Consider the following 44,341-nt stretch of genomic DNA (forward strand, 5'->3'; position numbering starts at 1 on the left):
GGGGGGGGGGGCGCGGGGGGGCGGGCGGGTGGGCCACCGGGGCGGTCTCCGCCTGCTCGCGGGCGTGCTCCCGGGCGTAGGTCTCGTAGAGCTCCAGGAGAACGGCCCGGTGCCGCTCGGAGAGCGCCGGATCGGCGCGGATCGCCGCGACGGTGCCGGCGGTGCCCGACCGGCGGTCGAGGAAGCCGGCCTGCTCGTAGAGGGTCTCCGCGGAGATCTTCAGGCCGCGGGCGATCTGGGCGAGGATCTCCGCCGACGGCTTGCGCAGCCCGCGCTCGACCTGGGACAGGTAGGGGTTGCTCACCCCCGCGGCGCGGGCCAGTTCGCGCAGTGACACCTGGGCGGCGCTGCGCTGCGTGCGGATGAACTCGCCCACGTGGGAGCCCACGTTCGCCGGCACGTGGCCGGCCTCCGCCGCGGCCGAGGTGACCGTCTCGCGGACAGCGCTCACCTGCTCGCGGACGAACTCCGTGGGACGAGGCACCGTTCCACCGTAACCAGCGGTGCTAGCTCTTGCAAGCGCACCGCTAGCACCCGGGTCGACCCACCGCACCGACCGTGGAGCCGCGGCGTGGCCCGGCCCGACGGTCGACCAGGCGGCTCCGGCCTCCGCGCCGGCACCCGCCCCGGGTCAGGCGAGCGACGCCGCCGCCCGCACCTCGCCGACCACTCCCTCGCCACCGCTCACCGGCGTGAGCTGCCAGCGGGACAGCACCTCGGCCGGCACGCCCAGGCGCAGCAGCCCGGCGGTCAGCGCGGGCAGCCGCCCGCGGTCGCCGCCGTCGTCCAGCTTGAGCGCCACGGCACCGGCGCCGGGCAGGGCGGCGACGTGCACACCGTCGGCGCCTCCCTTCACCAGCAGCTCGGGCACGTCCTGCATGAGCTCGGTGTCGTCCCGTCCGGTGCCGGCCACCAGCCAGGGGTGGGCACGCATCGCGTCGGCGACCAGCCGGCCGGGCGTGCCCGGGTCGGCCTGCACCAGCGAGAGCACCCCGCGGGCCAGCCCGGTCAGCGACAGGGCGTGCTGGGGCGCGCCGCAGCCGTCGACGACCACAGCGCTGACCGGCTCCCCGGCCGCCTCTCCCAGCCGCGCCTCGATCGCCTGCTGCAGCGGGTGCTCCCGAGCGAGGTAGCCCTCGGTCGGCCAGCCCGCGGCCACGCAGGCCGACAGCATCGCGGCGTGCTTGCCCGAGCAGTTCATCGCCAGCCGGTCGGGCGCCCGCCCCGCCACCAGCCACTGCGCCCGGGTGCCCTCGTGCTGCGGCAGCGCGGGCGGGCAACCCAGGTCGCCGGGCCCCAGCCCGGCTCCGGCCAGCAGCTGGGCGGCGAGCTCGCGGTGCCCGTCCTCACCGCTGTGCGAGGCCGCGCCGAGGGCCAGCTCCCGGTCGTCCCGGGGGCGCCAGCCGGCGTCCAGCAGCGCCGTGGCCTGCACCGGCTTGTTCGCCGAACGCGGCAGCACCGGACGGCGGACGTCGCCCACCTCGAGCAACGGGGCGCCCGCGGCGTCCAGCACGACGAGCGAGCCGCGGTGCACCGACTCCAGGAACCCCGAGCGCCACACCTCGACCAGCACCGGCGAGCCCGGCCAGCCCGTCGTCATGGGCGGTGCCGCGACTCGTCGGCGAGCAGCTGGGCGACGTCGGCCAGGCCGTCCCGGTAGCGCCGGCCCAGCTCCCCGGCCAGGGCGTCCATCACCTGCTGCACCCCGCGCCGGCGCTCCGACAGGCTGCGCTCGCCCTCGCCCAGCGCCCGCGCGGCGCGCTCGAGCTGGTCGTCGGGCAGCGCCGGGACGTCGGAGAGGTCGACCCCGGGAGCCAGGCCGTTCACCCAGTGCTCGTGCTGCCCGGGGTCGGTGGGCTGCACGGTCTGGTGGCGACCCAGGCCGTGCGCGGGGCCCCGGCCCTTCTCGGCGAGGATCTCCGGCAGCAGGTCGACCAGTGAGCGGCCGTCGTGCTCGGCGCGGCGCTGCAGCTCCCGGCGGACGATGTCCAGCCGGCCCTGCAGCAGGCGGCGCGTGTAGGAGAGGTTGACCTCGGCCTGCTCGGCCTGCTGGCGCAGTGCGCGGACCTCGCTCATCGGCAGCTGCTCCACCCCGTCCAGGAAGGACGGGTCGAGCAGCGCGTCGACGGCGGCGCCGCCGGCAGCGGTCGGGCTGGTCACGGGGCGACCTCCACGGGGGTGTGCTGGACGGGGTCAGTGGCGCCCAGCAGCTGCCGGGCCTGCGCCGGGGACAGCGGCGGACGCTGGGCGATCCGGGCGAGCCCGGCCGCACGCGCCACCAGCTGGGCGTTGTCGCGCACCGGCTCGCCCGGTGCGTAGGTGAGGGTGTCCTCCATGCCGACGCGCAGGTGCCCGCCGGCCGACAGCGCGGCCAGCATCACCGGCAGCGAGGTGCGCCCCACGCCGGTGGCGGCGAACGTCGCACCGGGCGGGAGGGCGGGCAGACAGGCGGCCAGCGCCGCCGTCGTCCCGGGCATGCCGCCGGGCACGCCCATGACCAGGTCGACGTGCACGTGCCCACCGTGCGGCGGGCCGTGCCGGTCGAGCAGGCGCGCCAGGGTGGCCAGGTGGCCGAGGTCGAACACCTCGTACTCGGGGACGATGCCGCGCTCCTGCATCCGGGTGTGCAGCTCGACGATCAGGTCCCAGGGGTTGGAGAACACGTCCCGGCCGAAGTTCACCGTGCCCAGCGACAGCGATGCGGCGTCCGGCCCGGCGTCCAGGACGGCCAGGCGCGCCTCGGCCGGGTCGGTGACCGCCCCGCCGGTGGACAGCTGCACCACCAGGTCGGTGGCCTCCCGCACCGCGGCGACCACCTCCCGCACCCGCGGCAGGTCGAGCGTGGGGCGGGTGTCGACGTCCCGGACGTGCAGGTGCAGGACGGCGGCGCCGAGCGCCTGGCAGTCGCGGGCCGTGGCGACGACCTCCTCGACGGTGACCGGCAGCGCCGGCACGTCGGCCTTGGCCGACTCCGCCCCGGTGGGGGCGAGGGTGATCAGAGTCCCCTCGACGCCGCCGGCAGTGCTCACGCCCGCATCGTCGCAGACCGCACGGCCCGGACCCGGTTCCGGGCCGCAGCCACGTCGGCGTCGACCTCCTGCGGCCCGTCGTCGGGGTCGATCCCGGCGACGGCGTCGCCGACGTGCAGCGCCGCGTCCGGGGCGACGGACTGCTTCACCAGGGCCAGCGCGATCACGCCGAGCTCGTGGTGGCGCACCACGGTGCCGACCCGGCCGACGTCGCGGCTGCCGGAGGTGACCGGCGTGCCGGGGGCGGGGAGCGCCTCGCTCATGCCGTCCAGGTGCAGCAGCACCAGCCGCCGCGGCGGGCGGCCCAGGTTGTGCACCCGGGCGACCGTCTCCTGGCCGCGGTAGCAGCCCTTGTCCAGGTGGACGGCGGTGCGCAGCCACGGCAGCTCGTTGGGGATGGTGCGGTGGTCGGTGTCGACGCCGGCGCGCGGGCGGCGGGCCTCCACGCGCAGCGCCTCGAACGCGTCAAGCCCCGCCGGCACGGCGCCGGCGGCGAACAGCTCGTCGGCGCGGGCGGCCAGCTCGGCGCGCGGCACGAGCAGGTCGACGACCGCGGCGCTCCCGTCGCCGATCACCGGCGACCGGCGGGCCCAGCCGCCGCCGGGCAGCGGGACGACGGCGTGCTCGGCGGCCGGGACGGGCCAGCCGGCCGCGGTCAGCACCTCGTCGGCCCGCGGCCCGGCCAGGCTCAGCAGCGCCCAGGCGTCGGTGACCAGCGCCGGCTCCACGCGGAGCATGAACCGCATCTTCTGCAGCCACTCGGCCAGCGCGGCACCCGCGCCGGGCTCGGCGTCGGCCCAGGTGGTGCCGGCCAGCTCGGCGAGGACGACGTGGTGCTCCACGTGCCCGTTGGGCCCCAGGAACAGCGCCTCGGTGCCGGTGCCGTCGGCGAGCTCCCGCAGGTGCTGGGAGCTGAGGTCGTGCAGCCAGGTCAGCCGGTCCGCGCCGGTCACGGTCAGCACGTCCCGGTCGCTGCGGTCGACCAGCCCGGCACCCTCGGCCAGGCGGCGCTGCTCGGGCAGCGGCTCGCCGTAGTGCGCGGCGACCGTGCCGGTGCCGCCGTCCGGGAGGGCGAGCGCGACGGCGCCCGGCCGGGACAGCAACGGGGAGGGGGTGGTCATGAGTGCTCCGTCCGGATCGTGTCGGCGCAGGCCCGGCAGGTGCCCGACAGCGCCACGTGGCCCACGTCCAGCGTGAAACCCAGTTCGACCCCCAGACGTTCCGCGGCGCCGTCGAGCACCGTCGGGTCGACCGAGCTGATCTCACCGCAGGCCTGGCAGACCACGTGCACGTGCCGGTGCTGCTGGCCCGCGTGGTAGATCGGGGCGCCCTTGCCCAGGTGGGTGTGCCACACCAGGCCGAGCTGCTCGAGCAGCTCGAGGGTCCGGTAGACCGTGGAGGTGTCCGGGGCGGCGCCGCCCGGGCCGGCCTCGGCCCGCAAGCGCGAGCTGATGTCCTCCGGGGTGCCGTGCGAGAGCGCGGTCACGGCGGCGAGCACCCGCTGGCGCTGGGTGGTCAGCCGCAGCCCCCGGGCCCGCAGCTGCTCGGCCAGCGGCGCGGTGCTGGTCTCCCCGGACGGACTGAGCTCGTCGGACACGCCGCCAGCCTAGGACCGCCGTACGGCAGGGTGGAGCCGTGACGAGCACGCGCGTGGCGGTCTGGACCGACGGCGGAGCCCGGGTGGTCGACCCCGCCCAGCCGGTGGTGACCGCACTGGACCTCGGTCTGGGGCGGGGCGACGGCTGCTTCGAGTCGGTGCTGGTGACCGGCGGCACGACCCCGCAGCTGGCCGGGCACCTCTCCCGGCTGCGCCGTTCGGCCGCGCTGATGGAGCTCTCGCACCCCGGCGACGACGCGGTGCGCGCGGTCGTCGGCGCGCTCGTCACGGGCTGGCCGGCCGAGGTCGACGGCGCCTGCCGGGTGTTCCTCACCCGCGGGCTCGGCGACGGCACCCCGCCCACGCTGCTCGCCCTGCTGGCCCCGGTGCCGGCGGAGACGCTGCGCCAGCGGGAGCAGGGGGTGGCGGTGGTGACCCTCACCCTGGGGCTGGCCGCCGACGTCCGGGCGGGCGCCCCGTGGCTGCTGGGCGGGGCGAAGACCCTCTCCTACGCCGTCAACATGGCCGCGCTGCGCGAGGCCCACCGGCGCGGCGCCGACGACGTCGTCTTCACCGCGCTGGACGGGCAGCTGCTGGAGGGGCCGACGTCGACCGTCGTCTGGGCCGCGGGCGGGCGACTGCACACCCCACCGGCCGAGACCGGCATCCTCGCCGGCACCACCCAGGCGCGCCTGTTCGCCGCCGCGGAGGCCGACGGCTGGCCCACCGCGGTCACCCGCGGGACGGTCGCGGACCTGCACACCGCCGAGGCCGTCTGGCTGCTGTCCGGGATCCGCGGCGCCACCGCCGTCGTCCGGGTCGACGGAGTGGCGCGGGGGGACGGCGGGCTGACCACCCGGGTGCGCGAGCTGCTGGCCGGCTGAGCGGCGATCACGGCTGGAGTGATCCCCGTCCCCGGTAGTGTGGTCGGGAGGTGCGCCGGGAAGTCTGGTCGGCAACTTCCTTCCCGACCCCGCACAACGGAGCCGCCACGTGAGCAATCCCACCCGCCTGTTCAGCCGGGGGTCCTACCCGGAGGCGACACGGATCGCCGGGGTCCTGCGCAAGGAGACCGTCGGCGGGGCGCTGCTGCTGGTGGGCACCGTGATCGCCCTGGTCTGGGCCAACTCGCCGTGGTCGGCGGCATACGAGTCGCTGCGCGACACCCGGGTCGGGCCGGAGTCGCTGCACCTGGACCTCACCCTCGGCACCTGGGCCGCCGACGGGCTGCTGGCGATCTTCTTCTTCGTGGTCGGGCTGGAGCTCAAGCGCGAGTTCGTCGCCGGTGACCTGCGCGACCCCCGCCGTGCAGTCCTCCCCGTCGCGGCCGCGGTCGGCGGCATGGTCGTCCCGGCCCTGCTGTTCGTCCTGGTGAACCTGGGCACCGGTGACGGCGCCCTGCGCGGCTGGGCCATCCCCACGGCCACCGACATCGCGTTCGCGCTCGCCGTCCTGGCCGTGATCAGCACCCACCTGCCCACGGCGCTGCGCACGTTCCTGCTGACCCTGGCGGTGGTCGACGACCTGCTGGCCATCACGGTGATCGCCCTCTTCTACACCTCCAGCCTGGCGCTCACGCCGCTGCTGCTGGCGCTCGTCCCGCTCGCCGTCTTCGGCTTCCTGGTGCAGAAGCGCATCCGGTCCTGGTGGCTGCTCCTCCCCCTCGCGGTGATCACCTGGGTGCTCGTGCACGAGTCCGGGGTGCACGCCACGGTCGCCGGGGTGCTGCTGGCCTTCACCGTGCCCGTGGTGCGCAGCCAGGCCGCCGGCGGGCCGGAGGCCGGGCCGGGCCTGGCCGAGCACCTCGAGCACCGCATCCGCCCCATCTCCGCGGGCTTCGCCGTCCCGGTGTTCGCCTTCTTCGCTGCGGGCGTGACCATCGGCGGCTTCTCGGGTCTCCTCGAGTCGCTGTCCGACCCGGTCGCCATCGGCATCGTGGTGGGCCTGGTGGCCGGCAAGACGATCGGCATCACCGGCGCCACCTGGCTGGTCTCCCGCTTCACCCGCGCCGAGCTCGACGAGTCGCTGGGCTGGCCCGACGTCATCGGGCTGGCCATGCTCGCCGGGATCGGGTTCACCGTCTCGCTGCTCATCGGCGCGCTCGCGTACGGCGAGGGCTCGCTGCGCGACGAGCACGTGAAGGTCGGCGTCCTCGTCGGCACCCTGACGGCGGCCCTGCTGGCCTCGATCCTGCTGAAGACGCGCGACCGCCGGTACCGCGCGATCGCCGCGATCGAGGTGGCGGACCGCAACCTGGACGGCGTGCCCGACGTCTACCAGACCGAGGACGGGCGCACGATCCGCACCGTGGACGACAAGGCCACCCACGACCCGGACTGGGAGGACACCCCGCCGCCCGGGCGCACCGTCGGCCCGTCCGCCGACAGCTGAACGAATGTCGTTGCCGACTCCCGGAACCGGTCGTACCGTCTCAGGTACACGAGAGAGGAGGTGGTCCGGAAGTTGCATACGTTCAGGACTCGTGAGGTGGCTGTCCGCTAGCCGCCGTCCAGATGGGCCGCCCGTTCAGGCACTGCCGAAGACCGGCAGGAACTGAACGACGGCAATCCCGCCCGTCCGTCGTACGGCGGCGAGCGAGAACCGGACAGTCACCCGACCCCCGGGCCGCCGACCGTTGTCCAGTCGGCCCGCGTGCAGCTCCCGCTCCGGCGGGCCCAGCGCCGCGGAGCAGCCCGGGGGTTGTCCGTTCCCTGGGGAGACTCGACGCCGTGCAGTTCGCCGGGCGCGCGGTCGCGCTGGACACCACCGCGGGCCTGTGGCTTGCCGAGGCCGCCCGGAGCGCCCGCCCGGAGACCGTGGCCGCGCTCGTGCCCGCCGGCTTCCCGGCGCTGGCCCGGATCTTCCACCCCGCCATCCGCTACGTCGGGGACGACGACGTCGAGGTCCCCTGGTCCTCCGTCGCCGCCGCCAACGGCACCGCCGCCCACCCGCTGATGCAGTGGGGCTCGGTCACCGGGGCGATGGACTACTTCGAGAACGACGACCAGGCCCCGCTGTGGCACGGCGCCCCCGCCCGCGGGCACCTGCCCGTGCCGGTCGCCGAGCGCCTGGTCGAGGTGCTCACCCGGTACACCCGCACCCCCGACGTCTGCTGGTTCGGCGTCGCGCTGGGCGGCGCGGTGATCACCGACCACCCGACCCTGACCCTGACCGACCGGGAGTACTGGCTGGTCAACGGGCCCGTGTCGCTGGCCGCGGAGAACTTCGCCGCCGAGCCCTACGAGCAGAGCGCCAACCTGTGGTGGCCGGCCGACCGGGCCTGGTGCGTGGCCACCGACATCGACCTGGTGACCACCTACGTCGGAGGCAGCACCCCCTGCATCGCCGAGCTGCTCGAACTCCCGGAGCTGGAGACCGCACCGGCCGCCGCCACCGACCGCACCACCTGGGACGCCGACGAGGTCAACCCCGTCCCCGCCGACGCCCCCGACTGAGGAAGGACCCCCTCGCCCCCCACCGCTCGCACGCTCGCGGCGGGCCCCTGCGAGGGGGCCGGGGACGGGGCCCTTCGTTACAGCTGGGCGAGCTCGGCTTCGAGGTCGTCGAGGCCCAGGCTGCCCTGGGAGAGCGCGGCCATGTGCCAGGCCTTGAGGTCGAAGCCGGCACCCCGGGCCTGCTGGGCGGCCGCCCGGCCGGCGAGCCAGGCCCGCTCCCCCAGCTTGTAGCTGATCGCCTGCCCGGGCATGCCGAGGTAGCGCACCAGCTCGCTGTCCAGGAACTCCGGGGCGCGGCCGCAGAAGTCGCCGAAGAAGGCGCGGGCCAGCTCCGGCGTCCACGGCTCCCCGCCGCGCCCCGCGATCGAGCCCGTGACGTCCTCGGGGATGGGCAGCTCCAGGTGCATGCCGATGTCGATGACCACGCGGACGGCGCGCATCTGCTGCGCGTCCAGGTAGCCCAGCCGCGCACCGGTGTCGCCCAGGAAGCCCAGCTCGTCCATCAGCCGCTCGGCGTAGAGCGCCCAGCCCTCGGCGTTCGCGCTCACCATGCCCAGCGAGGTCTGGTAGGTCGACAGCTCGCCCGAGACGTAGGCCCACTGGGCCAGCTGCAGGTGGTGGCCGGGAACGCCCTCGTGGTACCAGGTGGAGACCAGGTCCCACAGCGGGAAGCGGTCCTTCCCCAAGGTGGGCAGCCAGGTGCGGCCGGGCCGGGAGAAGTCCTGCGTGGGCCGGGTGTAGTAGGGCGCGGCGGCGCTGCCCGGGGGCGCGATCATCGCCTCGACCCGGCGCACCGGCTCGGCGATGTCGAAGTGCACCCCGTCGAGCGCGTCCATCGCCTCGTCCATCATGGTCTGCAGCCGCTGCCGGATGGCCTCGACGCCCTGGACCGCCTCGCCGTGCTCGTTGAGCCAGCGCATCGCCTCCATCGGCGTGCTGCCCGGCAGGACGAGCTCGGCCAGCGTGCGCTGCTCGGCGAGGATCCGCTGGTGCTCGGCCCAGCCCCAGGCGTAGGCCTCCTCGAGGCCACCGTTCGCGCCGAGGTCGCTCCCGTTCCAGGACCGGGCGAAGCGGGCGTACCGCTCGCGGCCCACGGCGTCCGGCGTGCCCTCGGTCTGCGGGGCGTACTCGTCGCGGAGGTAGTCCCGGACCTCGGCGACGGCGGCGTCGGCGGCCTGCGCGGCGGCGTCCAGCTCAGCGCGCAGCTCGTCGGGGCCCGCGGCCACCAGGCCGGCGAAGTACGGGCCGGTCAGCCACTCGTCGAGCTGGCCGACGACGGTCTGCACCTGCCGCGGCGCGGCGAACAGCCCGCGGGCCGCGCCCGCGGACAGGGACGCGCGGTAGCCGCGGTAGGCCTCCGGCACCCGGGACAGCCGCCGCGCCAGCACCGCCCAGTCCTCGGTGCTCCCGGTCGGCATCAGCGAGAAGACCTGCCGGATGGAGTGCACCGGGGAGAAGAGGTTGGACACCGAACGGAGGTGCTCGCCGGCCTCGTGCAGGTCCAGGGCGGCGGTCAACCGCTCCCGCAGCAACCGGGCACACCGCCGCTCGACCGGGTCCTCGGCCAGCGCCGGGTCCTCGGCCAGCACCCGGTCGAGCTCGGTGAGCGTGCGGCGGGCCAGTTCCGCCTCCGCCTCGGCACCGGCGGGGCTGGTGTCCGGCAGCCGGTCGTCGCCGGGCCGGGTGCCCAGGGCGGTGGCCACGAGCGGGTCGAGGTCGGAGATCGCCTCGACGTAGGCGTCGGCGACCTGCCGCGGGGTGCGGGGCGCGGGGCTGGGCACGGTCAGCGGATCCTCTCCAGGCGGGCGGACATGGTCGGCCGCAGCGGCTGGTCGCCGGCAGCCCGGTCGATGGCGTACATCAGCGCGCCGTCGACGATCCCGTAGAGCCGGGTGGCGCGGCTGGTGTCGGGGTGGTCGGGGGTGCGGGCCAGCACGTCGCTGACCAGCTCCCAGCTCGTCGTCGTCCGGGCCGTGCCGGCGTAGATCTCGACCAGGCCGGCCGGGGAGGCGACGAGCACCTCCACCTCGTCCTCGCCGCGCGGGCGCCAGAAGCCGGTCTCCCGCTGGTCGGCGCCGACGACCTCGCCGTCGTCGCTCAGCCGCCAGGTGCGCGACTCGTAGAAGAGGAACCCCCGGCCGTCGTGGGCGAAGCGCACCCACTGCCCGAAGCGGTGGTCGCCGCCGGACCCGGCGGCCTGCCCCTCGCCGTGCCACTCACCCAGCAGCGGGAGCAGGGACAGCAGCTCGTGGGCGACCTCCGGGCCCTCGCGGACGTCGACGGTGTCGGGCACCGGGAGCTCGGTCGGCCCGCTGGCCGGCTGCGGGGGCAGCCCCGGCGGCGTGGGCGCGGTCATCGGGCGCGCTCCGGACGTGCGCGGCGCGTCAGCCGCCACGCGGACGCCGCGCAGCCGACGGCGGTCAGCGCGGTGCACGCCACCAGGAACCAGGCGGAGAACAGACCCATGGGGCCACGCTATCCGCGCGCTCCCACGCCGGCTCCCGCGGCCCCGCCCTGTGCCGCCGACCAGCTCTGCACCGTCGTCCGGACGACGTCGTCCCAGGGCGTCGCGGTCAGCCCGAAGGTCGCCGTCGTCTCGGACGCGTCCAGCACGAACTCCTTGTCCCACTGGTGCCGGATCGCCACGATCTCGCGCATCAGCGGGACGGCGAGCCCCGCGGCGCGCAACACCGGCCAGGGGGTTCCGGTGACCCTGGCCGGCGGTGCACCCATGGCCCGGGCCAGGTCGGTCAACGCCCGCCGCTGGGAGAGGGGCGCGGAGCTGGGCACGTGCCAGGCGCGCCCCCAGGACCGGCCATCGCCGCCCAGCGCGACCAGGGTGGCCGCGGCGTCGGGCACGTTGGTCCAGCTGCGCGGGACGTCGGGGTTCCCGATCACCCACGCCCGCCGACCGCGGCGCAGGGTGTCCAGCTGGCGGATCAGGTGCGACTGGGCGGCAGGGACGCCGGGCCCGACGAAGTCCGAGGCCCGGGCCTCGGTGACCCGCACCCGCCCGGCCTGCTGCGCGGCGAGCGCGTCGGTCCACATCCGGGCCCGCAGCTGGCCCTTCACGTCCGTGGCGGCCAGCGGGGTCTGCGGCGTCATCGGGCCGGACGGGCGGCCGTACCCGTAGAGGTTGCCCATGATCACCAGCCCGGCACCGGAGCGCTCGGCGGCGGTCAGCAGCGCGGCGGCCACCGGCGGCCAGTCCCGGGTCCAGGTCGTGTAGCTGGGCGGGTTGACCGCGTTGTAGAGCACGTCGGCCCGGCCGACGGCGCGCACCAGCGCCTCGGCATCAGCTGCATCGACGGCCGCGTGCCGGACGGCATCGGTGCTGGTGCCGCCGCTGCGGGAGAGCACGACCACCTCGTGCCCCTGCTCGGCCAGCAGCCGGGCCGTCGCCGAACCGACCGGGCCCTTGCCGACCACCACGTGCCGCGCCATGTCCCCTCCAGGGAGCTCGTGCGAGAGCGGTGCTCTCGTCGACGCCGACGATGGCCCCTTCGCCGGATCCTGTCAAGAGCGCCGCTCTCGGTTGTGATCGGTGCTCTCCCAGTGGCACGATCGGCCCGTGCCCCCGACCGCCCGTGAGCGCGCCCGCGCCGAGCTGACCGAGGAGATCACCGCACTGGCCCGCGCCCAGCTGGCCACCGTCGGCGCCGCCGGCCTGTCGCTGCGCGCCGTCGCCCGGGAGCTGGGGATGGTCTCCTCGGCGGTCTACCGGTACTTCCCCAGCCGCGACGACCTGCTCACCCGGCTGATCATCGACGGCTACGACGCCCTCGGGGAGGCAGCCGAACAGGCGGACGACCCGACGGCGCCGCCGATGACCCGGTGGCTCGGGATCTGCCGGGCCGTGCGCCGCTGGGCCCGGGACCACCCGCACGAGTACGCCCTGCTCTACGGCTCCCCCGTACCCGGCTACCGGGCACCGCGGGACACCGTCCCTGCGGCCGCCCGGGTGGGTGCCGTACTGGGCGGGGTGCTGGGCGACGCCGCCCGCGCCGGGTCGCTGGCCCCGGCGACCGGCCGGCCGGCCGGCACGGTCAGCGCCGACGTCATCCCGGTGCTGGGCGGGGAGCACCCGGCGATCGACGACACCGTGCGCGCGCGTGGACTGCGCGCGTGGAGCGGCCTGTTCGGCATGATCAGCTTCGAGCTGTTCGGCCACTTCGTCGGCTCGGTGGCCGACGCCGACGCGTTCTTCGACGACGGGATGCGCGACCTCGCCGGGCTCGTCGGCATCCGGGACACCTGAGTCCACCGCTCACCCGAGCGGGTCGGCCCGCTCAGGGCGGGGTCCAGCCGCGGGAGCACCCGACTCGACCCAGCCGAGGCGGGTCGAGCCGCCCTCGATCCGGGCGGGAACGCGACAGCGCCCGCCCCGGCCGGAGCCGGGACGGGCGCTGACCGGCCCCGCGCGGGGCCCACCGTCAGGAGATGGCGAGGGTGGTCTCGTTCAGCCCGACCTCGGCGTCGACCGTGCGCTCGGCGCGGCCCACCGGAGCCAGCGTGCGCAGGGTCCACGTACCCGGCGCCGCGAAGAACCGGAACTCACCCTCGGGGCTGGTCACCACCTCGGCGGTGAACTCGCCCGTGGCGTCGAGCAGGCGCACGTAGGCGCCGGCCACCGGGGAGCCGTCGTGCCAGACCGAACCCTGGATCACCGTCTGGGTGGTCAGGTCGATCCCGGCCAGGGCACCGCCCTGCTTCGGGGCGCCGCACATGTCAGGCGCCCTTCGCGATCGGGACGCCGACCAGCGAGCCGTACTCGGTCCAGGAACCGTCGTAGTTCTTGACGTTCTCCTGGCCCAGCAGCTCCCGCAGCACGAACCAGGTGTGGCTCGAGCGCTCGCCGATGCGGCAGTAGGCGATGGTGTCCTTGCCGCTGTCCAGCCCGGCGTCCTCGTAGAGCTTGCGCAGCTCGTCGTCGCTCTTGAAGGTGCCGTCCTCGTTGGCGGCCTTGCTCCACGGCACGTTGATCGCGGTGGGGACGTGGCCGGGACGCTGGGCACCCTCCTGCGGCAGGTGCGCCGGGGCGGTGAGCTTGCCGGAGAACTCGTCGGGCGAGCGGACGTCGACCAGGTTCTGCGCGCCGATCGCGGCCACGACCTCGTCGCGGAACGCGCGGATCGAGGTGTCGGGCTCGGCGGCCTGGTACTGGGTGGCCGGGCGCTCGACGGCGTCGGTGGACAGCGGGCGGCTGTCCAGCTCCCACTTCTTGCGGCCACCGTCGATCAGCTTGACGTCACGGTGCCCGTAGACCTTGAAGTACCAGTAGGCGTAGGCGGCGAACCAGTTGTTGTTGCCGCCGTACAGCACCACGGTGTCGTCGTTGCTGATGCCCTTGGCCGACATCAGGGCGCTGAAGCCCTCGCGGTCGACGAAGTCGCGGGACTCGGCGTCCTGCAGGTCGGTCTTCCAGTCCAGCTTGACAGCGCCCTCGAGGTGGCCCTTGTCGTAGGCGCTGGTGTCCTCGTCGACCTCGACGAAGACGATGCCGGGGTCACCCAGGTGCTCCTGGGCCCAGTCGGCGGTGACGAGCACGTCGCTACGGCTCATGGGTGCGGTTCCTCCATCGGATAGGTGGATGGTGCGCGATCTGCGGTGCGTTCGCGGGGCCGGTACCCACTCGACCGCCGGCACACGGGCTCGGGCGGGAGGGGACGGCGGGGGCCGGAGGGGAGGCGTGGTTCCTCAGCAGGCCGGACAGAGGCAGCTGCCGACGCGGCACAGGTCGACTGTGCGTCGCGAGGTCAGCAGGGTGCCCACGGCTGCCGAGGGTAACGGATCACCGGGCAGGTGGGACATGGGCGTCGACCAGGGCGGCCAGCTCCTCCGGGCGCGGCGCCCCGGAGAGCCGTGCGACCACCGCCCCGGACCGGTCCAGCGCGATGAGCGTCGGGGTCACCCGGACCTCCAGCGCGCGCACCGCGTCCAGGTGGCTCTCGGCGTCGACGTGCAGGTGCCGCAGCCCCGGCCGGGTGCTCTCCAACTGCCGCAGCCGGGCACGCGTGGCGCGGCACGGCCCGCAGAAGGCGGTGGAGAACTGCACGACGGTGAGGTCGGCCTCCGCCGGGCGGGCGCCGAGCGCCGCCAGGACGGCGAGCGACTGCGCGGGACCGGTCACCTCGGGGGGAACGCCCGCCCACCACGGGCGCATTCCGCCGTGCTGGTCAGCCGCGCAGCACGGTGTCGGTCGCCTCGACCCGGACGCGGACGCCGTCGTCCTGCGGGTCCACACCGGCGAGCTGCAACCCGAAGGGCAGCTCGGGCACGGTGTAGCGGAAGTCGAGCAGGTCGGCAGCCCGGTCGACGAAGGAGCCGGGGACGTCGATGCCGACGGCCGATGCCTCCGCGACGTCGACCACGACTTCCTGACCGTCGAGGGAGACCGTGCCGGTCGCGCTGACCGGGAACTCGACCCCGAGCACGTCCAGGGTGCTGGTGATCTCCAGCCGGTCGCCCCCGGCGGGGCGCAGCGTGGTGTCCCCACCCAGCTGCTGGCTCAGCAGCGCGTAGGACAGCGTCGCCGTCCCGTCGACCCGCTCCACCGGGATCTCCTGCACCGATCCGGAGACGACGTCGGACAGCGGCACCTCGACGCCGCGCAGCACCACGTCGGCCGAGGTGCCGGCCGGCTGCCCCAGCTCCTCGGCGGTGGCCTGGATGCGCACCTCCTCGTAGCGGCCGGCGACCGCCTGGGTCAGGAACGGGAACCCGGCGATGTCCACCTCCGGCTCACTCGCGAGCCCGCCCCGCTCGACGAGCTGGCCGGCCACCTGGTCCTCGGCCACGGCCACCCCCACGCGGTCGGCGACGACGAGCAGTCCGGCCAGCAGGAGCAGCAGCACCAGGAGCGTCCGCACCGCCACTCAGCCCGTCGCGTAGAGGGTGAGCGCGTACGCGAACGGCGCCGCGGCGGCGAAGGGGAGCAGCGCCTGCACGACCGGGAGCCCCCAGCTCGGCTCCCCGCGCTCGACCACGACGTAGGAGGCGCCCACCGCGGTCAGCGTGGCCACCCCGGCCAGCGTCGCCCCGTACATCGCGGACCAGAGCTGCTCCACCAGCGGCCCCCCACCGCCGGCCAGCAGGGCGACGGCGACGCCGGCCAGCACGGCCAGCACCAGGCCGACCAGGCCGCGGGGCACCCCGGGAGCCAGCAGCGGGCGGGGCAGCAGCAGGTCGACCAGGTGGCCGACCACGAGCGCCGTGCCCACCACGATCGCCCCGGTGGTCGCCGCCGTCGGGCCGTCGTCGATCCGCGCGACCCCCAGCTGCACCGCGAGGGCACACACCGAGCACAGCAGGAGGAGCACCCCGGCCAGCGAGGCCACCAGGTACAGCCGCGGCGCGGGGCGGGTCATCTGGTGGACGACGGCGGCCAGGAAGCCCAGCCCGAGCACGACCAGCAGCCCGTCCAGCTCGGGGCGCTCGGGCAGCAGCAGCGCGACGTCGGCGCCGGCGGCGGCGAGCACCCCCAGCAGCACCGACCCGACCGCCCCGCGGATGCCGGTGGCCACCACCCAGCCGGCGACCAGGGCCAGCTGCAGCACGGCGATGGCCGCCACCCGGCCGGGCGTGCCCAGCAGCTCCGGCAGCCCGGCCAGCAGTGCGGCCGCCACGACCACGGCGAGGGCGGCCGGGAGGTGGTGGCGGCGCGACGACAGCTGCGACGACGGCAGGGTGTCGGGCGCGGCGGAGCTCACCCGCTGATCGTCCCAGAGACCCCTGTCGCCGTCGGGGCACCCCGGCGCGACGTGTCGTCGGCGCGGACCCGCAGCAGCGCGCCGTCGCCCGGGAGGGCGGATCGGCGCCGCACGTCCGCTATCCTGCCTGCTCACCTCGACATCGGCGTCGACGGCCCGCCAGATGGCAGCACGGTGAGGAGACCCCCATGCGACTCGTGCTCATGACCTCGGCACGGCAGGCGACGACCGAGGTGCTGCCGGCCCTCGGGCTGCTCGCCCACCAGGTGCGCGTGGTCGCCCCGGAGCTGTCCAGCCTGCTCGACGGCGACGCCGGTGACGTCGTGCTGGTCGACGCCCGGCACGACCTGGTCTCCGCCCGCACGCTCTGCTCGCTGCTGGCCTCCACCGGGGTCGCCGCCTCGCTGGTGGCCGTTCTCTCCGAGGGCGGCCTGGTCGCGCTGTCGGCCGACTGGGGCGTCGACGACGTGGTGCTCGACACCGCCGGACCCGCCGAGGTCGACGCCCGGCTGAAGTGGGCCACCGCCCGGCGCCTGGCCGCCGCCACGCCGGTCGACGGCGGCGACGGCGGGGTGACCAAGGCCGGCGAGCTGGTCATCGACGAGCACAGCTACTCCGCCAAGCTCCGCGGCCGCCCGCTCGACCTGACCTACAAGGAGTTCGAGCTCCTCAAGTACCTCGCCCAGCACCCGGGCCGGGTCTTCTCCCGCGCGCAGCTGCTGCAGGAGATCTGGGGCTACGACTACTTCGGCGGCACCCGCACGGTCGACGTCCACGTCCGCCGCCTGCGGGCCAAGCTCGGCACCGAGCACGAGGCGCTGATCGGCACCGTGCGCAACGTGGGCTACAAGCTCGACCAGCAGGTCGCCGACGCCACCGCCGCGGCCCACGTGACCGCCACCGACACCGGCGCGCCGGTCTCCTGAGCGGCGTGGCCGGGACGACCACCGACATCACCGACGGCGACGGCCTCCCTCGGGAGGCCGTCGCCGAGGTGCGGGCGCTCCTGGGGGCGGCGCTCACCGCCGACGGCGTCCGGCCGGTGTCGGAGGAGGCCGAGCTGCGACTGCAGCACGGCGGTCCGGCCGGCGGCCGGGACGTCGTCGCCCGAGCGGCCGACGGCTCCCTCGTGGGCTACGCCCGGCTCGAGGCCGCCCCCGGCGAGGCCGAGGCGGAGGCGGAGCTGGTGGTCGCGCCGGCCGCCCGTCGGCGCGGCATCGGCACCGCACTGCTGGCCCACCTCGAGACGCTCGCCGGCGACCGGCCGTTGCGCGTCTGGGCGCACGGCGAGCGGCCGGGCTCGGCCGAACTCGCCCGGGCCCGCGGCTACGAACGGGCCCGGGTGCTGCTGCAGATGCGCCGCCCGCTCACCGACGTCGACCCCGATCCGCAGCCGGCGCTGCCGCCGGGGGTCACGGTGCGCACCTTCCGCCCGGGCACCGACGAGGCCGCCTGGCTGCGGGTGAACGCCCGCGCGTTCGCCGCCCACCCGGAGCAGGGCCGCTGGACCGCCGAGGACGTCGCGATGCGCGAGGCCGAGCCGTGGTTCGACCCCGCGGGCTTCTTCCTGGCCTGGGAGGGCGACCCCGACGACGGCGGGCGACTGCTCGGCTCGCACTGGACCAAGGTGCACCCCGCCGGTGAGGCCGGGCCCGACCCGGTGGGCGAGATCTACGTGCTGGGCATCGACCCCGACGCGCAGGGCATGCGACTGGGCCGCGCGCTGACCGACCTCGGGCTCGCCCACCTGCGCCGGCTGGGACTGGGCACGGTGCTGCTCTACGTCGAGGAGGACAACACCGCGGCGGTGCGGCTCTACGAGCGCAGCGGGTTCGTCCGGCACGCCGTCGACGTCGCCTGGCGGCGGGGCTCCGACCGCTCCTGACCGCCGCCCCGGCCGCGTCGCGCCCGAGAGTGAGCCAGACCACGCATTACCGTAACGAAGCGATAACGGCCACCTCGCCACGAGCTCGTTCACCCGTTCGACGGACAACGTCCTCCGTGCTGTGGCCGAAGGCTCGGTTCGCGTTCACCGGTCGTTCACCGTGACACCCGGATCCGTCCACCTGGGCTGCTTAGCGTCCTCGTCGTTCGGTTCCCGCTGCCCGGCTCCGACGTCCGGGCACACCAGCGAAAGGCCACTGAGTTGAAGCTCAGCACGACGACGCGCGCTGCGGCCCTGTCCGCGGGGCTCGCCGCCACCCTCGCCCTCGCCGCCTGCGGCGCCTCCAACGAGGGCGGTGGATCCGACAACGGTTCCGGCGGCGGCTCCGCCAGCGAGCAGCTCAGCGGCACCCTCGTGGGCGCCGGCGCCAGCAGCCAGCAGGCCGCCATGCAGGGCTGGACGGCGGGCTACTCCAGCGTCCAGCCGGACGTCACCGTCAACTACGACCCGGTCGGCTCCGGCGGTGGCCGTGAGCAGTTCCTCGCCGGTGGCACCGACTTCGCCGGTTCGGACGCCGCCCTGGACGAGGAGGAGCTCGCGCAGGCCGAGGAGCGTTGTGGCACGGCGGGCATCTTCGAGCTGACCAACTACATCGCGCCGATCGCCGTCATCTACAACCTCGAGGGCGTCGACGAGCTCAACCTCTCCCCGGAGGTCCTCGCCGGCATCTTCAACCAGCAGATCACCAACTGGAACGACCCGGCGATCGCGGCGGACAACCCCGACGCCACCCTCCCCGACCTGCCGATCACCCCGGTGAACCGCAGCGACGACTCCGGCACCACGGAGAACTTCACCGAGTACCTGGCTGCCGCGGCCGGCGAGGCATGGCCGCACGAGCCCGATGGCGAGTGGCCCGTGCCCGGTGGCGAGGCCGCACAGGGCACCTCCGGCGTGGTCAGCGCCGTCGGGGCCGGCAACGGCAGCATCGGCTACGCCGACCTGAGCCAGGCCGGCGACCTGGGCGTGGCCAACATCGGCGTCGGCGACGAGTTCGTCGAGCCCACCGCCGAGGCTGCCGCCGCGGTGGTGGAGAACTCGGAGACGCTGGAGGGCCGGGGCGAGTACGACTTCGCCATCGAGCTCGCCCGCGACACCACCGAGTCGGGCAACTACCCGATCGTGCTGGTCAGCTACCACATCGGCTGCATCGAGTACGAGGACCAGGAGACCGCCGACCTGGTCAAGAGCTTCATGGGCTACGTGATCAGCGAGGAGGGCCAGCAGGCTGCGGCCGAGGCCGCCGGCAGCGCCCCGATCTCGGACACCCTGCGCGAGCAGGCCCAGGGCGCCATCGACGCCATCTCGGCCGCCAGCTGACCGAGTCGGCCATCAGCGCGCTGCGGCGGCCCGGAGTGTCCACTCGGACACCCCGGGCCGCCGTGGCGCGTGATCCACTGCACCACTTCCAGCGCCCAGCAGTTCGAGCCCCCCGGAGCGATCGGTGACCTCCACCACCAGCGCACCCCCCACCCAGCAGCCCAAGCGCAGGCCGGGCGACCGCATCTTCGCCGGCAGCGCCAAGGGCGCCGGCATCCTCATCCTGGTCATCCTGGCCGGGGTGACGATCTTCCTGATCAGCGAGTCGGTCCCGGCGCTGACCGCCTCCGCGGACGAGCTCCCCGGTGGGGGTGGTCTGGCCTCCTACATCGGGCCGCTGATCTTCGGGACGCTGCTCTCGGCGGTGATCGCCCTGCTCGTGGCCACTCCCCTCGCGGTGGCGATCGCGCTGTTCATCACGTTCTTCGCGCCGCGCCGGCTGGCCGCCGGGCTGGGCTACGTGGTCGACCTGCTCGCCGCCATCCCGAGCATCGTGTACGGCTTCTGGGGCATCGCCTGGCTGGCGCCGCGGCTGGTGCCCTTCTACCGCTGGCTGGAGGAGACCTTCGGCTTCCTCCCGTTCTTCGCCGGGCCGGTCTCCTCCACCGGCCGCACCATGCTGACCATCGGGCTCGTGCTCGGTGTGATGATCCTGCCGATCGTCAGCGCCATCTCCCGCGAGGTGTTCAGCCAGGTGCCGACGCTGCACACCGAGGCCGCCCTCGCGCTGGGCGCCACCCGCTGGGAGATGATCAAGATGGCCGTCATCCCCTACGGCAAGTCGGGGATCATCGGCGGCGCGATGCTCGGGCTGGGCCGCGCGCTCGGCGAGACGATGGCCGTGGCGATCATCCTGTCCGGCTCGGCGGCCGGCATCACCTGGGCGCTCATCTCCAGCGCGAACCCGCAGACCATCGCGGCGAACATCGCCCTGCAGTTCCCGGAGTCGACCGGGCTCGCCGTCAACACCCTGATCGCGAGCGGGCTGGCGCTGTTCGTGATCACCCTCCTGGTCAACATGCTCGCCCGGTGGGTCGTCAACCGCCGCGCCGACTTCTCCGGAGCGAACTGATGAGCACGTCGACGCAGCAGCCCAGCACCGCGCCGGCCACTCCGGCGCAGGGGCAGCCCGAACTGGGCCAGCACGCGAAGCAGGCGCCGTGGGTGCCGTGGGCGATGTTCGGTGCAGCCGCACTGGTCGCGCTGGCGATCCTGCTGCTGACCAGCTGGAACGTCGTGCTGTTCGTCATCTACACCGTGGCGCTGGGCACGCTGGGCACCTACCTGCTCTCCCGGGCCACCGAGGGCCGGCGCAAGGCCACCGACCGGTTGATCACCTGCCTGGTGGTCAGCGCCTTCGGGATCGCCATGGTGCCGCTGGTCTCGCTGATCTACGAGGTGGTGCGCCGCGGGGCGGAGCGCTTCGACGCCGAGTTCTTCTCCGCCTCGCTGCAAGGAGTCATCGGCCCGGGCGGTGGCGCCTACCACGCCATCATGGGCACGCTGATCATCACCGCGCTGACCACGGTCATCTCCGTGCCGATCGGCCTGATGACCGCCATCTACCTGGTCGAGTACGGCTCCGGCCGGCTCAAGCGGTCGATCACCTTCCTGGTCGACGTGATGACCGGGATCCCCTCGATCGTCGCCGGCCTCTTCGCCTACGCCCTGTTCGTGCTGTTCTTCGGCCCGGGCGTCCGGCTGGGGATCATGGGCGCCGTGGCGCTGTCGGTGCTGATGATCCCGGTGGTCGTCCGCTCGGCCGAGGAGGTGCTGAAGCTCGTCCCCAACGAGCTCCGCGAGGCCTCCTACGCACTCGGCGTCTCCAAGTGGCGGACCATCGTCAAGGTCGTCATCCCCACCGCGATCGCCGGCCTCGGCACCGGCATCACGCTGGCCATCGCCCGGGTCATCGGCGAGACGGCACCGCTGCTGATCACCGTCGGCATCACCAACGCCACCAACTTCAACCCGTTCGACGGGCGGATGGCGACACTCCCGGTGTACGCGTACTACCAGCTCACCCAGCCGGGCGTGCCGCCGCAGAACGCGATCGACCGGGCCTGGACAGCAGCCCTGGTGCTCATCATGCTGGTCATGGGCCTCAACGTCGTCGCTCGCCTGATCAGCCGCTTCTTCGCCCCCAAGACCGGTCGCTGACCGACCCGATCCGGAGGATCTCCCTGTGGCCAAGCGCATCGACGTCTCCGACCTCGACATCTACTACGGCAACTTCAAGGCCGTCGAGGGCGTCAACCTCTCCATCGAGCCGCGCAGCATCACCGCGCTGATCGGCCCCTCCGGCTGTGGCAAGTCGACGTTCCTGCGGTCGCTCAACCGCATGCACGAGGTGATCCCCGGCGCGCGCGTCGAGGGCAAGGTGGTCATCGAGGGGCAGGACCTGTACGGCGGCGACGTCGACCCGGTCGATGTCCGCCGGCAGATCGGCATGGTCTTCCAGCGGCCCAACCCGTTCCCGACCATGTCCATCTACGACAACGTCGTGGCGGGCGTGCGGCTGAACAGCAAGAAGATGAAGAAGTCCGACCTCGACGACCTGGTCGAGCGCTCGCTCAAGGGCGCGAACCTCTGGGCCGAGGTCTCCGACCGCCTCGACCGGCCCGGCTCCGGTCTGTCCGGTGGCCAGCAGCAGCGGCTGTGCATCGCCCGCGCGATCGCCATCGAGCCCGAGGTGCTGCTGATGGACGAGCCGTGCTCGGCGCTCGACCCGATCTCCACCCTCGCCGTCGAGGACCTGATGATGGAGCTGAAGGAGCGCTTCACCATCGTCATCGTCACGCACAACATGCAGCAGGCCGCGCGGGTCAGCGAGACCACCGGGTTCTTCAACCTCAACGGCGTCGGTCAGCCGGGGCGTCTCATCGAGTACAACCCGACCGAGAAGATCTTCAGCAACCCCGACCAGAAGGCGACCGAGGACTACATCTCCGGCCGCTTCGGGTGATCGCTGCCTGATCTCCAGGCTGATCGACTCGCCGACGCCCCCGGCGCGGCGCCCTCACCGGCGCTGCACCGGGGGCGCCGTCGTGTCCGGGGCGGCATCGCATCCCGGGCGGCATCGCATCCCGGGCGGCATCGCGTCCCGGCGCTCCCTGCGCAGGCCGTCGTGCGCTGCCTGGAACCCGCGCGGGACCGGAACCGACGACAGGTGCAGGCCGGGGGCAACAGGGCCCACCCTCGCAGCAGCTGCCCGCCGTGGCGAACCGGGCGGCGAGGTCAGCCGCAGTCGGCGGTGCCCTCGGGCGCCGGCGCCGGGGCTGCGGCGGCCGGCACCGGGGTGCCGAGGGCGACCGGCGCGAGACCGGTGTAGTCCGGGCCGACCACCAGCTGCACGGCACCGCCGACCTGGTCGCTCTCCACGAGCACGGCACCGGGGACCGCGGCGGCCACGGTGCGGGCCGGCTCCAGGGACGCCGGGCCGTACCGGACGACGGTCCGGTCGACCGCTGCGGGCTCCACCCCGCGGGCGGCGACCCGGAAGCCCTGCGCCGCCAGCCCGTCGGCGACCTCCGCCGTCCGCTGCCCGCCGGTGCCGTCCAGCACGTCGACGGTGACCCCGGCCGGCTCGACGCTGACGGTGGTCCCCTCCGGCACCGGGTCGGCCTCGGCCGGGGCCGACGGGGAGTCGGCCGGTGCGGCCTCGGCCGCCCCCTCCGCGGCCTGGACCTCCTCGGCCGCCGGCAGCCGCCCCGAGTCGATGACCGCGTCGAAGAGCCGCCGGGTGGCGGCCGCGTCGACCACGACGGCCGCCAGCTCACCGCCGGCGGGGACGTACCCGATCCGGCTCACCGGCAGGGCAGCGCGCTCGACCGCATCGGCGTCCAGGTCGGCGAAGGTTGTCCCGAAGGTGCGCACGTCGCCGAGCGTGGTGTCGGCGTCGACGGTCAGCGCGTCGGAGGCGCGGGCGAGGAAACGGGTCAGGGTCATCGGGTCGGCCAGCGTGCTGCCGGCCACGGCGGTGCCCATCGTGGCGGCGAGCAGCCTCTCCTGGCGCTGCGCCACTGCGTTCCCGGTGATGTCGTGGCCGTCTCCGCCCGGGCGCAGGTAGCCGGCGGCCTGCTCACCGGTCAGCTCGTGCACACCGGCGGGTAGCGCGAGCGCGGCGTCGCCCGTCGGCACGGGGAGGCACATGGTGACGTCGTCCAGCGCGTCGACCAGCTCCGGCAGCCGGGCCGCGTCCAGCTGCAGGTAGTGGTCGATCCGCAGTCCGGACACCTGCTGCACCGCCCGGACCAGGCAGGCCGGTCCGCCGTCGAGCAGCGCGGTGGCGAAGGACTCGGTGACCGCCTCGCGCACCTCCCCGTCGGCGCCCCGGCAGGTGGGGGTGTCCGTGAGGGCGGTGGGCGGGACGGAGACCAGCACCGCCGAGTCGCCGTCCCCGCTGACGTGCGCGACCAGGGTGCTCACCGCGGCAGGACCGGTGCGGCCGGGCAGGTCGGTGCCGACCACGAGGTAGGTCCGTGACGTCTCCTGCAACTGCGGGGCGAGCACCTCGGGTCCGTCGGTGGCGAGCGCGTCGACCCGCTGCAGGCTGACGTCGGCGTAGAAGTAGAGCCCCACGTAGAAGGCGAGGACGGTGGCGAGCAGGGCAGCCACCGCGACGCCGGCGCGCGCCAGCCGTCGGCGCCCCGGCCCGGCCGGCGCCCGGCGTCGGACGGGGGCGGGCTGCTCGGCCGGTGGCGGGGTGACGGGGGTGTCCCGGCCGGGGATGGGCGGCACGGGCAGGCTGCGCCGCACCCCCGGCATCGGGACCGAGGGCTGGGCGGGCAGCGGCGGCCGGGAGGGCACCTCGGGCAGCGGGGAGGACGCCGGCCGGGCCGGCACCACCGGCTCGGGCCGGTCGGCAGGACGCGGCGGCGTCGCGACCCGCGGCGGCTGGGGCGGCGCGGTGTGCAGCCGCTCGGGCGGTGCGGTATGCGGCCGCTGAGCCGGCGCTGGAGCCCGCGGGGCGACATCTGGGGCGACGGCCGGACGGGCAGCGGCAGAACTGCCACCGGCGGGACGGGGACCGGACGGGGCCACGCCGGAAGGACCGGGGGTCGCCGGTCCCGACGACGGCCGCGGCGGCGCGGCCGGAACGACGCCCGTCGTCGGGGGCGGGGTCGGCTGGGCGCCCGTCTCGGGAGCTCCGGGGCGGCGCGCGTGCGGCGTCGGCCGCGGCGGCGCCGCAGGGTGGGGGCCGGGAGCGGCCGGCTGGAACCAGGTGGCCGGCCGGGCCTCGCCCGTGGCCGCCGGCTCGGCCGGCAGCGCCGGCTGCCAGCCCGTCGGCAGGACCGGCGGCGAGGCCGAGGCCGGGCGGGAGGCGCCGTTCGGCCGGCCCTCCCGGCGCGGGGGCCGAACGCCGTCGTCCCCGGGGCCACCGACCACGGGGGTCGAGCCGGTGCCCTCGGCCGCCTCCCGCCGCTCCGCCCGACGGCGGCGCACGCCGGCGCCCGCACCCGTCCGGGCCAGCAGCTCGTCGACCGTGAGCGGTGCGGCTGGGCCGGCCGCGCCCGGGGCCGCGGGCCGGGACGGTGACCGGTCACCGTCGAGGCCGCGTCGCCTGGGGTCGTCCGCCACCGGTCTGGGCACTCCATCGTCGTGGTCCTGCGGCGCCGCGTCCGGGCCGCTCGCGCCGCGTCGACCGGTGACCGGTCGAGCACGGACCGTTCCACGATACGGGTGACCGGCGCGATCAGGGCCGAACGCGCGGGTGCACCGCAGCCGAGTCGGCCCGTCATGGGCCACCGTTCGACCGGCGAGGTACCGGTTCGCTCAGTACCGTTCCACCGGTGAGGAAGCCGTGAAGCTGCCCATCCCCGGGCCATCGGACCTGCTGGGCGCGGTCGACGGACTGCGCGAGGGCATCGGCCACGGGCTCGCCCTGCTCCCACGGGTGGTCAGCGCGGTCGGGCAGGCCGAGCAGCTGCTCACCCGCGTCGGCGGCCTGCTCGACCGGGCCGAGCAGGCGGTCCAGCGCGCCGAGACGGCGATGGCGAACATCGATGCCACCCGGTCGCACGCAGACGCCGCGATCGCCGGCATCGAGGCGACCCGCCGTACCGCGGACGCGGCGATCGCCGGCGTGGACGGCACACGCCAGGTCGCGGACGCCGCCATCGCCGCGGTGGACGACACCCGGCAGAGCGCCGACGCCGCCATCGCGGCGGTCCGCGAGACGCAGCGGGCCGCCGATGCCGCGATCGCCGCCGTCCGGGGTACCCAGCAGGGCGCCGACGAGGCCATCGCCGCCGTCCGGGGCACCCAGCAGGCGGCGGACGAGGCGATCGCCGCCGTCCGGGACACCCAGACCGCCGCCGACGCCGCGGTCGCGGCCGCCGGGCGCACCACCGAGCTGGCCGGTGAGCTGGTGACGGCGGTGGGCGGCACCACGGCGGACGCCGACGGCCTGCTGCGGCGGGCCGAGGCCCTGCTGTCGGCCTTCTCGCCGCTGCTGGACGCGTACCGCCCGGCACTGGAGGACATGGCGCCGGTGGTGACCAGGCTGGCCGAGGAGATGCACCCCGAGGAGGTGCAGGCCCTGGTCCACCTGATCGACCGCCTGCCGGCGCTCGTGACCCACCTGGACGAGGACGTGCTCCCGGTGCTCGTCACCCTCGGCGACGTCGCCCCCGACGTGCACCAGCTGCTGGACACCGTGCAGGACATGCGCCAGGTGGTGAAGGGCTTTCCCGGGTCGAAGATCTTCCGCCGTCGCGGGGCGGAGGAGATCGCCGACGAGGAGGGCGCCGGGTCCGCGGGCGACTGAGACGCACCGGGCCGGCACCGTCCCCCACTGGGGGCGCGGTACCGGCCCGGTCCGACCGTGCGGCGACTCAGGTCTCGGTCGGGTACCCCAGCGCGCGGGCGACGTCCCCGATCCGCTCGTAGACCTCCTCCTCGGGCAGCCGGCTCAGCTCGTCGGCCACCGCATCGGGTGCCCGGTGGTCGCGGGCGGCCTCCACCAGCTCGCCGCCGGTCGCCGGGAAGTCGGCGCGGTCCAGCCAGCGCGCGAGCTCCGCCCGGGCGACCACAGCGTCTCGGGTCATGCCCACCGGGACCCCGCCGGTCAGCGTGCCGGCCGGGTCGGCGTCGACGTCGGGCTGGTCCTCCCCGACGGGCTCGACCTCCCGCCACTCCTCCGAACGGGTCGCCCGCTCGGCCTTCATCATCCCCTGCACCTCGTGCTCGAGCTCCTCGTCCAGGCGCGGGTTGTGCTTGGTGCTCCGGCTCGAAGCGGCGTCGAAGCCTCCGGTCTCGCTCACGTCTCCTCCTCCTGCGGCCCTCGGGCCGCCACGTTCAGTCCTTCTCGAGTGCGCTGGGCTTGTGGACGGCGGTCCCACCGCTCTTCTGGCTCTTCACCTCGTACTGCGGGTCGTCCTCGCTGGCCCGCACGGTCCGGCCGGCGGCCTTCGTGTCCGAGGTGATCTCCCGCTGGACCGTGCCCTCCGCCTCACCGCCGTGGCTCTTCCACGTCACGTGGTCGCCCTTGCTGAACTCCTCGGGCATCCCGGCCTCCTCTGCGCGGTGGGGCCTCCGGCTCGGCACCCGTCGTGCGGGGGTGCCTGCCCGGGCCGGCGGCACCGCACACATGGACGGCAGACCGGGCTCCCGGGCGCTGCGCGGAGCCGCCGGCGGGCTCACCCCATCGAGGGGGGTCACCCGATCGGGGAGTGCCCCGGCGAAGATCGTCACGTAGCGTGCTCGTTCGACGGGGTGTCCAGAACGTCCTCGCTGACCAGCGCCACGCACTGGTCACGTTCCGTGACAGGACCGTCCGCGAACGCCGGCCCGGCTGGCCCCTTTCCCCCGGGGCCGGTCGGGTCGGCCCGCTTAGGCTGGGCGATCGTGAGCGCCCCCGCCGACCCGCAGCCCGCCAGCAGCGCCCCGGACGCCCGCCCGGTCGACGTCCTCACCGTCACCGCCGTGCGCGACGTCACGCCGGCCGTCCGCCGGGTCACCCTGAGCGCCTCCGCACCCGTGGTCGCGGCAGCCGGACCCACGCTGTCCCTGCTGGTCCCGCGCGCGGGCGATGCCGACCCGCAGTGGCCGCAGGTCGCCCGGGACGGCCGGATCGTCTGGCCCCAGGGCAGCCACGGGGTGAGCCTGCGCAGCTACACCGCGCGCCGGCAGGACCCGGCCGCCGGCGAGCTCGACGTCGACTTCGTGCTGCACGGCGACGGGCCGGCCGCCTCCTGGGCGGCCGCGGCGACGCCCGGCGCCCTCCTCGGCGTGGCCAGCGCCGCACCGCTGGGTTCCGCGCCGGCCGGGTGGCTGCTGCTGGCCGGCGACGAGACGGCGATCCCCGCGATCAGCCGGGTGCTGGCCGACGCCGCCCCGGACACCCGCGGGATCGCCCTCCTCGAGGTCGCCGGACCGGAGGAGGAGCAGCAACTCCCCGCCCCCGCCGGGATCGAGCTCCGCTGGCTGCACCGGGGCGGCACGGAGCCGGGGCTCAGCACCCTGCTGGCCGATGCGGTCGCAGCCCTCCCCCGCCCCGACGGGGACGACGTCTTCGCCTGGGTGGCGGCCGAGTCCGCGGCCGTCCGGGCGGTCCGGGCCGACCTGCGGGGCCGCTGGGGTCTGCGCCGCGGGCAGCACCACGCGATCGGCTACTGGCGCCGCGGCCGGGCCATGTCCCCCGCCGGCTGACGGACAGCACCGCCGCGTGAGCGGGGGCTTCGCAGCGTCCTCACAGGTACCGTCCAGGAGGGACGCAGCCACGGCGACGACGCTGGCGGCATGACGATCGCCGGACCGGCTCCATCGGGAGGGACAGTGCCCACCAGCAGCCCGACCACCGCGGCGCCGGAGGCCCGGCTGCTCGTGGTCGACGACGAGCCGAACATCCGCGAGCTGCTGTCGGCCAGCCTGCGCTTCGCCGGGTTCGAGGTGGCCACCGCCGCCGACGGGCAGCAGGCGCTGGCCCTGGCCGAGGAGTTCCGCCCCGACCTGCTGGTCCTCGACGTGATGATGCCCGGCCTCGACGGCTTCGGCGTCGTCCGCCGGATGCGAGAGAACGGCACGCACACCCCCGTCCTCTTCCTGACCGCCCGCGACGCAGGCGAGGACAAGGTCACCGGCCTGACCCTCGGCGGGGACGACTACGTGACCAAGCCCTTCAGCCTCGACGAGGTGCTCGCCCGGATCCGGGCGGTCCTCCGCCGCGCCCAGGGCGCGCAGCGGGTCGCCGAGTCGCCCAAGCTGGTCTTCGCCGACATCGAGCTCGACGAGGAGTCGCACGAGGTCATCAAGGCGGGGAAGCTGGTGAGCCTCTCCCCGACGGAGTTCAAGCTGCTGCGCTACCTGATGACCAACGCCGGCCGGGTGCTGTCCAAGGCCCAGATCCTCGACCACGTGTGGAACTACGACTTCAACGGCGAGGCCAACGTCGTGGAGTCCTACATCTCCTACCTGCGGCGGAAGATCGACACCACCGAGCCCCGGCTGCTGCACACCCTGCGCGGCGTGGGCTACTCGCTGCGCCTGCCCCGCGGCGCCTGACCGCGTGACGGGCACCCGGACCGACGGCGTGCCGGCGGGCACCAGCTCCGCCGGCGCGCTCACGTCCGGCCCGGACGACGGCGCGGACGGCGTCACGGCACCCGCCGCGGCGGAGGCGGCCCCGGACCGGGCGCCGCGGATCCCGCTGCGGGTCACCATGGTCGCCCTGCTGGTCGCGCTGGTGGCCGCCGCGCTGACCGCCACCGGTTTCGCCGCCACCTCGCTGCTGCGCGAGTACCTCGTCGGGCAGCGGGACCAGGAGGTGGTCAGCTACGCCGCGCAGCTGGCCAACGACCTGCCCACGCTGCAGCGTGCCTGCACCACCCCCGACGCCCAGCTCGCCGGGCGCGGGACGTTCCTGGCCTGCGTCGGTCCCGACGGGGCCTTCGCCGAGCTGTCCGACGGACGGACGTCGGACACCACACCCGACCTGGACGACGTGGACACCAACCAGGTGGCGGCGTCCGGCCAGGAACCGTTCACCGTGCGGTCCGGCGACGGCCGCACCCGTTGGCGGGTCGTCGTCCAACCGGTGACGCCCACCTTCAGCATCGTCTACGGGGTCGACGTGTCCACCGACCAGGCGGTGCTCGCACGGCTGATCGCCATCGAGCTGGTGGTCGGGGTGACGGTGCTGGTGGTCCTCGGCGTCGCCGGGTACCTGCTGGTGCGCAACAGCCTGCGGCCACTGGAGGAGGTGGAGGACACCGCCCGTGCCATCGCCGCCGGCGACCTGTCCCGCCGGGTACCGGCCGGCGACGACCGCACCGAGGTCGGCCGGCTGTCGACCGCCCTCAACGGCATGCTCGGCCGGATCGAGAGCTCCTTCCGCGCCCAGCAGAGCTCCGAGGAGCAAGCCCGGGCATCCGAGTCGCGGATGCGCCGGTTCGTCGCCGACGCCAGCCACGAGCTCCGCACCCCGCTGACCTCGATCCGCGGGTTCGCCGAGCTGCACCGGCAGGGGGCGGTCCGTGGGCCCGAGGACACCGGACGGCTGATGCAGCGCATCGAGTCCGAGGCCACCCGGATGGGCTCGCTGGTGGAGGACCTGCTCCAGCTGGCCCGGCTGGACCAGCAGCGCCCGCTGTCGCTGGGCCCGGTCGACCTGGCCCAGGTGGCCGGTGACGCCGTCCACGACGCGCGCGCCGTCCAACCGGACCGGTCGGTGAGCCTGCACCTGGACGACTCGCTGACCGATGCGCCGGTGGTGCGCGGTGACGAGGCCCGGCTGCGGCAGGTGGTGGGCAACCTGGTGACCAACGCGCTCACCCACACCCCGGTCGAGGCCCGGGTCACCGTGCGGGTCGCCGCGGACCCGGACGACCCGGACTCCGTCGTGCTGGCCGTCGCCGACGACGGCCCGGGCCTGGCACGGGCCGACGCCGACCGGGTGTTCGAGCGGTTCTACCGCGCCGACGCCTCCCGGACGCGGGCCGCCGGGGGCACCGGGCTGGGGCTGTCGATCGTCGCCTCGCTGGTGGCCGCGCACGGCGGCCGGGTGGAGCTGACCACCGCCCCGGGCGAGGGAGCCACCTTCGCCGTCCGGCTGCCCCGCTCGGGGCCGCCCGAGCCCGCGCCCGAGGGAGCCGACGGCGCCGCGGAGGAGCCGGGGTCCTGACCGCCGGGGCCATGCCGGACACTGGTGCCGGGAATCCCCACCACTCCGATGTGGTTGGCCCATTGACGCGCCGTCCCCCGACGGTGCGCCTGCCCCTGCCCGCCGTTCTCGGGAGCCCGACAGCGTGACGCCGCTCGCCTCACTGCCCGACCACCGGCTCACCCAGTTGCAGACGCTGGAGGCCGAGTCGATCCACGTCCTCCGCGAGGTAGCCGCGGAGTCCGAGCGACCCGTGCTGCTCTTCTCCGGCGGCAAGGACTCCATCGTCATGCTGGAGCTCGCCCGCAAGGCGTTCGCCCCGGCGCGCATCCCCTTCCCGGTGATGCACGTCGACACCGGGCTGAACTTCCCCGAGGTGCTCGAGTTCCGCGACAAGCGGGTCGCCGAGCTCGGCGTGGAGCTCGTCGTCGCATCGGTGCCCGACGCGATCGCCGCCGGCACGGTGCGCGAGGAGCCCAACGGCTCCCGCAACCGGATCCAGACCCCGGTGCTGCTGGACGCGGTGGAGCAGCACGGGTTCACCGCACTGTTCGGGGGTGCCCGCCGCGACGAGGACAAGGCCCGGGCGAAGGAGCGGATGTTCTCCTTCCGCGACGAGTTCGGCCAGTGGGACCCGAAGAACCAGCGGCCGGAGCTGTGGGACCTCTACAACGGCCGGATCCACCTGGGCGAGTCGATCCGGGTGTTCCCGCTGTCCAACTGGACCGAGCTGGACATCTGGGGCTACATCGCCCAGGAGGAGATCGCCATCCCGCCGCTGTACCTGGCGCAGGAGCGCGACGTCGTCGACCGGCAGGGGATGCTCTACGCGGTCAACGAGTTCATCACCCCCCGCGAGGGCGAGCAGGTGCTGCGGGAGAGCGTCCGCTACCGCACCGTCGGCGACGCCAATCTGACCGCCGCGGTTCGCTCGACGGCCACCACGGTCGCGGAGGTCATCGCCGAGATCGCGGTGACCCGGCTGACCGAGCGCGGCGCCACCCGCGGCGACGACAAGGTCAGCGACGCCGCCATGGAGGACCGGAAGAAGGAGGGCTACTTCTGATGAGCGCTCTCTCCCAGGCGGCCGCGGAGATCGCCACCGCCCGCAAGGACATCCTGCGGATCGCCACCGCCGGCTCGGTCGACGACGGCAAGAGCACCCTCATCGGGCGCCTGCTGTTCGACAGCAAGGCGGTCTTCGAGGACCAGTACGCGGCGATCGAGCGGGCCAGCCGCGGCGACTACGTCGACCTGGCGCTGCTCACCGACGGCCTGCGCGCCGAGCGCGAGCAGGGCATCACGATCGACGTCGCCTACCGGTACTTCACCACCCCCCGGCGCACCTTCATCCTCGCCGACACCCCCGGGCACGTGCAGTACACCCGGAACATGGTCACCGGCGCCTCGACCGCCGACCTGGCGATCGTGCTGGTCGACGCCCGCAAGGGCATGGTCGAGCAGAGCCGCCGGCACGCCTTCCTCGCCTCCCTGCTGCGGGTGCCGCACCTGGTGGTCGCGGTGAACAAGATGGACCTCGTCGACTGGTCCGAGTCCGTCTACGAGGGCATCCGCGAGGAGTTCACCGCCTTCGCCACCAAGCTCGAGGTCCCCGACGTCACCGTTGTCCCGATCTCGGCGCTGCAGGGCGACAACGTGGTCACCCGCTCGGCGAACATGTCCTGGTACGAGGGCACCTCGCTGCTGCACCACCTCGAGCACGTGCACGTGGCCAGCGACCGCAACCTGGTCGACACCCGGTTCCCGGTGCAGTACGTCATCCGGCCGCAGTCCGACGCCTTCCACGACTACCGCGGCTACGCCGGCCGGGTCGCCGGCGGGGTGCTGCGCCCCGGCGACGAGGTGCAGGTGCTGCCCAGCGGACTGACGACGACGATCGCCGGCATCGACGGCCCCGACGGCCCGGTCGACGCCGCGTTCCCGCCCATGTCGGTCACCGTCCGGCTCACCGACGACCTCGACGTCTCCCGCGGCGACCTGATCTGCCGCCCGCAGAATGCCCCGCAGGCCACCCAGGACCTCGACGCGATGGTCTGCTGGATGTCCGACCAGCCGCTGCAGGCCCGGCAGCGGCTCGCGGTCAAGCACACCACCCGCTCGGTGCGCGCCGTGGTCAAGGACGTGCAGTACCGGCTGGACGTGAACACCCTGCACCGCGACCTGGAGTCCAGCAGCCTCGGGCTCAACGACATCGGCCGGGTCACGCTGCGCGCCACCCAGCCGCTGTTCGTCGACGACTACCACCGCAACCGGGCGACCGGGCGGTTCATCCTCATCGACGAGGCCACCAACGCCACGGTCGGCGCCGGGATGCTCACCCCCGCCCGCTGACCGCCGAAATGGCCATTTCTGCCGTTCCCGCCGGACCGTGACGTCCGACCTGAGGGCAGAAGTGGCCATTTCGGCCCTCAGGCAGCGGCCTGCTCCAGGGCGCGGCGGGTGAGCAGCCGGGCCAGGTGCCGGCGGTAGTCGGCGTCGGCGTGCATGTCCGAGGACGGCGAGAGCCCCTGGTCGGCCAGCTCGGCTGCCTCGGCGATCGATGCCCCGGCGGCCAGCGCCTCCTCGGTGGCGGTGGCCCGGACGACGGCGCCGGCCATGTTCGCCAGCGCGACCCGGCCCTGCACCGCGGCCGCCGCGACGATCGGCCAGTCGTTCTCCCGGCGGGTGAACTTCTGGTAGCCCCAGCCGGCGGCGCCGGTGCGCGGCACCCGCAGCTCCACCACCAGCTCGTCGGGCTCCAGCGCCGTCTCGAAGAAGCCCAGCCAGAACTCGGTCACCGGCACGGTGCGCCGCCCGCCCGGCCCCTGCAGGACGACGTCGCCGCCGAGGGCGAGCAGGGCGGTGGGCAGGTCGGAGGCGGGGTCGCTGTGCGCGACGGTGCCGCCGAGGGTGCCGCGGTGGCGCACCTGCGGGTCGCCGACCCGGCCGGCGACGTGCGGCAGCAGCGGCACCTCGGTGCCGGCGACGGCGGAGCGCTGCAGCTCGTGGTGCCGGGTGCCCGCGCCGATCGCGACCTCCGCGCCGTCGACCCGCACGTAGGAGAGGTCGGGGATGCCGCTGATGTCGACCAGCACGGCGGGCACGGCCAGCCGCAGCTTCATCAGCGGCAGCAGCGAGTGGCCGCCGGCGAGCACCTTGGCGTCGTCGCCGTGCTCGGTCAGCGCGGCGAGCGCCTCCTCGACCGACCCGGCGCGGACCAGCTCGAACGGCGCGGGGATCACTCCGCCACCCCGGCCGCGCCGGGCACCTGACCGGCGGCGGGACCGGCCTGCGCCGCGGCCTGCACCGCACGGACGATGTTGTGGTAGCCGGTGCACCGGCAGAGGTTGCCCTCCAGCCCCTCCCGGACCTCCCGGTCGCTGGGATCGGGGTTGTCGGCGAGCACCCCGATCGCGGCCATCACCATGCCGGGGGTGCAGAACCCGCACTGCAGGCCGTGCTCGGCGCGGAACGCGGCCTGCACCGGGTGCAGCTCGCCGTCCGGCCCGGCCAGCCCCTCCAAGGTGGTCACCTGCGCCCCGTCGGTCTGCGCGGTGAGCACGGTGCAGCTCTTCACGGTCAGCCCGTCGACGACGACGGTGCACGCCCCGCAGGACGTCGAGTCGCAGCCGATGTTGGTGGCGGTGAGCCCGCAGGCGTCGCGCAGCCAGTGTGCCAGGAGCATCCGCGGCTCGACGTCGTCGGTGCGCTCCTGGCCGTTGACGGTGATCGTGACCTTCACCGGTCCCCCTCCTGCTGCGCCTGCTGGGCTGCCTGCTGGATGGCCCGCCACACCCGCATCGGGGTGGTGGGCATGTCGATGTGCCGGACACCGAGGTGCGCGACCGCGTCGATGACGGCGTTCTGGGTCGCCGGGGTGGCGCCGATGGTCCCGGCCTCGCCGATGCCCTTGGCACCCAGCGGGTTCATCGGGGTGGGCGTGGCCATCTCCACCAGTTCGAAGCTGGGCAGCTCGGTGGCCGAGACGAACGGGTAGTCGGCCAGCGTGGAGGTCTGCGGGTTGCCGTCCGCGTCGTACAGCACCTCCTCCAGCAGCGCCTGGGCCACCCCCTGGGCGAGCCCGCCGTGCCGCTGCCCGTCGGCCAGCAGCGGGTTGAGGATCGTGCCGGCGTCGTCGACCGCCACGACCCGCACCACCTCGGCCTTGCCCGACTCGACGTCGACCTCGACGACGACGACGTGCGCGCCGAACGGGAAGGTGGGCGCCGCGGCGCTGAAGGTGGTGCGCACCAGCAGCTGCTCGTCGGCGGCGAGCTCGGCGAAGCTCACCCCCGTGCCGGGGGACCCCGCCACCGCCAGCCCGGCCAGGCCGAGGTCGACGACGAGGTCGGTGGGGTCGACCTCCAGCCGCTCCGCGGCGCGGGCGCGGGCCAGCTCGACCAGCTCCCCGGCGGCCTGGTGCACCGCGGCGCCGCCCTGCTGGAGGCTGCGCGAGCCCATGGTGCCCCCGCCCGTCGGCACCAGGTCGGTGTCGCCGTGCAGCACGGTGATCTTCTCGATCGGGATGCCGAGCTGGTCGCTGGCGATCATCGCCCAGGCGGTGGCGTGGCCCTGCCCGTGCGGGGAGGTGCCGGTGAGCACGGTGGCGGTGCCGTCGGGGTGCACCTCGATGCTCGCGTCCTCGTGCGGCGCTCCGGCCTCCCCGCCGGCGCCGGTGATCTCCACGTAGACCGACAGCCCGATGCCGAGCTGCCGCACGTCCCCGGCGGCGCGGCGGCGCGCCTGCTCGGCGCGCAGCTCCGCGTAGCCGGCCGCGTCCAGCGCCTTCTCCAGGGCCGCGGCGTAGTCGCCGGTGTCGTAGGTGGCGCCGGTCGGGGTGGTGTGCGGGGTGTCGAAGGGCGGGACGAGGTTGATCCGCCGCACCTCCGCCGGGTCCAGGCCGATCTCCGCGGCGAAGAGGTCGATCGCCCGTTCGACCGCGGCGGTGGCCTCCGGCCGCCCGGCGCCGCGGTAGGCACCGATCGAGGTGGTGGTCGTGGCCAGCGCCCGGGCCTGCGCGTGCACCCGCGGGAAGGCGTAGACGCCCGGGGTCATCATCATCGTCAGCGTGGGCAGCACGACGCCGATCCGCGGGTAGGCGCCGGCGTCCTGGTCGACGGCGAGGCTGTAGGCCTCGATCGTGCCGTCCCGGCGGCCGCCGATGGTGACCACCTGGTCCTGGCCGCGGCCGTGCAGCATCCCGACCAGGTTCTCCGAGCGGTTCTCCGCCCACCGCACCGGGCGGCCGGTGAGCTTCGCCAGCTGCGCGACCAGCGCGAACTCCGGGTCGGCGCCGATCTTGGCGCCGAAGCCCCCGCCGACGGCGGGGGTGATCAGGTGCACCAGCGCCGGGTCCAGGCCGAGCCAGCCGGCGATCTCGCGCTGGGCGAGCTGGGCGCCCTGGTTGGAGCACCAGATGGTGACCCGGCCGTCGTCGCCCCAGACCGCGGCCGCCGCTCGGGTCTCCAGCGGCACCGGGGCGACCCGCTGGTTGACGATCCGCCGGGTCACCACGACCTCGCAGCCGGCGAAGAGGTCCTCGGGCGCGGGCTCGCCGAAGGCGGCCAGCACGTTGCTGCCGGCCTCCGGGAACAGCAGGACGTCGCCGCGCGCGGCCGCCTCGGTGCCGACGACGGCCGGCAGCGGGTCGACGTCGACGGCCACCAGCTCGGCGGCGTCCTCCCCCTGGTAGCGCTCCTCGGTGAGCACCACGGCGATCGGGTCGCCGACGAACCGGACGACGTCGCGGGCCAGCCAGTCGCGGGTGACCGAGGGGTGGACGAACGGGAAGCCCGCCGGGATCGGCGCGAGGTCGGCCAGGTCGGCTGCGGTGACGACCGCGACGACACCCGGTGCGTCCAGGGCGGCGGAGGTGTCGACCGAGAGCAGCCGGCCGTGCGCGACCTGGGACCGGACGAACGTGGCGTGCAGGGCGCCGGTGAGCCGCTCGTCGGCGAGGTCGTCGGTGTACACCGCCCCGCGGGTCAGGAAGAGCGGGTCCTCCGTGCGGACGACCCGGGTGCCGAGGATGCTCATGCGCCTGCCTTCGTCGACGGCGACGTGGACCGGCACACGGTGCCACAGCATGTGAGAACGGACACAGCAGCCTCCCGCCTGGCGGGAGGCTGGCGCCCGGAGCGCCGGCGACGGGGCCGGCCGGCGGGCCTCAGACGCGAGTGCGACCGGCTGCGGGGCCCGGGAGCCCCGCAGCCGGCACAATCACTGCTGGGGCGCCTGCGAGGGGTCGCCGTCCCAGTCCCGGCCCGCGCGGTCGGCGTTCTCCGAAGCGCTGTCGGTGGAGCCCTCGACGGCCTCCACCATCTGTTCGTCGGTCAGCTCCTCGCCGGCCGGGTGCACGTTGCTGGGCTCGGTCATCTCGACTCCCGTCGTCCACTGGGCTGCTGTTCCAGCGGCCCTCCCCGCTGCCCCCGGGGTGCAAACGCGGGGCGGTCAGCCGGCGGGCGGCTCACCCACGGCGACCGGCGCGAGCTCGAACCAGACCCGCTTGCCGCCGCGGTGGTCCTCGGCCCCCCAGCGGTCGGCGATCGCATCCACCAGCCGCATGCCCCGGCCCCGCTCGGCCTGGTGGTCCAGTGCCCGGACGATCGGGCGGACGGCCGAGCCGTCCACGACAGCGATGCGCAACCAGGCGCCGGCCAGCGTCAGCTCCAGGGTGAAGGAGTCGGCACCTGCGTGGTCGACGACGTTGGCCACCACTTCGGTCGCCAGCAGCTCGGCGTCCTCCCGGTCCTGCGGGACGTCCCAGGCGCGCAGCACGTCCCGGACCAGCCGTCGGGCCAGCGGGACGCTGCTCGGGATCGGAGGCAGGTCGACGCTTGCGGTGAAGGTGGACATCGCGGCCTCGTTCCGGTCCGGACCAGCGCAGCGCGACTGGATTGCGGACGACGATCTCACCGGCGGCGCTCGAACGCAACCCCCGTTGCATGCAATGGGTGTGTCGTTGGATAGTGTGCAACTGAACCGGTCCCCCACCGCCTTCCCGACGAGGAGCCGCCATGACCGGCGCCGGAACACCCGACGACCCGGCCGCCCGGGCGCTGGCCCAGCTGGTCACCGAGCTGGACGCCTGCGTGGCCCAGCTGGAGCACGCCCGCGACCGGGCGGAGAAGCTGCTCGAGGCCCGTCGCAACGGCCGACCCTGGCTCGAGGTCGTGACCGGGGAGCGCCGTCCTCTCGTGGTCGAGAGCATCAGCGCGGTACTCGGCACGCTGTCCGCCGCCGGGCACGCCTGGCGGCGGGAGCAGGCAACGGCGCTCCACGCCGAGGGCGTGAGCATCAACCGCATCGCCGGGCTGTTCGGCGTCACCCGGCAGCGGATCTCCGCCCTGCTCAAGGAGGCCGGCCAGGACCGGACCTGACCGCCCGGCTCAGGGCAGCAGCTGGTCGATCGCCTTGTAGACCCGCTGCTCCGAGACCGGCCGCGGGGTGCCCACCGCCTGGGCGAACAGCCCCACCCGCAACTCCTCGAGCATCCACCGCACGCGCGCGACCGGGTCGTCCGGCGCGCCGCTGGCCGGCACCTGCCGGCGCAGCTGCTCGTACTCGGCGGTGACCGCGGCGACGGTCTCCATCAGCAGGGCGTCCCGAGCCGCGTTGGCCGGCAGCCGCTCCAGCCGGTAGGCCATCGCGGTCAGGTAGCGCACCAGGTCCGGCAGCCGCCGTCGACCGGCCGCCGCCACGAAGCCCTTGTGCAGCAGTCCGCCCATCTGCCGGCGCAGGTCCGCGATGGCCGCCTCGGGCACCCGCCGGCCCGGTGCCGCACCGATGGCGACGGCCACCTCGCGCGCCTGGGTGAGCACCGCCTCGACCCGCCGGACGGCGTCGCTGGTCAGCGGCAGCAGCTGGGCGCGAGCCGCCTCGACCAGCGCGGCCCAGGCAGCCTCGTCCCGCGGCGGACCGCCGGCCGCGGCGACCAGCTCGTCGGCGGCGGCGTCGGCGCAGTCGGCGACCAGGTCCGGGATCTCCCCGTCCGGGTTGAACTGCAGCGCCAGCCGGCTGCGCGGGCCGATCCCCTTGACCACCTGCTTCACCGGCGGACCGACGGTCAGGAGCAGCAGCCGCCGGGCCCCGCGCCAGCTCAGCCGGGTCGCCTCCGCCTCGGTGGCGACCACCCGGACCCCCACCGTCTCCCCCTCGTCGACCAGCGCCGGGTACGCGGTGACCACGTGCCCACCCCGCTGCACCTCCACCGAGCGCGGCAGGGTGTCGAACGTCCAGCTCGTCTGCCCGGTGCGCTCGTAGGTCGACGCCGCCCGGGCCAGGCTCGCCCGGGCCTGCGGGGCGACCTGCGCCCGCAGCGCGGCCAGGTCCTTGCCGGTGGCGAGCGGCCGGTGCTGGTCGTCGAGCACCCGGAAGGTCGCCCGCAGGTGCGCCGGCACCTCCGCGGGGTTCCAGGCGTCGGGTGGGACGACCACCGAGGTCGCCCGGCGCAGCTCCCGCTCCAGCGCCGGCAGCAGGGGCTCCGTCGGGTCGATGAGCGGCAGCACCTGACGCGCCCGGTCGGGGATCGGCACCAGACCCCGGCGCAGCTGCTTGGGCAGCGAACGCAGCAGCTCGGTGACCAGCTCCTCCCGCAGCCCTGGGACCGTGAACGCCAGCGACTCGCCTGCCGTGCGGTCCGCCACGGCGTCCAGCACGCCCAGCGGCACGTCGACGGTGACGCCGTCCTCGGGCGCGCCCGGGTCGAACGCGTAGGACAGCGGCAGGACGAGCCCCTGCGTCAGCTGCACCTGGTCCGGGTAGTCCTCGACCTGCACCTGCCCGGCGACCGCGGCGTTGGTCAGCATCTCCGGGGTGAAGGTGAGCAGGTCCGGGGTCTCCCGGCGGGCCTGCTTCCACCACCGGTCGAAGTGCCGGGTGGAGACGACATCGGCGGGGATCCGCTCGTCGTACAGCTCGAAGACCGTCTCGTCGTCGACCCGGATGTCCCGGCGGCGCGCCCGCTCCTCCAGCTCGGCGACCCGCTCGATCGCCGCCTGGTTCTCCGCCCAGAACCGGTGGTGCGTCGTCCACTCCCCCTGCACCAGGGCGTGCCGGATGAACAGCTCCCGGGAGACGACCGGGTCGATCGAGCCGTACTGCACGCGCCGGCCCACGACCAGGGGCAGCCCGTAGAGGGTGACCCGCTCGGTGGCCACGACCGAACCGCGCTTGGCGTCCCAGCGGGGCTCGCTGTAGGTCCGCTTGACCAGGTGCTCGGCGAGCCGCTCGACGACCTCCGGGTCGATCCGGGCCACGGTGCGGGCGAACAGTCGGCTGGTCTCCACCAGCTCCGCGGCCACCACCCAGCGCGGCGGCTTCTTCGCCAGCGGCGTGCCCGGGGCGATCACGAACCGGGTGTTGCGGGTGCCCAGGTACTCCCGGCCCGGGCGCCCGGGCTTGCCGTCGCGGTTCTTGGCGGGCTCGGCCTGCACGCCCACCTGGGAGAGCAGCCCGGCCAGCAGGGAGGCGGTCACCCCGCGCTCGTCGGGCTCGGGCGCGAGGGCACCGGTGGTCATGCCCAGCCGGCGGGCGGTGCTGCGCAGCTGACCGTGCAGGTCCTGCCACTCGCGGATCCGCAGGTAGTGGAGGAACTCGCGCTTCACGGTGCGCCGGAACTGGTTGCCGGAGAGCTCGTCCTGCTTCTCCCCCAGGTAGCGCCAGAGGTTGAGCAACGCGAGGAAGTCGGAGTTCTCGTCGGCGAACCGGCGGTGCAGCTCGTCGGCGGCCTGCTGGTGCTCGGCCGGGCGCTCCCGCACGTCCTGCACGGTGAGCCCGGCGGCGATGACCAGCACCTCCTCCAGCACCCCGCGCCGGTCGGCCTCCACGACCATCCGGGCGATCCGCGGGTCCAGCGGCAGCGCGGCCAGCGCCCGGCCGGTCTCGGTCAGCCGACCCTCGCCGTCGAGGGCGGCGAGCTCCTCCAGCAGCGCCAGGCCGTCGGCGACCGCGCGGCGGTCCGGGGGGTCGATGAACGGGAAGTCGGCGACGTCGCCCAGGTCCAGCGAGGCCATCTGCAGCAGCACCGAGGCGAGGTTGGTGCGCAGGATCTCCGGGTCGGTGTACTCCGGGCGGGCGTCGTAGTCGTCCTCGCTGTACAGCCGGATCGCGATGCCCTCGCTGGTCCGCCCGCACCGGCCCGACCGCTGCCGGGCCGAGGCCTGGCTGATCGGCTCGATCGGCAGCCGCTGGACCTTGGTGCGATGGCTGTACCGGGAGATCCGAGCGGTCCCGGGGTCGACGACGTACCTGATGCCCGGCACGGTCAGCGACGTCTCGGCGACGTTGGTGGCCAGCACGATCCGCCGACCGGTGTGCGCCTGGAAGACCTTGTGCTGGTCGGCGGCGGACAGCCGGGAGTAGAGCGGGAGCACCTCGATCGGTGCGCCGGACCGTTCCGTCACCCCACCCAGCGCCTCGGCGGTGTCCCGGATCTCCCGCTCACCGGCGAGGAAGACCAGCACGTCGCCCGGCCCCTCGGCGATCAGCTCGGCGCAGGCGTCGACGATCGCGGAGACCTGGTCCCGGTCGGGGTCGGCGTCCGCGGCGTCGGGGTCGACCACCGGCCGGTAGCGGACCTCCACCGGGTAGGTGCGCCCGCTGACCTCGACGACCGGCACCTCCGCGCCGTCGTCCCCCGCTCCTTCCTGCTCGCCAAAATGGCCATTTTGGCGGTCGGGGGCGACCGAGCGGCCGGTGAAGTGCTTCGCGATCCGGTCGACGTCGATGGTCGCCGAGGTGATGACCAGCTTCAGGTCCGGCCGGCGGGGCAGCAGCCGGGCCAGGTAGCCCAGCAGGAAGTCGATGTTGAGGCTCCGCTCGTGCGCCTCGTCGATGATGATCGTGTCGTACTGGCGGAGCATCCGGTCGCGCTGCACCTCGGCCAGCAGCACGCCGTCGGTCATCAGCTTGACCAGCGTCCGGTCGCCGACCTCGTCGGTGAACCGCACCTTCCAGCCGACGACGTCGCCCAGCGGGGTGCCGATCTCCTCGGCGATCCGCTCGGCCACCGTGCGGGCCGCGATGCGCCGCGGCTGGGTGTGCCCGATCCGGCCACGGACCCCGCGGCCGAGCTCGAGCAGGATCTTCGGCAGCTGCGTCGTCTTGCCCGATCCGGTCTCGCCGGCGACGACGACGACCTGGTGGTCGCGGACGGCCGCGGCGATGTCGTCGCGTCGCTGGCTGACCGGCAGCTCGTCGGGGTAGGCGACCACCGGGACGGCGGCCCGCCGGGCGGCGACGCGGGCCTCTGCGGCAGCGACCTCCTCGGCGATCCGCTCGCGCTGGCGGGCGCGGGCGGCCGGGTCCTTGGTACGCCGGGTGCCGTCGAGGCGCCGGCGGAGCCGGTGCTCGTCGGCGAGGGTCAACGCGGACAGCCGCGAGCGCAGCTCGTCGTGCGGGGTGCTCACGGTCGTTCGGGGTTCCTCTCCGGTGCGGACGGCCTCCAGCGTCCCATCCCCGCCCCGGGCGTCGCCCGCATCACACTGCATGCCCGACACAACTTGTTGCATGCGTGGTGCAACGGTTTGTAGAGTGCAACCGTTCCCGGCGCAGTGCGGCGCCGTCCGCACCATCGACGACCGGAGACGCCGTGACCGACCTCGCGTCCGCACCGGGCAGCGCTGCGGCCGACGACTCGCCGACGTCGCTCTCCGACGAGCTGGCCCGGCTGATGCGCGTCATGCACGCGCTCAAGGCCACCGGCACGGCCGGTGCAGCACCCGACGCCCGCGAGCGCGCCGCCCACGTGCTGCTGTTCCCCCTCACCCGGCTCGGCCCACTGCGTCAGGGCGCCCTCGCCGAGCTGGTGCACGCCGACCCGTCCACCGTGAGCCGGCACGTCTCCCTGCTCGTCGACCGCGGGCTGGTGCGGCGGGTCGCCGACGAGCAGGACGGCCGGGTCAGCCAGCTGGTCGTCACCCCGGCCGGCGAGGCGGTCCTCGACCAGCTCCGCCAGGAGCGCGAGGCGCTGCTCGCCGCGGTCACCGCCGACTGGGCACCGGGTGAGCTGGCCGGCTTCACCGCCCAGCTGCGCCGGTTCGTGCAGGACCTCACCGACCACCTCCCCACCCTGGGCTCCGCCGTCGGCGGCCCCGTGGACTCCCCCGAGAAGGACCGATGACCCAGACCAGCGACCGCGCGCCCGTGGCGAACCGTCGCGGTGCCCGCGCCGCCGCAGCGGCCCCCGACGCCGCCGGGGTGTTCACCCACCGCCAGATCATGACGATCCTGGGCGGCCTGCTGCTCGGCATGTTCCTCGCCGCGCTGGACCAGACGGTGGTCTCCACGGCGATCCGCACGATCGCCGACGACCTGAACGGCTACGACCTGCAGGCGTGGGCGACCACCGCCTTCCTGATCACCTCCACGATCGCCACCCCGCTGTACGGCAAGCTGAGCGACATGTACGGCCGCCGGCCGTTCTACCTGTTCGCCATCGCCGTCTTCGTCGTCGGGTCGGCGCTGTGCGGGCTCGCCGACACGATGTACCAGCTGGCCGTGTACCGGGCTGTCCAGGGAATCGGTGCCGGTGGGCTGATGTCGCTCGCGCTGGCGATCATCGCCGACATCGTGCCACCGCGGGAGCGCTCGAAGTACCAGGGCTGGTTCATGGCCGTCTTCGGCACCTCCAGCGTGCTGGGCCCGGTCATCGGCGGCTTCCTCGCCGGCCAGTCCTCGATCCTGGGCATCACCGGCTGGCGCTGGATCTTCTACGTGAACGTGCCCCTGGGCATCCTGGCCCTCGTCGTCGTGTTCCGGGTGCTGCACCTGCCGCACACCCGCCGCGAGCACCGGGTCGACTGGCCGGGCGCCCTCGCGCTGGTGCTCTTCCTGGTGCCGCTGCTGATCGTCGCCGAGCAGGGCCGCACCTGGGGCTGGGGCAGCACCGGAGCGTTGACCTGCTACGCCCTGGCCGTCGTCGGGTTCGTGCTGTTCGTGCTCGCCGAGCGGGCCTACCGGGACGACGCCCTGCTGCCGCTGCGGATGTTCGCCAACCGCACCTTCGCCGTGAGCAGCCTCAGCAGCATCGTGCTGGGCGCCGGCATGTTCGGCGGCATCCTGCTGCTGCCCCAGTACCTGCAGATCGTGCACGGATCCAGTCCGACAGAGGCAGGACTGGAGATGATCCCGCTGGTGCTGGGCATCATGCTCGGCTCGGTCATCGCCGGCCAGACCATCGCCCGCACCGAGAAGTACAAGCCGTTCCCGCTCATCGGTGTGGTGTTCATCGTCGCCGCCCTGGTGTCGCTGTCGTTCATCGTCGGCGCGGACACCTCGGTGCTGGTGATGTTCCCGTTCATGACGCTGATGGGGCTGGGCCTGGGCTTCAACTTCCAGCCGGTCATCCTCGCGGTGCAGAACGCGGTCAGCCCGCGGGAGATCGGGGTCGCCACCTCGTCGGTGACGTTCTTCCGGCAGATGGGCGGCACCCTGGGGACGGCGGTCTTCCTCTCGGTGCTGTTCACCCGACTGCCCACCGACATCGGCAGCGCGGTCTCCGACGCCGCGGCCGCCGACCCCGAGCTGGCACCGCAGCTGCAGGCGGCCGCCGGCAACGCCAGCGACCTGTCAGACACCTCGTTCATCCAGGAGCTGCCCAGCGCCGTGGCGCTGCCGTTCAAGACCGGCTTCTCCGACTCGATCGACCTGGTGTTCCTGATCGCGGCGGGCGTGGTGGCCCTGGGCTTCTTCGTGCTGGTCTTCCTGCCCCAGCTGCCGCTGCGCACCCAGTCGGGCATCCAGGCGCAGCAGGCCGGTGCCGGCGAGACCACCGACCCCGCCGCGCACGACCCGGCGCTGGCGAGCGCCCACGCCGCCGGGGCCGCGGCGCCGACGTCGGTGGAGCCGCCGGTGGAGGACGCCGACCGCACCGACCGACGGCTGGCCGACGGCGACTCGACGCAGGGTGGCCGGCCCGAGGCCGCCGAGGCGGACGAGGACCGGCCCGAGGGTGGCCGGCACGAGGCCGCGCCGGACCAGCCGACCGGGCTGGCCAGCCTGCCCGCCGACCACCTGCCCGACGGGGTGGGGCGACCGCGCGACTGACGTCCCACCGACGGCGCCCAGCCGGTGTGGGGGGGGGGGGGGGGGGGGGGGGGGGGGGGGGGGGGGGGGGGGGGGGGGGGGGGGGGGGGGGGGGGGGGGGGGGGGGGGGGGGGGGGGGGGCGGGGGGGGGCGGGGGGGG

At 74.7% G+C, this 44,341-nt stretch carries 42 protein-coding genes; 19 read left to right on the plus strand and 23 right to left on the minus strand.

The genetic code is table 11. The features are described 5' to 3' along the window. From ACI783_RS15530 to ACI783_RS15555, 6 genes are all read right to left on the minus strand, one after another. Positions 1–484, minus strand: a 484-nt coding sequence (locus ACI783_RS15530) for a helix-turn-helix domain-containing protein (protein WP_457141275.1), incomplete at its 3' end; no start/stop codon positions are given. Positions 485–631: 147 nt separating this feature from the next. After that, complete coding sequence (locus ACI783_RS15535) at positions 632–1,600, minus strand: asparaginase (protein WP_457141276.1); 969 nt, start codon at positions 1,598–1,600, stop codon at positions 632–634. Continuing rightward, on the minus strand, positions 1,597–2,160 hold the full coding sequence (locus ACI783_RS15540; RefSeq protein ID WP_457078789.1) for an RsiG family protein: 564 nt from the start codon (positions 2,158–2,160) through the stop codon (positions 1,597–1,599). The genes ACI783_RS15535 and ACI783_RS15540 overlap by 4 nt, the downstream gene beginning before the upstream one ends. Further along, positions 2,157–3,029, minus strand: a complete 873-nt coding sequence (locus ACI783_RS15545) for a 3-keto-5-aminohexanoate cleavage protein (protein WP_457141277.1) — start codon at positions 3,027–3,029, stop codon at positions 2,157–2,159. Before ACI783_RS15545 ends, ACI783_RS15540 begins: the two co-directional genes overlap by 4 nt. Next, positions 3,026–4,150, minus strand: a complete 1,125-nt coding sequence (ygfZ, locus tag ACI783_RS15550; protein WP_457141278.1) for a CAF17-like 4Fe-4S cluster assembly/insertion protein YgfZ — start codon at positions 4,148–4,150, stop codon at positions 3,026–3,028. Before ygfZ ends, ACI783_RS15545 begins: the two co-directional genes overlap by 4 nt. Beyond that, positions 4,147–4,626: a Fur family transcriptional regulator gene (locus ACI783_RS15555; protein ID WP_457141279.1), complete on the minus strand. Its 480-nt coding sequence runs from the start codon at positions 4,624–4,626 to the stop codon at positions 4,147–4,149. The genes ygfZ and ACI783_RS15555 overlap by 4 nt, the downstream gene beginning before the upstream one ends. Positions 4,627–4,664: 38 nt before the next feature. Here ACI783_RS15555 and ACI783_RS15560 point away from each other — a divergent pair, with 38 nt between their 5' ends. From ACI783_RS15560 to ACI783_RS15570, 3 genes are all read left to right on the plus strand, one after another. Beyond that, positions 4,665–5,510, plus strand: a complete 846-nt coding sequence (locus tag ACI783_RS15560) for an aminotransferase class IV (protein WP_457141280.1) — start codon at positions 4,665–4,667, stop codon at positions 5,508–5,510. Between the two features lie 109 nt (positions 5,511–5,619). Further along, positions 5,620–7,017: a Na+/H+ antiporter NhaA gene (nhaA, locus tag ACI783_RS15565; protein WP_457141281.1), complete on the plus strand. Its 1,398-nt coding sequence runs from the start codon at positions 5,620–5,622 to the stop codon at positions 7,015–7,017. A gap of 338 nt (positions 7,018–7,355) precedes the next feature. After that, positions 7,356–8,081, plus strand: coding sequence for a hypothetical protein (locus ACI783_RS15570; RefSeq protein WP_457141282.1), 726 nt, complete (start codon positions 7,356–7,358; stop codon positions 8,079–8,081). A 77-nt stretch (positions 8,082–8,158) separates the two neighbouring features. Here ACI783_RS15570 and ACI783_RS15575 read toward each other — a convergent pair whose 3' ends face one another. The 3 genes from ACI783_RS15575 to ACI783_RS15585 form a co-directional block, all read right to left on the minus strand. After that, entirely contained in the window at positions 8,159–9,862 is a 1,704-nt protein-coding gene (locus ACI783_RS15575) for a DUF885 domain-containing protein (protein ID WP_457141283.1), read from the minus strand. Between the two features lie 2 nt (positions 9,863–9,864). Then, positions 9,865–10,437 carry an FABP family protein gene (locus ACI783_RS15580; RefSeq protein WP_457078806.1) on the minus strand — a complete coding sequence of 191 codons (573 nt, stop codon included), beginning with the start codon at positions 10,435–10,437 and terminating at the stop codon, positions 9,865–9,867. A gap of 119 nt (positions 10,438–10,556) precedes the next feature. Next, the gene (locus ACI783_RS15585; RefSeq protein ID WP_457141284.1) at positions 10,557–11,525 is read right to left on the minus strand and encodes an NAD-dependent epimerase/dehydratase family protein; all 969 of its coding nucleotides are present in this window, start codon (positions 11,523–11,525) and stop codon (positions 10,557–10,559) included. 127 nt (positions 11,526–11,652) lie between these two features. Here ACI783_RS15585 and ACI783_RS15590 point away from each other — a divergent pair, with 127 nt between their 5' ends. Continuing rightward, positions 11,653–12,339 carry a TetR/AcrR family transcriptional regulator gene (locus ACI783_RS15590; RefSeq protein ID WP_457141285.1) on the plus strand — a complete coding sequence of 229 codons (687 nt, stop codon included), beginning with the start codon at positions 11,653–11,655 and terminating at the stop codon, positions 12,337–12,339. 175 nt (positions 12,340–12,514) lie between these two features. On the opposite strand, the gene ACI783_RS15595 is transcribed toward ACI783_RS15590, so the two are convergent. The 5 genes from ACI783_RS15595 to ACI783_RS15615 all read right to left on the minus strand — a co-directional run bounded on the left by ACI783_RS15595 (position 12,515) and on the right by ACI783_RS15615 (position 15,790). Further along, a complete protein-coding gene (locus tag ACI783_RS15595; RefSeq protein WP_457078812.1) occupies positions 12,515–12,808 on the minus strand; it encodes a DUF1416 domain-containing protein in 294 nt (97 codons plus the stop codon). 1 nt (position 12,809) lies between these two features. Beyond that, positions 12,810–13,643, minus strand: coding sequence for a sulfurtransferase (locus ACI783_RS15600; protein ID WP_457141286.1), 834 nt, complete (start codon positions 13,641–13,643; stop codon positions 12,810–12,812). 229 nt (positions 13,644–13,872) lie between these two features. Next, positions 13,873–14,211 (minus strand): thioredoxin family protein, encoded by a 339-nt coding sequence (locus ACI783_RS15605; protein ID WP_457141287.1) that lies wholly within the window; start codon positions 14,209–14,211, stop codon positions 13,873–13,875. 46 nt (positions 14,212–14,257) lie between these two features. After that, the gene (locus ACI783_RS15610; protein WP_457141288.1) at positions 14,258–14,950 is read right to left on the minus strand and encodes an LmeA family phospholipid-binding protein; all 693 of its coding nucleotides are present in this window, start codon (positions 14,948–14,950) and stop codon (positions 14,258–14,260) included. A gap of 6 nt (positions 14,951–14,956) precedes the next feature. Further along, positions 14,957–15,790, minus strand: a complete 834-nt coding sequence (locus ACI783_RS15615; protein ID WP_457141289.1) for a hypothetical protein — start codon at positions 15,788–15,790, stop codon at positions 14,957–14,959. 188 nt (positions 15,791–15,978) lie between these two features. On the opposite strand from ACI783_RS15615, the gene ACI783_RS15620 reads away from it, so the two are divergent. The 6 genes from ACI783_RS15620 to pstB all read left to right on the plus strand — a co-directional run bounded on the left by ACI783_RS15620 (position 15,979) and on the right by pstB (position 22,020). Then, positions 15,979–16,716 (plus strand): winged helix-turn-helix transcriptional regulator, encoded by a 738-nt coding sequence (locus tag ACI783_RS15620; RefSeq protein ID WP_457141290.1) that lies wholly within the window; start codon positions 15,979–15,981, stop codon positions 16,714–16,716. A gap of 5 nt (positions 16,717–16,721) precedes the next feature. After that, positions 16,722–17,675: a mycothiol synthase gene (gene mshD / locus ACI783_RS15625; RefSeq protein ID WP_457141291.1), complete on the plus strand. Its 954-nt coding sequence runs from the start codon at positions 16,722–16,724 to the stop codon at positions 17,673–17,675. 261 nt (positions 17,676–17,936) lie between these two features. Continuing rightward, a complete protein-coding gene (pstS, locus tag ACI783_RS15630; protein ID WP_457141292.1) occupies positions 17,937–19,055 on the plus strand; it encodes a phosphate ABC transporter substrate-binding protein PstS in 1,119 nt (372 codons plus the stop codon). A 124-nt stretch (positions 19,056–19,179) separates the two neighbouring features. Beyond that, complete coding sequence (gene pstC, locus ACI783_RS15635) at positions 19,180–20,127, plus strand: phosphate ABC transporter permease subunit PstC (protein ID WP_457141293.1); 948 nt, start codon at positions 19,180–19,182, stop codon at positions 20,125–20,127. Beyond that, positions 20,127–21,215: a phosphate ABC transporter permease PstA gene (gene pstA / locus ACI783_RS15640; protein ID WP_457141294.1), complete on the plus strand. Its 1,089-nt coding sequence runs from the start codon at positions 20,127–20,129 to the stop codon at positions 21,213–21,215. Before pstC ends, pstA begins: the two co-directional genes overlap by 1 nt. 25 nt (positions 21,216–21,240) lie before the next feature. Then, the gene (pstB, locus tag ACI783_RS15645; RefSeq protein WP_457078837.1) at positions 21,241–22,020 is read left to right on the plus strand and encodes a phosphate ABC transporter ATP-binding protein PstB; all 780 of its coding nucleotides are present in this window, start codon (positions 21,241–21,243) and stop codon (positions 22,018–22,020) included. A 272-nt stretch (positions 22,021–22,292) separates the two neighbouring features. On the opposite strand, the gene ACI783_RS15650 is transcribed toward pstB, so the two are convergent. Further along, positions 22,293–23,864 (minus strand): LCP family protein, encoded by a 1,572-nt coding sequence (locus ACI783_RS15650; protein WP_457141295.1) that lies wholly within the window; start codon positions 23,862–23,864, stop codon positions 22,293–22,295. Positions 23,865–24,858: 994 nt separating this feature from the next. Here ACI783_RS15650 and ACI783_RS15655 point away from each other — a divergent pair. Continuing rightward, positions 24,859–25,824, plus strand: a complete 966-nt coding sequence (locus tag ACI783_RS15655; RefSeq protein WP_457141296.1) for a hypothetical protein — start codon at positions 24,859–24,861, stop codon at positions 25,822–25,824. Between the two features lie 67 nt (positions 25,825–25,891). On the opposite strand, the gene ACI783_RS15660 is transcribed toward ACI783_RS15655, so the two are convergent. Both ACI783_RS15660 and ACI783_RS15665 read right to left on the minus strand, forming a co-directional pair. Next, positions 25,892–26,320, minus strand: a complete 429-nt coding sequence (locus tag ACI783_RS15660) for a DUF2795 domain-containing protein (RefSeq protein WP_457141297.1) — start codon at positions 26,318–26,320, stop codon at positions 25,892–25,894. Between the two features lie 34 nt (positions 26,321–26,354). Beyond that, positions 26,355–26,564 carry a DUF2945 domain-containing protein gene (locus ACI783_RS15665; protein ID WP_457141298.1) on the minus strand — a complete coding sequence of 70 codons (210 nt, stop codon included), beginning with the start codon at positions 26,562–26,564 and terminating at the stop codon, positions 26,355–26,357. Positions 26,565–26,903: 339 nt separating this feature from the next. Between ACI783_RS15665 and ACI783_RS15670 the strand changes: the two genes are divergently transcribed. The 5 genes from ACI783_RS15670 (at position 26,904) to ACI783_RS15690 (ending at position 32,508) form a co-directional block, all read left to right on the plus strand. Next, the gene (locus tag ACI783_RS15670; RefSeq protein ID WP_457141299.1) at positions 26,904–27,707 is read left to right on the plus strand and encodes a siderophore-interacting protein; all 804 of its coding nucleotides are present in this window, start codon (positions 26,904–26,906) and stop codon (positions 27,705–27,707) included. A gap of 126 nt (positions 27,708–27,833) precedes the next feature. After that, complete coding sequence (locus tag ACI783_RS15675) at positions 27,834–28,559, plus strand: response regulator transcription factor (protein ID WP_457078851.1); 726 nt, start codon at positions 27,834–27,836, stop codon at positions 28,557–28,559. A 4-nt stretch (positions 28,560–28,563) separates the two neighbouring features. Then, positions 28,564–30,177 carry a sensor histidine kinase gene (locus tag ACI783_RS15680; protein WP_457141300.1) on the plus strand — a complete coding sequence of 538 codons (1,614 nt, stop codon included), beginning with the start codon at positions 28,564–28,566 and terminating at the stop codon, positions 30,175–30,177. 124 nt (positions 30,178–30,301) lie between these two features. Further along, positions 30,302–31,222: a sulfate adenylyltransferase subunit CysD gene (gene cysD, locus ACI783_RS15685; RefSeq protein ID WP_457141301.1), complete on the plus strand. Its 921-nt coding sequence runs from the start codon at positions 30,302–30,304 to the stop codon at positions 31,220–31,222. Beyond that, the gene (locus tag ACI783_RS15690; protein ID WP_457141302.1) at positions 31,222–32,508 is read left to right on the plus strand and encodes a sulfate adenylyltransferase subunit 1; all 1,287 of its coding nucleotides are present in this window, start codon (positions 31,222–31,224) and stop codon (positions 32,506–32,508) included. Before cysD ends, ACI783_RS15690 begins: the two co-directional genes overlap by 1 nt. A gap of 77 nt (positions 32,509–32,585) precedes the next feature. Here ACI783_RS15690 and ACI783_RS15695 read toward each other — a convergent pair whose 3' ends face one another. The 5 genes from ACI783_RS15695 to ACI783_RS15715 all read right to left on the minus strand — a co-directional run bounded on the left by ACI783_RS15695 (position 32,586) and on the right by ACI783_RS15715 (position 37,011). Further along, positions 32,586–33,398 (minus strand): FAD binding domain-containing protein, encoded by an 813-nt coding sequence (locus tag ACI783_RS15695; RefSeq protein WP_457141303.1) that lies wholly within the window; start codon positions 33,396–33,398, stop codon positions 32,586–32,588. After that, a complete protein-coding gene (locus tag ACI783_RS15700) occupies positions 33,395–33,898 on the minus strand; it encodes a (2Fe-2S)-binding protein (protein WP_457141304.1) in 504 nt (167 codons plus the stop codon). Before ACI783_RS15700 ends, ACI783_RS15695 begins: the two co-directional genes overlap by 4 nt. Beyond that, entirely contained in the window at positions 33,895–36,192 is a 2,298-nt protein-coding gene (locus tag ACI783_RS15705; protein ID WP_457141305.1) for a xanthine dehydrogenase family protein molybdopterin-binding subunit, read from the minus strand. The genes ACI783_RS15700 and ACI783_RS15705 overlap by 4 nt, the downstream gene beginning before the upstream one ends. Positions 36,193–36,375: 183 nt before the next feature. Continuing rightward, positions 36,376–36,531 (minus strand): hypothetical protein, encoded by a 156-nt coding sequence (locus ACI783_RS15710; protein ID WP_457141306.1) that lies wholly within the window; start codon positions 36,529–36,531, stop codon positions 36,376–36,378. A 75-nt stretch (positions 36,532–36,606) separates the two neighbouring features. Further along, the gene (locus ACI783_RS15715; protein WP_457141307.1) at positions 36,607–37,011 is read right to left on the minus strand and encodes an ATP-binding protein; all 405 of its coding nucleotides are present in this window, start codon (positions 37,009–37,011) and stop codon (positions 36,607–36,609) included. A gap of 161 nt (positions 37,012–37,172) precedes the next feature. On the opposite strand from ACI783_RS15715, the gene ACI783_RS15720 reads away from it, so the two are divergent. Continuing rightward, positions 37,173–37,535, plus strand: coding sequence for a hypothetical protein (locus tag ACI783_RS15720; RefSeq protein ID WP_457141308.1), 363 nt, complete (start codon positions 37,173–37,175; stop codon positions 37,533–37,535). Between the two features lie 9 nt (positions 37,536–37,544). On the opposite strand, the gene hrpA is transcribed toward ACI783_RS15720, so the two are convergent. Further along, the gene (hrpA, locus tag ACI783_RS15725; RefSeq protein ID WP_457141309.1) at positions 37,545–41,564 is read right to left on the minus strand and encodes an ATP-dependent RNA helicase HrpA; all 4,020 of its coding nucleotides are present in this window, start codon (positions 41,562–41,564) and stop codon (positions 37,545–37,547) included. 182 nt (positions 41,565–41,746) lie between these two features. Here hrpA and ACI783_RS15730 point away from each other — a divergent pair, with 182 nt between their 5' ends. Both ACI783_RS15730 and ACI783_RS15735 read left to right on the plus strand, forming a co-directional pair. Continuing rightward, complete coding sequence (locus tag ACI783_RS15730; protein ID WP_457141310.1) at positions 41,747–42,277, plus strand: MarR family winged helix-turn-helix transcriptional regulator; 531 nt, start codon at positions 41,747–41,749, stop codon at positions 42,275–42,277. Then, positions 42,274–44,202 carry an MDR family MFS transporter gene (locus ACI783_RS15735; protein ID WP_457141311.1) on the plus strand — a complete coding sequence of 643 codons (1,929 nt, stop codon included), beginning with the start codon at positions 42,274–42,276 and terminating at the stop codon, positions 44,200–44,202. The genes ACI783_RS15730 and ACI783_RS15735 overlap by 4 nt, the downstream gene beginning before the upstream one ends. The last annotated feature ends 139 nt before the right edge of the window (positions 44,203–44,341 follow it).

Source organism: Modestobacter sp. SYSU DS0511, assembly GCF_054050755.1.

Coding starts and splice junctions, on each gene's coding strand:
- ygfZ (WP_457141278.1), bottom strand. CDS start 4,150: ATGACCACCCCCTCCCCGTTGCTGTCCCGGCCGGGCGCCGTCGCGCTC.
- ACI783_RS15710 (WP_457141306.1), bottom strand. CDS start 36,531: ATGACCGAGCCCAGCAACGTGCACCCGGCCGGCGAGGAGCTGACCGAC.
- ACI783_RS15690 (WP_457141302.1), top strand. CDS start 31,222: ATGAGCGCTCTCTCCCAGGCGGCCGCGGAGATCGCCACCGCCCGCAAG.
- ACI783_RS15620 (WP_457141290.1), top strand. CDS start 15,979: ATGCGACTCGTGCTCATGACCTCGGCACGGCAGGCGACGACCGAGGTG.
- ACI783_RS15580 (WP_457078806.1), bottom strand. CDS start 10,437: ATGACCGCGCCCACGCCGCCGGGGCTGCCCCCGCAGCCGGCCAGCGGG.
- ACI783_RS15705 (WP_457141305.1), bottom strand. CDS start 36,192: ATGAGCATCCTCGGCACCCGGGTCGTCCGCACGGAGGACCCGCTCTTC.
- ACI783_RS15585 (WP_457141284.1), bottom strand. CDS start 11,525: ATGGCGCGGCACGTGGTGGTCGGCAAGGGCCCGGTCGGTTCGGCGACG.
- ACI783_RS15720 (WP_457141308.1), top strand. CDS start 37,173: ATGACCGGCGCCGGAACACCCGACGACCCGGCCGCCCGGGCGCTGGCC.
- pstA (WP_457141294.1), top strand. CDS start 20,127: ATGAGCACGTCGACGCAGCAGCCCAGCACCGCGCCGGCCACTCCGGCG.
- ACI783_RS15715 (WP_457141307.1), bottom strand. CDS start 37,011: ATGTCCACCTTCACCGCAAGCGTCGACCTGCCTCCGATCCCGAGCAGC.
- ACI783_RS15600 (WP_457141286.1), bottom strand. CDS start 13,643: ATGAGCCGTAGCGACGTGCTCGTCACCGCCGACTGGGCCCAGGAGCAC.
- ACI783_RS15665 (WP_457141298.1), bottom strand. CDS start 26,564: ATGCCCGAGGAGTTCAGCAAGGGCGACCACGTGACGTGGAAGAGCCAC.
- ACI783_RS15735 (WP_457141311.1), top strand. CDS start 42,274: ATGACCCAGACCAGCGACCGCGCGCCCGTGGCGAACCGTCGCGGTGCC.
- ACI783_RS15535 (WP_457141276.1), bottom strand. CDS start 1,600: ATGACGACGGGCTGGCCGGGCTCGCCGGTGCTGGTCGAGGTGTGGCGC.
- ACI783_RS15595 (WP_457078812.1), bottom strand. CDS start 12,808: ATGTGCGGCGCCCCGAAGCAGGGCGGTGCCCTGGCCGGGATCGACCTG.